We start from the raw sequence: 44,262 nt of genomic DNA on the forward strand, positions 1-44,262 counted from the left end.
GATCAGTGGTGAAGCGCCATGGGTGCGTTCCCGCCCATGCATGTCAGCTAGTAACTCGATTCTCCTTTTTCGCCGCCCACAAAAAAGCCCCTCTTGTGAGGGGCTTTTTGTGGAGCGTTATCGCATCAGGTCATCTGAATGATGGTCTGCATGATGGTGCTCTGGGTGGAGATAGTCTTGGCGTTCGCCTGGTAGTTGCTCTGGGCCTTGATCAGGTCCACCAGCTCGTTGGTCAGGTTGACGTTGGAGTTCTCCAGGGAGCTGGCCACGATCGAGCCCAAGGTACCGGACTGCGGGGAGTCGTAACCTGGCTGGCCCGAAGCAAAGGTTTCTCTCCAGGTAGTACCGCCGGAAGGCTGCAGCCCCTGTTCGTTGTTGAAGCTGGCCAGGGAGAGCTGGCCTATAGACTTGCTCTGCTGATTGCTGAACGTGGCGAACAGCACGCCGCTGCCGTCGATTTTCAGACCGGTGATCTGGCCGGTGGCATAACCGTCGGTGATCGGCGGGTTACGGTAGCTGGCCGAGTTGTACTGGGTAATATCAGCCATGCTCACCGCGATACCACCTGGGTTGGCAGCAGCGCCGTTAGCTTTCCACACACCGTCGGTCACGGTACCTGGTTTCCAGGTGGAAATGGTCAGGGTGGTGTTGGAAACAATGCTCGGAGGAGTAACGACCCCAGTGAGCTTGCCGGCAGTGTCGAACGATAATGTCGACGCCACAGGCGCCACCGCGCCTGTGCCACTGATCGGCGTGCCGTCTGGGTTACGCCCGTCGATCAAGGTGTAGGACTTCCATTGGTTGGAATCCGTCTTCACCAGGTACTGCACCATCGGGTGAGCGTTGCCCTGGGTGTCATACAGCGTGGTGCTGTATTGAGTCGTGAAGGTATCGGTTTTGGTTGGATCAAACGGTTTCAAAACCTGATCAATCACCGGTTCCGAGGAATTCAGGTTGCTGGTGGAGTCCACCTTGGTAGAAGCCTTCGGCGGCAGGTTCGACAGGTTCAGTTGCAGGTCAACCAGGCCGCCCTTGGTGATCTTGCCATTTTCGTCCGCTGCGTAGCCCTGCAGGCGCGAAGTGCCGGTGTTGTTGGTGATGTAGCCGTCTTTGTCCGCACGGAAAGCACCGCTGCGGGTGTACTCCAGCGAGCCGTCACTGGCCTTCTGCACGAAAAAGCCACCGCCCTGGATCGCCATGTCCAGGATGCCACCGCTACCGTTGACGTCACCTTGGGTGAACTGCTGGGACACAGCCGCCAGGTTCACGCCATTGCCGATGCTGTTCTGGCCGGTGCCCAGTTTGGAGGCCGCGTAGATATCCGCGAACTCCGCACGGGACGATTTGAAGCCGGTGGTCGCGACGTTGGCGATGTTGTTGCCGGTCACGTCCAGTTGTTTGTTGGCCGCATAGAGGCCGCTAAGGCCGATGTTAAAAGACATGTTTCTCTCCCTCTGCCGTATTTAGCCGGCTCTATGTACCGATAGTCTGAATTTGCGACAGCTTGATGCTGGTTCCGCCCGCCAGGTTGAGCAGCATTTCGCCGCCGGTCTGGCTCAACGTCACGCTGGTCACCGTTGCCGGCAGCGAGGTGGTCAGGGCAACGGAATCGCCCTTGTCATTCTTGGTGGTGGCGTTGAACGTATAGGTACCCGAGGCAACCACTTCGCCCTTGTCGTTCTTGCCATCCCAAATAAAACTCTGGGTACCGGCACTTTGGGCGCCCATATCAATGGTGCGCACCGTGTCGCCGTCTTTGTCGGTGATCTTGATGGAGACATTGCCCACCGCCGATGTCACCGCTACGGAGCCGGTCATGCTCTTGCTGGTATCGACCAGGGTCTTGTCGGTCTGAGTGATCACCGAACGCCCCACCAGCGACGAGGCTTGCAGCGCTTGCGACGACGTGACGTTGCTGGAGATGGCCTTGACCGAGTCGTTCAGGTTATTGATGCCTTCGAGGCTGCTGAACTGCGCCAGCTGTGCCACAAACGCACCGTTGTCCTGAGGCGACAGCGGGTCCTGGTTTTTCAACTGGGTAACCAGCAACTGCAGGAACGAATCCTTGCCCATTGCCTGGTTGCCCGTCGCGGTCGTCGTAGCGCTGCTGATGCTGCTGTTGTCCGTTGCGGTCTTGACCTTGGAGTTGAAAAGGTCCTGGACTGCCGTGTTGGTGGAAGTATCAACGATGGCCATATTTTGGCGCCCCTTATCACTGACCCAGGGTCAGGACCTTCTGCATCATGGTTTTGGCGGTGTTCATCATTTCCGCGTTGGTCTGGAACGAGCGGCTGGCAGAAATCATGTCAGCCATTTCCTCGACCACGTTGACGTTGGGGTAATACACGTAACCCTTTTCGTTCGCGGCAGGGTGGTTAGGCTCGTAACGCGCTTCGAGATTGCTCTGGTCTTCGACTACACCGAGCACTTGCACGCCCTGGCCGGCTGCGTCCTGGTTCTGGAACAGCGAATCGCTGCCGCCGCTCTGGCCGCCCTGGAACATGGTGGCGAATACCGGGTGACGGGCGCGGTAGGTCTGGTCAATGCTCGAAGACACGGTCTCGGCGTTGGCGATGTTACTGGCGACGGTGTTGAGGCGCGTGGTCTGCGCGCTCATGCCACTACCGGCAATATTGAAAACACTGGACAGGGACATGGCTTACTCTCCACGCAGGGCTGACATCAGCCCTTTGAATTTGCTGTTAAGCAGGGTGAAGCTGGCCTGGAAGTTCACCGAGTTTTCGGCATAGGCCGATTGCTCCAGCTGGGCGTCGACGGTGTTCTGGTCGATCGATGGCTGCATCGGCGTGCGATACAGCAGCGACTCGTCACCACTGCTCAGGCCTTGCGCTTCGATATGACGAGTGTTGGTCATGTTCAAGGCGAAGGTACCGTTCTTGGTCTTGTCCTGCTGTGCGGCGAGCACGGCGGAGAAGTCCAGGTCCCGAGCCTTGTAGTTCGGGGTGTCGGCGTTGGCGATGTTGTTGGCCAGGACTTCGGCACGCTGAGCGCGGAAGCCCAGGGCTTGTTCGTGGATACCGAGCGCTTTATCGAAGCTGATGCTCATGGCGGAAACCTTTAGGCTGACCTGCTGTTCGTTAACAGGAACATAGCAAGGTGCATGCCAACCTTCTAAAGTCCCGTAACTCAAGGGTTTCCGGAGAGGTTGCCGGCGGCAATGCCAGAAAAGCGGCAAGCGCCTTCCGCGTGGCGCCAGTAAAGCGGCAATGCGGGTTGCCGCTTTCCTTCAACTTGCCGCAGAAACAAATGTGGGAGGGGTCGCACCGCCCCTCCCACATTTTTTGATCTGCGTACTATTACTATTTCGCCTGGTAAATGATCCCCGGGCTGCACTGCACCATCTGGTAATGATCCGGCAAGCCGTTCAGCGCCTCGGACGCACCGAGGAACAGGTAGCCACCACGCTTGAGGGTGCCGTGGATGCGCAACAGGATGTCTTTCTTCACTTCGGCCGAAAAGTAGATCAGCACGTTGCGGCAGAACACCATGTCGAACTTGCCCAGGCTGGCATAGCTGTCGAGCAGGTTGAACGAACGAAACTCCACGCGGCTCTTGATCGGCGCCTTGACCGCCCAACGCCCTGCCACTTTCGGGTCGAAGAAACGTTGCAGGCGTTCCGGGGACAAACCACGGCCCAGGGCCAGGCTGTCGTACTCGCCGGTCTTGCAGTTGGTGAGCATGGTGCCGGACAAGTCCGTTGCGACAATTTGCGCACCGGCCTTCAACTGGCCCATGTTGGTCCGCTCGAATTCATCGATGGACATCGAAATCGAATACGGTTCCTGACCCGACGAACACGCCGCCGACCAGATGCGCAAGCGCTGACCGGGGCTGGCCTTGATGGCTTCCGGCAACACTTTGCTCTTGAGCACCTCGAAGGGATAGGTGTCCCGAAACCACAGGGTTTCGTTGGTGGTCATGGCATCGACCACCATTTCCTTGAGCCCGCTGCGCGGCTGGCTCTGGATGCGCTGGACCAGCTCACCCAAGGACTTGATGCCCTGCTGTTCCATCAGTTTGTTGAGACGGCTGGATACCAAGTATTGCTTGTTTTCACCGAGCAATATGCCACAGGCTTTTTCCAGGAAGACCCGGAACTGTTCAAAATCCAAATTACCCGTAGACACTGATACCGCCTCTAAAATCGTATGACCGCCAGGGAGAAAGCCCCTAGCTATGATCTGCTGCCTTGATCCGGTCGACTACCCGGGATGCCAGGTCATCAGGACGAAATTTGGCCAGAAAGTCATCGGCACCGACCTTCTTCACCATCGCCTGATTGAATACGCCCGACAACGAAGTATGCAGGATGATATGCAACTTTTGCATGCGTGGATCGCTGCGTATCTCGGCCGTGAGAGTGTAGCCGTCCATTTCCGGCATCTCGATGTCGGAGATCATCATCAAGAATTCTTCTTCCGGTTTCTTGCCTTCTTCTACCAGCTTGCGCAAGTAATCCAACGCCTGGCGACCATCATTGAGGGCCACCACGTCAACACCGATGGTTTGCAGGCAACGGGTCACCTGTTTACGCGCCACCGAGGAATCATCCACCGTCAGCACCCGCAGCGAGATCGCCTTGTGCGCCGTGTCAGCATCTACCACGCCCACCGAAATCGTTTCCGAGGTCGGCGCCACTTCGGCGAGGATTTTCTCCACGTCGATGATTTCCACCAACTGGTTATCGACCCGCGTCACTGCCGTGAGGTAGTGATCGCGGCCGGTGCCCTTGGGCGGCGGATGGATCTCTTCCCAGTTCATGTTAACGATGCGCTCCACCGAGCGCACCAGGAAACCCTGGGTCTTGGTGTTGTACTCGGTAATGATCACGAACGGGCTCTGGCGGTCCTGCAAGCCAGCCGAACCGGTGGCCAGGGCCAGGTCAAGAATCGGGATAGTCGCGCCGCGGATGTTGGCCACGCCACACACCACCGGGCTGGACTTGGGCATGATCGTCAGCTTGGGACACTGCAACACTTCCCGCACTTTAAACACGTTAATGCCATACAGTTGCTTGCCGTCCAGGCGAAAAAGCAACAACTCCAGGCGATTCTGCCCTACCAGCTGTGTGCGCTGGTTTACTGAATCCATTACTCCTGCCATGCCTTGACTCCTACGCTAAAACCTTTGGCTATACCTACAAGGGCAGCGCGCACCCAACAGTAAACGGCACGAGCTTTGCTATTTGTTGGGTATGGATATTAAAACGACAGTTTCCCGACGCCCTGGCCTCCTACCGTACCGCAGTTTGCTCTGCGTCTCGATGGCGCTGCTTGCCTTGGTCTCAGGGGCTACGGCCCGCGCAGACAACGTCACCTTGCCTGATCTACTTATCGGCGTCACCCAAGGCTTTCTTGAGTTCACTGTAGAAGATTATCTGGCGACCACCCAGACACCTGGGCGTTATGAAATACAGGTCAACCAGCTCGACCCCCGCCTGCGCATGCCGATGTGCGACAAGGAATTGACAGCCACCCTGGAAAGCCCCGCACAGCCCATCGGCCGTGTGACGGTGAAGGTGCGCTGCGAGGGCGCCTCACCCTGGACGGTGTTTGTGCCGGCGCAGGTCAAGCTGTTCCGTGATGTAGTGGTGGTGGCGCGGCCGCTGAAACGCACCGGCATCATCGGTTTTGAGGACGTTGTACTGCGTGAACGCGACATCAGCCTGATCAACCAGGGCTACCTGACGTCCCTGGACCAGGCCGTCGGGCAGAAACTTACCCGACCAGTGGTCACCGATCAGGTCATCACACTGGTTCATCTGGAACAGGCCGAGGTGATTCGCAAGGGCGACCAAGTGGTGATATCCGCGAGCAGCGGCGGGTTGAACGTGAAAATGCCGGGGGAAGCGCTGTCCAACGGCGGCATGAGCGAACAGATACGAGTCAAGAACCTCAACTCCAACCGCGTGATCAGGGCGCGGGTGACGGCACCTGGCCAAGTCGAGGTTGCTTTATAGATCACTGGTATAGGACGCCAGCTTTTCCTACACTGTGCGCTAGACGTTAGCGTGTGCAGGTTTATTGTCAATCGAGCCTAAAGTTTGTCCGGGTATGGCCGAAAACATGGCAAGCGTCCAAATACCCAGAGGTTTTTTTAACATGGTCATTGATTTCAGTCGTTTAAATAACGCCCCGGCATTGCCAGGCAATACGCGCACCAGCGGCACCAAGGACAGCGTAGAAGCCAAGGCCCAGCCCCTGCCCGCCAAGGCAGAACAGGCTGTTGCCAGCCAAAGCGGGGAATCCGTACATTTGAGCAATGAGGCTCAACAGTTGCAGAAGGTCACTGACTCGCTGCGCGATCAACCGGTTGTCAATAAAGCCCGCGTGGCCGAATTGAAACAGGCAATCGCCGATGGCAGCTATAAAGTCGACAGCAACCGTGTAGCCAGCAAGCTGCTTAACTTCGAAGCCGAGCGCTAGGCACAGGCCTGCGCCGGGCTTTTGGACGCTTAAAACCCAAGGCCAGCCATGCACCACGACGAAAACCTGCTTCAACTGATCATTGATGATCTGGCGCCGACGCAACATTTGCTCGAGCTGCTCAAAGAAGAGACCCTGGCCCTCTACGGCCGGGACATGTCCTTGCTCGAAGAAATTCTGGCGCACAAACAGTCGTTGATTGTCTTGCTGGAACAGCATGGCAAGAAGCGCAGCGAGATTCTTGTCAGCCTTGGCCTGCCGGCCGATCACGACGGCCTCGCACAGCTGGCCAGCCACTCTACGGTCGGCGATCAACTACTGGCCCAGAGCGAAGCACTCAATCAATTGCTCAGCCAGTGTCAGAAGACCAACGCGCTTAACGGTCAGTCGATTCAGCTTCAGCAAGCCACGACCGCCAACCAGTTACGTATACTTCACGGCGGCGAGCCTCCGGCGCTTTACAACGCCCAGGGTTCCACCTCACGCCTAGTCAAACCAAGCACCCGCAGCCAAGCCTGACGCCGGATTTCGGCGCGCCCTATCCAAGGCGCGTTACATACTGGCAAAATGCCGATTCTTGTGTGTAGTCGTATTTTGTCTGGAGATGGAAGAACCGTGTTCAACGCCCTTAATGCGGAAGATGCCCCGCAGCCACCCAAGGTGCTCACCACGCCTCTGGAAATCGCCGGCACCTTGCGGATGCTGCAAGAAAGCCATGATCCGTTGATCATCACCTTCCACGAACGCAGCCAGCGCTTCCAGAGCTACCTGGTGGATGTCGACCGGGACAGCAAATCCCTGGCCCTCGACGAAATGATCCCCCGCGACGGCGAACGCTACCTTGAGAATGGCGAACCCTTCCGCATCGAAGGCTTCCACGACGGCGTGCGCATCGCCTGGGAAAGCAACGGCGGCCTGACCATCAGCGAGAAAGGCGGTCACCGCATCTACACCGGCAGCATGCCAGACGAGGTGGTTTACCATCAGCGCCGCAATGCTTTCCGTGCCGCACTGAAGCTGGCCCAGTTGGTCAACATCGAACTGGGCGGCGAGAAACTCAAGGCGCCGGTCAACGGCAAGCTGCTGGATATTTCCGCCACCGGCTGCAAGTTGCGTTTTGAAGGCGACATTTCCGAGCGCTTGCAACTGGGCCAGGTCTATGACCGCTTTATTGCTGCCCTGCCGTTCGGCAGCATGACCACCTGCGTCGAACTGCGTTACCTGCATTTCGAAGAGAGGATCAACACCACCTTCGCCGGCGTGCGCTTCCACAATATGAGTGGCTTGGTGCAGCGCCAGGTGGAGCGGTTTGTGTACCAACTGCAACGCGAAGCGCGACGCTTTGACAAGGACGACGACCTTTAACCGCTAAAAGTCGTGGCAAAAAAACGGGCAGATCCTGATGGGATCTGCCCGTTTTTGCATTCAGGGGCGTGCCCTGCTCAAGTCGTGAGGATGGTCATCCGGGCCAAGAGGTTCCGGGGGCCCTTCGAAGGCCGGCTCATCAACCGGCGGCTGCGGATCGGTTTCAGGCTCAGGCTCCGCAACCGGGTTCTGCATCTGCTCCTGCACCACCGCCTCGTCCACGCGCGGATCAAGACAGGCCACCAGCGGCGAACTGGACATGCTGTCGGGCATCGCCACGTGGTGCAACGGCGCATCGTCCACCTGATGCAGGTTAGTCACCGCCTTCGGCCGGATACGCCACACCAGAATCAACGCACACAAGCTGAAAAACGCATAGAGCATGTGGCTGCCGAACAGCTTCATGATCACACCCGCCAGCAACGGCCCGATGCTGGCACCGACCCCATAGGTCACCAGCAGCATGGCCGTCAGCGATACCCGCCGATCTCCCTCGACATGGTCATTGGAAAACGCCACGGCCAGCGGATACAGGCAGAACTGCACCAGCGAACACAGGAACCCCGCCACGAACAGCACCTCCAGCGGCACTTTGCTCATGATCGCCAATGGCAATGCCGCCACCGCCAGGCATAAGGCGAAACAGCGAATCAGCAGCGCACGGTCATAACGGTCTGACAACCAGCCCAGCGGCCACTGCACCAACAGACCGGCAAAAATGCAGCTACCCATGAACAGGCCCACCTGCTCCGTCGTCAGCCCTTGCTGGGAGGCATACAGCGGTGCCAGACCGTAGAACGAACCCACGATCAACCCAGCGCCCAACACAGTGCTCAGCGACTGCGGCACGCGCTGGATAAAGAAGCGCGGCTCCATCGGCGCCGGATGCAGGGGGGCCGGGTGAATACGCCGAGTCATGGCCACTGGCACCAGGCACAAGGCAAAGCACAGCGCCACGAGCATCAACAGTTCGAGGCCGAGCTGGGGATGCATCACCAGGATCAATTGACCCAGCACCAGGCCGAGGTAGGACGCGATCATGTAGCCGCTGAACACCACCCCTCGCTGCTTGGCGTCGGCCTGCTCGTTAAGCCAGCTCTCGATAACCATGTACTGGCACATCATCCCCAGGCCCACGATCATCCGCAGCACGATCCAGGCAGGTAGCCAGTCGATCAGGCCGTGACCCAGCACCGCCGCACCGACAATCCCGGCACAGGTAGCGTAAGCACGAATATGCCCGACCCGGGCAATCAGGCGGTGCCCGATCTTGCCGCCCAGCACCAGTCCAAAATAGTTGGCCGCCATCAGCGCACCGACCCACAGGCTGTCGACATGGTCCGCCGCCAGGCGCAAGGCCAGGTAAGTACTGAGCAGGCCGGAGCCGATCAGCATCATCAAGGAGGCGAAATAAAGGGCTCGAAAAGATTTCCAGATCTGGCGCATCGGCGTTCCGAGCGGCTCCTTGCAGTGAGAGACAGGGCTATCGGCATGATAGTCCTGGGTTGCCGGGTCCGGACAGGCGATATGGGCTGTTTCCGGGGATTATTTTGTTTAAAACGATTGGCTACAGCTCAGACGCTACCGAGTGGCGTGCGAGGTACACCGTTGCGAAAAATACACGACGCACCTGCTGTGAACCTCGGTCGGGCGCAAGGTTCGATTGGCATTTGAAAAGACCGCGCGCGCACAAAAAAGCCCCGCCAGGATTAACTGTGCGGGGCTTTGAATCTGGTGTCCCAGGGCCGGTTCGAACGGCCAACCTTCCCCTTAGGAGGGGGATGCTCTATCCAATTGAGCTACTGGGACAAATGACAGCCGTGCAGCCAAGGGCGCTGCGACGGACGGCGTGCATGTTAACGGCCGAGGTGGGTTTTGTCATGTCGTCCGTGGGCTTTTTGAGTGTAGGCCGATCCCTGGATGGGTGAAGCGGGTTTCGCCCTGTGAATCCGGGCACTTAACGCCATCGTGCAAAATGCACTACCCCAAAATGCCAGCATTGCAAATTGCAACCCAACCTCGCTTTAAAATACACTTAAGCCATTGTTTTTATTGAAATATTAGATTGGCATGGCATCTGCAATACTTCTCCTACAAAACCAATCTGGCTGAGCCTTCTGCGGAGAACATGACCATGAACAGCGCCCTTCTGTTAGTCCTCAATACCGTAGCGCTCACCGCCTTGGTGATGTTCCATTTTCACTCGTCTAGCAACGATGACGCTGCGCAAATCAGCCAGGCTGTTCCTCACCACCTGCAGCAACGTCCGCAACTGGCAGTGATGACGGCAAATCCAAACTCTCCGATTCGCCTCACCCAAGGTACGCAAACCGCGCCCGCATCAGAACATTGGGTTTTCTGAGGAAGCCTTCATGACCAAATCTGCCTGGCTGTTTCTGTGCCTGACCCTCGCAACCGGCGTGACGGGCCTGGAAACCACCTCCCAGGACGGGCAAACAACGGCCTTCATCGCCAGCGCAGTATTTGGCTGCTTGCTGGTTCTGACGCTGATCGTGGGCCGCCGAATAAAATTCGACCCTGTACTGCGCTGAACCCCTCGCCACACTCCACCGCCTACCTTACATCGCCTCGTCCTAGTAAATCGGCAAATTGCCACTAGTCTGAAGGTTAAGGGCAAAAGGCCACATTGCTATAGGATGTGCGCCCTCCAACCCAGCGGCTGCGGGGGCTTGCGCGAAGATCGTCAATTGAGATCCTGCGCAAAAAGTTTTCCAACCAGTCCGCAAAAATGCAAATCAGTGCTGGCATAAAGCCTTTAGGCGGTTCAATATTTGTCACAGAATTGACGCCAAGGAACTGTCAAATCTGAGGCATGATGCGGCCTCTTTGCAATTCGGGTTGAACTTTGGTCGTGAGTCTTGTCTTAACACTCATATCTTGCGGCCAATTCCAAAAACCGCTCCACTGAACTAACCGGTTAAATATATGCGCCCATTGAAGCAGGCAATTTATTCCAGCCGTACGGCTGACAAGTTCGTCGTACGTCTGCCAGACGGAATGCGGGAACGCATTGCCGAGGTGGCTCGCAATCATCACCGCAGCATGAACTCCGAAATCATCGCGCGCCTGGAACAGAGCCTTATTCAGGAAGGTGCGCTGGGCGACGAGTTGAGCATGCGCCTGGACAGCCCTGAGCTGTCACTGCACGAACGCGAACTGCTGCAGCGTTTTCGTCAGCTCTCCCACCGCCAGCAAAATGCTCTCGTCTCGCTTATTGCGCACGACGTTGAGGCGGCCGCAGAAGCCAATTGATCAGCCACTGAAAGCCGAAGCCAGCCATGTGCTGGCTTTTTTTTGCCTGGGATTTGACGGACGGAGTGTAGGAGCGAGCTTGCCGTGGCGATCACGCTTGCTGACGCCGGAGTGCGAAGCGCCCCAAAAAAAGCAGGAGACTGCTGCGCAGTCAGCGGGAGCAAGCTCTTATCAAACTTAAAATAACTTACTGATTTTAAGGGGTTAAAATTTCACCCTAAAGTCTTGAGTCTTGCATAAAAAATTTCAGGCGACCGCATTCTTGTGGCGAGCGGGCTTGTCCCGCGCCGGGCTGCGCAGCAGCCCCAAAACCAGGCGCAGAGGAGTACCCGATACACCGCATTCGTCTTCATCAGGGGCGCTTCGCACCCCAACGCGGGACAAGCCCGCTCGCCACAGAGGTCCCAGTTTGCTGCGCGACAGCGCTACGTCGAAGAGGTAGTGGGACCTCCCTCGCCACAGCAAGCCAGCGCCTACAAAGAGGCGCTGGCCGTGATGGAGGGATCAGAGCAGGAAGATCGTGGCCAAGCCCAGGAAGATGAAAAAGCCGCCACTGTCGGTCATGGCCGTGATCATCACACTGGCGCCCATCGCGGGGTCGCGCCCAAGGCGTGCCAGGGTCATGGGGATCAACACCCCCATCAGAGCAGCCAGCAATAGGTTGAGGGTCATCGCGGCCGTCATGACGACGCCCAGGGACCAACTGCCGTACAGCAAGTAAGCCACAACCCCGATTACCCCACCCCACACCAGACCGTTGATCAGCCCGACCGCCAACTCCTTGCGCATCAAGCGCGAGGTATTACCCGTGCTGACTTGGTCAAGCGCCATAGCACGCACGATCATGGTGATCGTCTGGTTGCCGGAGTTGCCGCCGATGCCCGCAACAATCGGCATAAGTGCCGCCAGGGCAACCAGCTTTTCGATGGAGCCCTCGAACAGCCCAATCACCCTCGAAGCAATGAAAGCGGTGATCAGGTTGACTGCCAGCCAGGCCCAACGGTTATGCAGGGAGCGCCAGACCGAGGCAAAAATATCCTCCTCTTCACGCAGACCCGCCATATTGAGGACTTCGGTTTCACTCTCTTCACGAATCAGGTCAACCATTTCATCGATGGTCAGACGGCCGATCAGCTTGCCGTTTTTGTCGACCACCGGCGCGGAGATCAAGTCATAACGCTCGAACGCCTGGGCCGCGTCGTAAGCATCTCCATCCGGATGAAAGCTCACGGTGTCACTGGCCATCAACTCTGCAACTTTCTTGTCTGGGTCGTTGACCAGCAGGCGCTTGATCGGCAACACACCCTTGAGAATACCTTCGTAGTCGACCACGAAAAGTTTGTCGGTATGGCCTGGCAGCTCTTTCAACCGGCGCAGGTAACGCAGTACCACTTCGAGACTGATGTCTTCGCGAATGGTGACCATCTCGAAGTCCATCAGGGCGCCGACCTGGTCCTCGTCATAGGACAGCGCGGAGCGCACACGCTCACGCTGCTGGCCGTCGAGGGCCTCCATCAGCTCATGGACAACATCACGGGGCAACTCAGGCGCGAGGTCGGCCAGTTCGTCGGCGTCCATCTCCCTGGCTGCGGCCAGAAGCTCGTGATCGTCCATGTCGGCGATCAGGGTTTCACGGACCGAGTCGGAGACTTCGAGGAGAATGTCGCCGTCGCGGTCGGCCTTGACCAACTGCCAGAGGGTCAGTCGATCATCAAGCGGCAAAGCTTCAAGGATATAAGCGACGTCGGCGGAGTGCAGGTCGTCGAGTTTGCGCTGCAACTCGACGAGATTTTGCCGGTGAACCAGGTTTTCGACGCGGCCGCGATTCGGACCTTCCTGGCGATGCGTGAGGTCTTCGACCACGCGCTGGCGCTGCAGCAGCTCGATGACTTGAGCCAGACGATCCTGCAGGCTTTCTTGTGTTTTCTTTACTTCTACTTCGGTCATAGGCGAACTCCACTCCCAGCAGCGGGGCACGCCGGAAGGATCAATCAGTCAATTCATGATTGGAAAAACGGGGTACAGAGTCACTACTGGGTAAGTCCATGGAGGTATTCCACAAGCCCCGGCGGGGCTGACGGGCGCAATGATACACCGCCCGGCCGCTTTAAACGTTAAAAAACTGGAAAGAACAAGCGCTTGCGAGCCAAAGCTAAGCATTGGCTGCATCTATGAACTGCGACGACGCAGCCCGAAAGGAAAACACACGGAACGAGAGAAAAAGATGAAATCCTACACAAACCCCAGACGGCAAAAAGCCCGCGCTAGGCGGGCTTTTTGTTTGTATGGTGCACTCGACAGGATTCGAACCTGTGACCGCTCGGTTCGTAGCCGAGTACTCTATCCAGCTGAGCTACGAGTGCATGTGTGTTTTTAGACCAGATCACAACTGGTTGAAGCCAAGTCACCTGCATTGCTGCAACCGACTCTTAAATGGTGCACTCGACAGGATTCGAACCTGTGACCGCTCGGTTCGTAGCCGAGTACTCTATCCAGCTGAGCTACGAGTGCATTTGTTGCCGCGCATTATAGGCCGTTCAATCTCTATGTAAAGCGATTTTTTCGAGTAATTTCAACAACTTACCGATAAATCCAGATTGCAACGTACTAAGCAAATAATGGCGGAGAACGGGGGATTCGAACCCCCGACACCCTTTTGAGGTGTACTCCCTTAGCAGGGGAGCGCCTTCGGCCACTCGGCCAGCTCTCCGCAACACGGGGCGTATATTAACCACGTTCATCCCCGTTTGCAAACATAAAAAACGATAAAAATTAAAGGCTTGGTTCTTCGTCCTTCTCTTTCTTGATCCGCAGGTAAATTTCCTCGCGGTGGACCGCTACCTCTTTCGGAGCGTTAACCCCGATACGTACTTGATTGCCTTTGACGCCGAGCACGGTCACGGTGATTTCGCCATCACCGATAATCAGGCTTTCTGCGCAACGACGAGTCAGAATCAGCATACCTTTCTCCTCACGCATTTCAGTTCAGGAACAACAGTCTGCAAAAAAAAGGCATTCGACCTACAACCAAAAGGCCGCAGCCCTGTCCGCCTAAGTATTGTCGAGCGCACACAAAAGAACATGCGCCCCACAAAAAAATGAAAGGCGCGGTAAACCGCGCCTTCCTGGCATCGCATCACTCGCCCTGTCGGGCCGGAGCGTCCAGCTCAAAAGCGGTATGCAGCGCGCGTACAGCGAGCTCCAGGTACTTCTCTTCTATCACCACCGAGACTTTGATTTCCGAGGTGGAGATCATCTGGATGTTGATGCTTTCCTTGGCCAGGGCCCCAAACATGCGGCTGGCAACGCCGGCATGGGAACGCATGCCCACACCCACGATCGACACCTTGGCAATCTTGATATCGCCGACCACTTCACGGGCGCCAATCTGGCTCGCCGTGTTCTTCAGGATTTCATGAGCCGCATCGTACTCGTTGCGGTGCACGGTGAAGGTGAAATCGGTGGTGTTATCGTGCGAAACGTTCTGCACGATCATGTCGACTTCAACGTTCGCGTCGCTGATCGGCCCAAGAATCTTGAAGGCCACGCCCGGGGTGTCTGGCACGCCACGGATGGTCAGCTTGGCTTCATCGCGATTGAAAGCGATGCCGGAAATGATCGGCTGTTCCATGGATTCCTCTTCATCAATAGTAATGAGGGTGCCCGGACCCTCTTTGAAGCTGTGCAATACGCGCAGCGGAACGTTGTACTTGCCGGCGAATTCCACCGCACGGATCTGCAACACCTTGGAGCCGAGACTGGCCATTTCCAGCATCTCTTCAAAGGTGATCTTATCCAGGCGCTGGGCCACGGACACCACGCGCGGGTCGGTGGTGTAGACGCCATCCACATCGGTGTAGATCTGGCATTCGTCAGCCTTTAGGGCTGCCGCCAGCGCCACACCGGTGGTGTCGGAACCGCCACGACCCAGGGTCGTGATATTGCCGTGCTCGTCAACGCCCTGGAAACCGGCGACAACCACCACGCGACCTTCCTTCAGATCAGCACGAATCTTCTGATCATCAATCTGCAGGATGCGCGCCTTGGTGTGCGCGCTGTCGGTGAGGATGCGCACCTGGCTACCCGTGTAGGACACCGCCGGCACGCCACGCTTGTTCAGCGCCATGGCCAACAGGGCAATGGTCACCTGCTCGCCGGTGGACACGATCACATCCAGCTCACGCGGCAGCGGCTGTTGATCACCACTGATTGCCTTGGCCAGCTCGATCAGGCGATTGGTCTCGCCGCTCATGGCCGACAGCACCACCACCAGGTCATCGCCGGCGTCGCGGAATTTCTTAACCTTGTCGGCGACCTGCTCGATTCTTTCGACAGAGCCGACCGAGGTGCCTCCAAATTTCTGTACGATCAAAGCCATTTTCTAAGCCGCCTCAGCCCGTAAAGGGGCGCCCAATAAACAAATCATCCAGCAACCGAGCGAGCCCATGACTAGACCATGGGCTCATCCACAGCACCTTAAATACCGGCCTCGACAAACGGCACGGTCAGCGCCAGGGCCGCGTCCAGGGCACCAGCGTCTACACCACCGCCTTGCGCCATGTCCGGACGACCACCGCCCTTCCCGCCCACTGCCGCAGCGGCTTGCTTCATCAAATCACCGGCCTTGAGTTGGCCAGTCAGGTCTTTGGTTACACCGGCAACCAGAACGACCTTTTCCTCATGGACACTGCCGAGCAGGATCACTGCGCGGCCGAGCTTGTTCTTCAACTGATCGACCAGGGCCAACAGCGCCTTGCCGTCCTGACCGTCCAGGCGCACAGCCAGGACTTTCACACCTTTGACGTCCAGGGCGGAAGCAGACAAATCGTCACCCGCCGCGCTGGCTGCCTTGGCTTGCAACTGCTCCAGCTGTTTCTCCAGCGCACGGTTGCGCTCCAGGATGGCGGACAGTTTGTCGATCAGGTTGTCGCGGCTGCCCTTGACCAGGGTAGCCGCTTCCTTGAGTTGTTCTTCAGCCGCATTCAAGTAGGCCAGCGCCGCAGCGCCGGTCACCGCTTCAATGCGACGTACGCCGGAGGCCACACCGCCTTCGCTGATGATTTTCAGCAGGCCGATGTCGCCGGTGCGGTTGGCGTGGATACCGCCACAAAGCTCCACCGAGAAACTGCCGCCCATGCTCAGCACGCGCACGTTGTCGCCGTATTTCTCGCCGAACAGCGCCATGGCGCCTTTGGCCTTGGCGGTCTCGATGTCGGTTTCTTCGGTTTCCACCGGGGTGTTCTTGCGCACCTCGGCGTTGACGATGTCTTCCAGGGCCTTGATCTGCTCAGGCTTGATCGCTTCAAAGTGGCTGAAGTCGAAACGCAGGCGCTGGCTATCGACCAACGACCCCTTCTGCTGAACGTGCTCGCCCAGAACCTGGCGCAGTGCAGCGTGCAGCAAGTGAGTGGCCGAGTGATTCAGCGCGGTGGCGTGGCGCACGTCGGCGTCCACCTGGGTGTCCACTGGCGAACCGACCGTCAGGCTGCCCGATGCCACTACCCCGTGGTGCAGGAACGCGCCGCCGGTCTTGGTGGTGTCGCGCACGTCGAAACGACCGGACGACGCCTTAAGGAAACCGCAGTCGCCAATCTGGCCACCGGATTCAGCGTAGAACGGCGTCTGGTCGAGGACCACCACACCGTCGTCGCCTTCATTCAAGACGTCGACCGACTGGCCTTCTTTATACAGGGCAACCACTTTGGCCGAACCGCTGGTGGCCTTGTAACCGGTGAATTCGGTGGCGACGTCAACCTTGACCAGGCTGTTGTAGTCCATGCCGAAAGAACTGGCGGAACGCGCACGTACGCGCTGGGCTTCCATCTCGCGCTCGAAACCGGCCTCGTCGAGGGTCAGGTTGCGCTCACGGGCGATGTCGCCGGTCAGGTCCATCGGGAAGCCGTAGGTGTCGTAGAGCTTGAACACCACATCACCCGGCACTACGTCACCTTTCAGCTCGGCGAGGTCTTGCTCGAGGATTTTCAGGCCCTGTTCCAGGGTCTTGGCGAACTGCTCTTCTTCGGCCTTCAGCACGCGCTCGATGTGCGCCTGGTTCTGGGTCAGTTCCGGGAACGCTTCGCCCATCTCGGCGACCAGCGCCGCGACGATCTGGTAGAAGAAGCTGCCGCTGGCGCCCAGCTTGTTGCCGTGGCGGCAAGCACGACGAATGATGCGACGCAGCACGTAGCCACGGCCTTCATTGGACGGCAGCACGCCGTCGGCAATCAGGAAGCCGCAGGAACGGATGTGGTCGGCGACCACTTTGAGCGAGGCCTGGTCTTCATTGGTGCAACCGACAGCCTTGGCGGCCGCGGCCAGCAGGCTCTGGAACAGGTCGATTTCATAGTTGGAGTGAACGTGCTGCATCACCGCACTGATCCGCTCAAGGCCCATCCCGGTGTCTACCGAAGGCGCTGGCAACGGATGCAACACGCCGTCGGCGGTGCGGTTGAACTGCATGAACACGTTGTTCCAGATCTCGATGTAACGGTCGCCATCTTCTTCCGGCGAGCCCGGTGGGCCGCCCCAGATGTCGGCGCCGTGATCGTAGAAAATCTCGGTGCAAGGGCCGCACGGGCCGGTATCGCCCATGGTCCAGAAGTTGTCGGAGGCGTACGGGGCGCCTTTGTTGTCGCCGATACGCACCATGCGCTCAGGCGGCACGCCGACTTGCTGGGTCCAGATGTCGTAGGCCTCGTCATCGCTGGCGTAGACGGTGACCCAGAGTTTTTCCTTCGGCAGCTTCAGCACGCCGGTGAGGAAGGTCCAGGCGAAGTTGATCGCGTCTTGCTTGAAATAATCGCCAAAGCTGAAGTTGCCGAGCATTTCGAAAAAGGTGTGGTGACGGGCGGTATAGCCGACGTTTTCCAGGTCGTTGTGCTTACCACCGGCGCGCACGCATTTCTGGCTGCTGACCGCGCGGGTGTAGGCGCGCTTTTCCTGGCCCAGGAAACAGTCCTTGAACTGGTTCATCCCCGCGTTAGTGAACAGCAGGGTTGGGTCATTGCCAGGGATCAAGGAGCTGGAGGAGACACGGGTGTGACCTTGCTCTTCGAAGAAGCGAAGGAAGGCTTCACGGATTTCTGCGCTTTTCATTAGGTTCTTCCACGGAGGCTGCGGCCAAAGGCCAGTGCGCAACATCATCAGACGGAGCGACGGCAAAGGGCCGCATTATATCGGCCCTTTGCCGGTGGTACAGCGTGTTTATGTGATAGAAACAGTCAATTAGACGGTCTGCACTGTCATTTCCGAGAAAAGTCGACGAATGCCTGCACGACTTGCTCGATCTGTTCGCGGCTGATGTCCAGGTGAGTGACCATACGCAGACGCGGCGCGGCGCTCAACTTGATCCCGCGTTCAGCGGCAAAGGCTTTAAAGGCCTCGGCCTCGTCATCGATCTGCACATAAACCATGTTGGTCTGCACCGGCTCCACTATGTAGCCGGCGTTGCGCAACTCATCCCCCAGCCATTTCGCGTTGGCGTGGTCGTCGGCCAAGCGCTGCACCTGGTGATCCAGGGCATACAACCCCGCCGCCGCTAGGGAGCCGGCCTGGCGCATGCCACCGCCGACCATCTTGCGCAGGCGCCGCGCCTTGGCGATCAGCGCCGTCGAGCCGCACAGCACCGAGCCAATCGGCGCGCCGAGGCCCTTGGACAGGCACACCGACACTGAATCGAAATACCCGGTGATCTCCCGTGCGTCCACCCCCAGCTTGACCGCTGCGTTGTAGAGCCGCGCGCCATCCAGGTGCAGGGCCAGGTCGTGTTCACGGGTGAATGCCCGCGCCTTGGCCAGGTACTCCAGCGGCAGCACCTTGCCCTGCATGGTGTTTTCCAGCGCCAACAGGCGGGTGCGAGCGAAGTGGAAGTCGTCGGGTTTGATCGCTTCCAGTACTTGGGCAAGGTCCAGGGAGCCGTCCGCCTGGACTTCCAGCGGCTGCGGCTGGATCGAGCCCAGCACCGCCGCGCCGCCGCCTTCGTATTTGTAGGTGTGAGCCTGTTGACCGACGATGTATTCCTCGCCGCGTTCACAGTGGGCCATCAACGCCAGCAGGTTGCTCATGGTGCCGGTGGGCACGAATAGCGCGGCGGCAAAACCCAGGCGCTTGGCCAGTTCGGCCTCCAGGCGGTTGACGCTGGGGTCTTCGCCGTACACGTCGTCGCCGCTGACGGCAGTGGCCATCGCGTCGAGCATGCCGGGGGTGGGCTGGGTCACGGTGTCGCTGCGCAGGTCAATCACGGTCATCAAATTTGCCTCTAGCGGTGTGGGGCACTTTCTTGTGTTCACGATTACTGCGGGCAAAGCCGCGGAATATCAAGCCCCGTGCACCGTCAATCGAATACCAACCAAACAAACCGATATAGCTTATCGATACGGCGATCGTGCAGTTTTTGAAAAACCATGTTAAAAACTCTTCGCCGCCAGGGTTCTGGTGGCAACGTTCTCAGGGCGGGGTGCAATTCCCCACCGGCGGTAATTGCACGCAATGTGCATAGCCCGCGAGCGCTTGGCGCCTCGAACTGCTCACGCAGGACGGCGACAAGGTCAGCAGACCCGGTGTGATCCCGGGGCCGACGGTCATAGTCCGGATGAAGAGAGAACGGGATTGGCACCTAAGGGCCGCGCGCTGACCTCATGCTTGCATGACGCAGCTGTTCGTACCCTTAAATCCCATTCGATTCATAACGCCCTGTTTTTTTCTTAAACAGGAGTCAGAACATGCAACCCACCGCAATCGACAGCAAAAGCAAAAACCACCACGGCGAGCGCGTCGCGTTTATCCAGGCCTGCTGGCACAAGGATATTGTCGACCAATCCCGTAAAGGCTTCCTCGCCGAAATGATCACCCTGGGTTATCAGGAGTCGGACATCGATTTCTTCGAAGTCGGCGGCGCCTTTGAAATGCCCCTGCACGCCAAGCTGCTGGCCAAGACCGGCCGTTACGCCGGCATCGTCGCCGCCGCCCTGGTGGTGGACGGTGGGATCTACCGTCACGAATTCGTCGCCCAATCGGTGGTCAGCGGCCTGATGCAGGTTCAGCTGGAAACCGAAGTGCCGGTGTTCTCGGTGTCCCTGACCCCGCACCACTTCCACGCTGGCAGCGAACACCACACCTTCTTCTTCGATCACTTCGTGCACAAGGGCCAGGAAGCTGCCCGCACCTGTGCCGACACCCTGCACAAGGTACGCGCGATCCGTCGTAGTGAGCCGCGCGCCGTAGCGGTCTAAGCGACACTGCCGAACGATCGTTCCCACGCTCTGCGTGGGAATGCAGCCTTGGACGCTCTGCGTCCTGCTGCCAGCGCAGGGTTTGAGTCCCGCGTAATGGTGACGCGCAGCGTCACGGGATGCGTTACCACGCAGAGCGTGGGAACGATCTTATCTACGCCAAACCGACGTCCGTCGTCGGCACAATCAATATCCCTGCCCGCAAGCCATTCTTCACCTTAGGGTTCGGGAAGATGATGCGCGCGCCCTCCTCCTCGATCACCCAGCGCGTCTTGGCGACGTCTTCGGCCAACAGATAGCCCGGCGCCAGCGGCGAAAAGTTTTCCACGTCTGCCGGCAGGTGGAGGATAAACCCATCGCTGTGCTTGATGACTTCGCGCGAAACCGCGAACAGCTGCAGGCCATCCAGGCTCTCGGTCGCCGGCTCGTTGCCTTCGATGATCTGCTTCAGGCGGGTTTCCAGGCGGGAAACATTCACGCCCTGGTTCTGCCCGAACGGCCGCGCCTTGCCCAGTTCCAGTGTGAAGGCCTCGGCCTCCAGCTGTTCGTAGGTGAACGCGGTGAAGGTGATCGAGGTTTTGTTCTGCAGCAGCACCGCTTCCATGCCGGCGGCGCGCAGGCGGGCCAGTTCGTGGCGCGAATGCTGGCGCCCGTCTTTCCAGGGGTAGAGGGCGAACTGCTCGATCTTCGAACCGCGAATGGCGGTGTGCAGGTCGTAATGCAGGCGCGAACGGCCGGGCAGGCTGAAGAAGCTGCGGGCCAGTTGCTCCAGCTCGGCGGCGCGCATGGCCTCCGGGCCGATGTTTTTTTCGTGACGGCCGTTGAACAGCCGGTTGACGTCCAGTTCGAGGTAACGCTCACCGCGACGCATGGCCTCGGGGTTGCCGAACAGGAACAGAATACGGGTGCGGGGTTTGATCTCCCCACGGGCAATGCCATGCAACAGGCGGTCGAGCAGTTCGATCGGTGCCGTTTCGTTGCCATGGATGCCGGACGACAGCAGCAGGTCGCTGCCGTTGTCCAAGGCCTGCGGCGGCCGCACTTCAAGCGCGCCCTCGCTGAGCCAGCGCATTTGCACGCCGTCGACAGTCAGTTGAATTTTTTGCGCCGGTTCACGACCGGCGAGAGTCAGTTCAAGCAGTTTGCCGAGGGCGAGCATAAGCAGCTTCCTTAGTGGTTGCAGCCTGGGCCGTGGACGTGATCGTCGTCATCACCTTCGACGTCGGCCGGTTCCATTTCCAGTTGCAGGCTCATCAGGTTGGTGGCCAGTGGGCGCATCAGCAGGTTGGCGTACTCGGCGTCGCCTTCTTCCACGTCTACACCGATCAGCAGTTGGCCACGGCCGTCGTGCTGGATCCAGACTTCCTTGCCCTGCCAGATCACGGCAACGCGGGTGCAGGAGGTTTGCAGCTGGGTGCCGTCGGTGTCTTCAAGGATCAGTTGCAGGGTATCGGTGCTCATAAATATCTCTTAGCCGTGCGGCATTAATTGATCTGGAAAGGATAAACCGAGCCCAGTTTAAGGATTTGCGTCAGTTCATCCAGTGCCGTCCGGCACTCAAGCAGCAATTGCGGATCAGCCAGGTCGGTTTCACGCAAGCTGTCGCGGTAGTGCTTGTCGACCCATTGGGTCAGCGTCTCGTACAACGGCGCGGTCATGATAACGCCTGGGTTCACCGCCGCCAGCTCGGTTTCGTTCAACGCCACGCGTAACCGCAGGCACGCCGGGCCACCGCCGTTCTGCATGCTTTGCTTGAGGTCGAACACCTTCACTTCGCGGATCAGCCCACCGGAGGCGGCCAGGCTTTGCAGGTACTGCCAGACGCGCTCATTGGCGCGGCATTCTTCCGGCACGATCAGCAGCATCGAGCCGTCGGCACGGGTCAGCAACTGGCTGTTGAACAGGTAGGAACGCACGGCGTCTTCGACGCTGACCTGCGCACGCGGCACGCACACCGACTGGAAGTTGCCGCCCAGCTTGGCCAGCTTGCCCTGCAACTCGGCGAGCATCTGCTCGGTGTTGAGGAAAGCGTCCTCGTGATAGAACAGCACTTCGCCGTTGCCCACGGCGATCACGTCGTTGTGGAACACGCCGGCATCAATCACCGCCGGGTTCTGCTGGCCGTAGACCACTCCGTCGTCCTTCAGGCCGTGCAAACGTACGACCGCCTGGGAAGCTTCGAGGGTCTGGCGCGCCGGGTACTTTTGCGGCGCCGGGTAACGGGTGTCGAATGCACTGCGGCCGTACACGAAGAACTCTACGCCAGCCTCGCCATAGTCACGGCAGAAACGCGTGTGGTTGGCCGCACCTTCGTCACCGAACTGCGCCACGGCCGGCAAGGCGGCGTGGTGGGCGAAGTGCTTCCCATCGGCAAACATTGCCCCCAGCACGCGGCTGGTGGTGGGGTGTTCGATGCTGCGGTGGTATTTGCAATTGAGGTTGGCGGCGGTGAAATGCACGCGGCCGTCGGCGGTGTCGGCGCTTGGGCTGACGGTGGCGGCGTTGGCCACCCACATGCTCGATGCCGAGCAACTGGCGACCAGCAACGGCATGGCGTGCTTGGCGGCCTGCTGGATGACGTGTGCATCGGTGCCGCTGAAACCGAGGTTGCGCAAGGCGGCCACGTCCGGGCGTTCCTGCGGTGCGAGCACGCCTTGCACAAAGCCCATTTCCATCAGGGCTTTCATTTTCTGCAAGCCCTGCAACGCGGCTTCCTTCGGGTTGGAAGACTGCTGGCTGTTGCTCTGGGACGCGACGTTGCCGTAGGACAAACCGCCGTAGTTATGGGTCGGCCCCACTAGACCGTCAAAATTGACTTCATAGGATTTCATCGGCGAGGCTCCACGAACATCTGTTTTTATAGGCATCAATAGCAAGGCTCTTTGTGGCGAGGAAGCTTGCTCCCGCTGGGGCCCGAAGCGGTCCCAAGATTTTTGGGTCTGCTGCGCAGCCCAGCGGGAGCAAGCTCCCTCGCCACAGGGGTTCACTGCACCTTTACGATAACCGCACACCGGGCGTCAGTGTCGCGGGGACGACCAGGTTTGGCGTCTCCAGGGACGCCACCGGGTACGCGCAATAATCCGCCGCGTAATAGGCACTGGCGCGATGGTTGCCCGACGCCCCTACCCCACCAAATGGCGCAGTGCTGGCGGCGCCGGTCAGTTGTTTGTTCCAGTTGACGATCCCGGCACGGCTTTCCAGCCAGAACTGCTGGTAGCGCGCTTCGGAGTCCGAGAGCAAACCGGCGGCCAGGCCGTACTGGGTGTTGTTGGCCTCGGCAATCGCCGCTGCAAAATCAGCGTAGCGGATCACCTGCAACAACGGGCCGAACAGCTCTTCGTCTGCGCGATCAGTCACGGCGGTCACGTCGATGATGCCTGGGGTCAGCAGGGCGGCCTGGGCCTGTGGCTGGGTCATTTCCAGCAGCGCCACGGCGCCATTGGCCAACAGCAGTTCCTGGGCGTCCATCAAGGCTTTCGCCGCGCCGAGGGAAATCACCGAGCCCATGAACGGTGGCGGTTGCTGGTCGAACGCACCGACTTCAATCGTCGAGCTGACCGCCACCAGCCGCGCCAGCAGCGCATCGCCCCAGGCGCCTTCCGGCACCAGCAAGCGACGCGCGCAGGTGCAACGCTGGCCGGCGGAGATGAAGGCCGACTGAATGATGGTGTAGACCGCCGCATCCACGTCGGCCACTTCGTCCACCACCAGCGGGTTGTTGCCACCCATTTCCAGGGCGAGGATCTTGTCCGGGCGCCCGGAGAATTGCTGGTGCAGGTGATTGCCGGTGCGGCTGGAACCGGTGAAGAACAACCCGTCGATACCCGGGTTGGCCGCCAGGGCGATGCCGGTTTCCCGCGCGCCTTGCAGCAGGTTCAACACGCCCGCCGGCAGGCCGGCGTCGATCCAGCATTGCACGGTCAGCTCGGCGACTTTCGGCGTCAGCTCACTCGGCTTGAACAGCACAGTGTTACCCGCGAGCAACGCCGGGACGATATGCCCGTTCGGCAAGTGACCGGGGAAGTTGTAGGGGCCAAACACCGCCACCACACCGTGGGGCTTGTGGCGCAACACCGCGGTGGCATCGCCCAAGGGGCCGCTCTTCTCGCCGGTGCGCTCACGGTAGCTTTGCACCGAGATCGCGATCTTGTTGGCCATGCTGGTGACTTCAGTGGCCGATTCCCACAGTGGCTTGCCGGTTTCTTCACCGATGCAACGGGCGATTTCATCGGCACGGCTTTTCAGCGTAGTGGCGAAGGTTTCCAGCACGCCGATACGCTCTTCCAGCGAACGCTTGGCCCAGGCCGGAAACGCCTGGCGCGCGGCCTGCACGGCGGACTCGACCTGCTCGACGGTGGCGCCATTGCCGGCCCACAGCACCTGCTGGGTCACCGGGTTACGTGATTCAAACGGCTCACCCTGGCCAGCCAGCCAGCACCCTGCGATATACAGCGAATTCATTATTTCGACTCCCGAGCAGCAGACAACGGTACAGCGCGCACTTGATCACCCACCACCAGTTGCAGGCGTTTGGCGGTCTGTGGGTCGACCACCAGCGTGCCTGCCGCCAGGCGGGCCGGTGCGGCGGTAATGCGGCACTCTTCGCGCTTGCGGTTATGGATCAGGAACGGCGTGGCGTCGTCCCCCGGCGTGCCGATGGCCAACACCAAGGACTGGCTGTCGCGCACCGCACGAATCTTGCTGGTTTCACACTCCACCGCTGGGCCGGCGTCGAAGATGTCGACATAGCCCTGGTAGCTGAAGCCTTCGCTCTTGAGCATGCTCAGGGCCGGCTCGGTGTCTGGGTGGACCTTGCCGATCACGTTGCGCGCGTCCTCGGAAAGGAAGCAGCTGTACAACGGAAACTTCGGCATCAGCTCGGCGATAAACGCCTTGTTGCCGACGCCGGTGAGGTAGTCGGCCTGGCTGAATTCCATCTTGAAGAAGTGCCGGCCCAGGCTTTCCCAGAACGGCGAACGCCCGGCGTCGTTGGACACACCGCGCATCTCGGCGATGATCTTGTTGCCAAACAGCTGCGGGAATTCGGCGATAAACAGCATGCGCGCCTTGGCCAGCATGCGCCCGTTAAGGCCGGTGCGGTAATCGGCGTGCAGGAACAGCGAACACAGCTCGGAGTTGCCGGTGAGGTCGTTGGCCAGGAACAGTGTCGGGATCTCGCGGTAGATATTCAGCTCCTGGGAGGCGCTGACGGTCAGGCCCACCCGGAAGTTGTACCAGGGCTCACGCAGGCCGACGGCGCCGGCAATGGCGGAAATGCCCACCACGCGGCCTTCGTCGTTTTCCAGCACGAACAGGTAGTCGGCATCACCGCGCCCAGCCTCGCCGCGAAAGGTTTTTTCCGCCCAGCCCACCCGGTGGGCCAGGCGCTCTTCGTTGGCCGGCAAAGTGGTGAGGCCGGTGCCGGTGCTGCGCGCCAGATCAATCAGGGCCGGTAAATCGCTGCTGCGTACGGGACGAACGATCATGCTATCTCCTCAGACGGGCCGCCTGCTCAGGCCACCCGCGAAACTCTGCTTTTAAACCGCTACCAAACGCACACTGGCGCCTTCACCAACACCCAGTGCTTCGGCAGTTACCAAGTCCAGGATCACCGGTTTGCCGGGTGCGTAGTCCAGGTCGAGCATCACCGCGCGGTAATCCTGCAACTGTGCGTTGCTCACCAGGTACTGGCGACCAACACCCTTGAGCATCTCGCCGATTTTCACCGGCACCACACGGCTCTGGGCGATCGAGCGAATGCCCGAGACCCGTGCGTGCAGCGTCGGGCCACCGTCGAAGATGTCGATGTAGTGATCGGTCTCAAAGCCTTCGCGCATCAGGATGTCGAAGGTGATCTGCGCACGCGGGTGTACCTGGCCCATCGCTTCCTGGGCTTCGTCCGGCAGCAGCGGTACGTAGATCGGGTAGTGCGGCATCAGCTCGGCGAGGAAGGTGCGGCTTTTCAGCCCGCACAAGCGCTCGGCGGCGGCGTAGTTGAGGTCGAAGAAATTGCGACCGATGGCGTCCCAGAACGGCGAGTCACCGTTCTCGTCGCTGTAGCCGACAATCTCGGTCACCACCGAGTCGGCAAAGCGCTCGGGGTGGCTGGCGACGAACAGCAGGCGGCCACGGGAATTGAGTTCCGACCACGGCGAACCGACCAGCTCGGGCACCACGTAGAAGCTGGTGAGCAGGCTGTTGCCGGTGAGGTCGTGGCACTGGGAAAGCACGTGGATCTTGTTGTGGATCTTCAGCTCGCGGGAGGCGTGCACAAAGGTCTCGTTACGGAAGCTGTAGAACGGCTCCGAGTAACCGGCCGAAGCGACGATAGCCGAGCAACCGGCCAGCTTGCCGGTGGCGGTGTCTTCCAGCACGAAGAAATAGCTTTCTTCACCGTTGAAACTGACCTCGGCCGCGAAGGACGCTTCGCTGGCGGCGATTTTGTCGCTCAGGCGTTCCACATCATCCGGCAAGGAAGTGACACCAATCGGGCTGTCCGCAGCCAGACGCTGTACCTCGCCCAGATCAGCCATTTGCGCGGGGCGCATCACCAGCATGGTGTCACTCCTTAACTCGAAAAACTCATAGAGGGAAAAATGCCGGACAGGTCCTGATTCAACACAGGTCAAAATGTGGGAGCGGGCTTTTGTGGCGAGGGAGCTTGCTCCCGCTGGGCTGCGTAGCGGCCCCAAGATTTTGGGAGCGCTTCGCACTCCAGCGGGAGCAAGCTCCCTCGCCACAAAAGCGGCCCCCACATTTGATCCGGTCCGGCAGATAGATTTGTATCAGGCTTGCGTCAGCGTTTTTACTGCACGTTCAAAGCGGTCGAGACCTTCCTTGATATCCGCCTCTTCCACCACCAGGCTCGGCGCGAAACGCACCACGTCCGGGCCGGCTTGCAGGATCATCAGGTTTTCTTTCTCGGCCGCGTTGAACACGTCCTTGGCCTTGCCTTTGAAGGCATCGCTCAGCACGCAACCGATCAGCAGGCCCATGCCACGAACTTCGGTGAAGATGCCGTATTGCTTGCCGATCTGCTCCAGGCGTGCCTTGAACTGATCGTGCTTGGCATTGACGCCGGCCAGCACCTCTGGGGTGTTGATCACGTCGATCACTGCTTCCGCCACCGCGCACGCCAGCGGGTTGCCGCCGTAGGTGGTGCCGTGGGTGCCGACCACCAGGTGCTTGGCAAGGGCCTCCGTGGTGAGCATCGCGGCAATCGGGAAACCGCCGCCCAGGCTCTTGGCACTGGTGAGGATGTCCGGCACCACGCCGTAGTGCTGGTAGGCGAACAGGTGGCCACTGCGGCCCATGCCGGTTTGCACTTCGTCGAACACCAGCAGCGCGTTGTTCGCGTCGCACAGCTCGCGGGCGCCTTGCAGGTAGGCCAGCTCGGCCGGCAACACGCCGCCCTCGCCCTGGATCGGCTCCAGCACCACGGCGCAGGTCTTGTCCGACACGGCGGCTTTCAACGCTTCCAGGTCGTTAAAGGGGACGTGGGTGATGCCGGTGATTTTAGGACCGAAACCGTCGGAGTACTTCGACTGGCCACCGACGTTGACGGTGAACAGGGTACGGCCGTGGAAGCTGTTCAGCGCGGCGATGATCTCGTACTTCTCGGTACCGAAACGGTCGAACGCGACGCGACGGGCCAGCTTGAACGCGGCCTCGTTGGCTTCGGCGCCGGAGTTGCAGAAGAACACACGCTCGGCAAACGTGGCGTCGATCAGCTTATGCGCCAGGCGCAAGGCCGGCTCATTGGTGAACACGTTGGAGACATGCCACAACTTGTTGGCCTGTTCGGTCAGTGCGCCGACCAGCGCCGGGTGGGCGTGACCCAAAACGTTAACCGCGATGCCGCCGGCAAAGTCGATCAGCTCGCGACCCGACTGGTCCCACACGCGTGAACCTTCGCCACGCACAGGGATGAATGCGGCAGGTGCGTAGTTGGGAACCATGACCTGGTCGAAATCGGCACGTTGCACCGGGGCTTGCTCAACGGACATCGGAGTCTCCTGAAGAGGAACGCCTGCCTGGAACTGGCGGGCGATGCAGGGATTGTAAGGACAGTTTTCAGTGCGGCCTTGCCGCCAAGCGACAACTTCTTATAGCGCCAACCCGCGATTTTCGCGGGTTTACGCCAATGCGACAAATAGCATCGCAATGGCGCAGTTTAAACCGTGCGACCGTCCAGCGTCAGGGTCGGCCAGTACCGATTTACGCCCTGTGCCTAATTATCTAACCCGGATCGTCACCGGCGAGCTGTTCTGCTGATGGGCTCATCTCCCCTTCAGGAAGCTTTGCCATGAGCCAACACCTCCCCGAGCGCGCCATCGAGCGGCTACTACCGGTGCGCGATCTGCATCACGACGTGCTCAAAAACGCGATCCCCGACTGGCTGGGCACCGCCTCGGCGTCGCGTCGCCATGCCTTGAAAACCAGCGCCCCGACCTCCCCAGCCGGGCAGGACCCTGCGTTGAAGCCCTTGATCCGCCAGGCCTGGATCACCCAAAACCAGCTCGACAGTGCCCTCGACGCACTCCAGTCCCCTGCCGACTTCGCCGCGCCCGTGCTGCAACAAGCGCTCAAACAGCGCTTCGGTGTAGAGCAGGATGTACGCAGCACCTACCTGCGCCTGTATGTGCCCGCCTCGGTGCCCTGGTTTCCCATCCGTACCGGCGCAACGCGGGCCTGGACCGTGTCGCTGCTTGACGCAGCGCTGCACAACTTTCAGGCATCGGAGACCGCTGACGACGCCTACGAGCGCAACTCCGCCTTTATCACCCAGCCCACCGCCACCGGGCGTTTCGACACCCTGCCCGATATTGCTACTCGCCTCAGCATCCCTGATTTCACGCGGCTGTGCCGCGAACTGGACCTCGGCGCGCAATACAACGCCTACCTCGAACGTTATCTGGACCTCAACAACCCGGTGGCCCGTACATACCTGCGGCAACGCTTCGACGCCAGCCAAATCGCCAGCCTCAAAGTCGCCATGCACATGGCGCGCATCAACGGCGACCTCAGTGAGGCCCACTTTCTGCGCCTGCAACAACTGCTGCACAACCCGGAGGGTTGCGACACCCTGCGTTGCCATGCCTTGAGCATCATGAACAGCACGCTGACGGGCATTGTGCTGTTCACCACCGCCGACCTTGAGCACGCCCGCCATGAGGTGCCGGTCATCGCCTATATCCCGGACGCCCCGCAGCGCCCGCTCAAAACCTACAACTCCAGCACGCAATTCATGCAGGCCTTGACCGCCGACCTGCGTCAACCGGCCTATCAGCAGTTCTTCAGTCGTTTTGTGAACCACGACGAACGCGGGCATTTTTTTGCCGACCTCGGCCAGCGCCTGTCCCGCGTCACCTGGCACCCGCACACCCGTGGCGACCCGCGCCCCACCTGGCGGGATACGCCGGTCGACACACCCGAGCTGCAGTTTTCCGTCACACCGGTCAATGGCTCGGTGCTGGCGCATTTGTACCAGACCAAACTGAGCAAGCTGTTCAACGACGCCCGTACCCAGGCCGTGTCCACCGCCAGCGCCGACCAGAAAACCCGCTGGGAACGCTGGAGTCTGTTCGAAAAAATTGGCTCGGCCGTGCTGCAGATTGCCGTGCTGATCGCCGCGCCGTTTATCCCGCCCCTGGGCCTGGCGATGCTGGGCTACACCGCGTATCAACTGCTGGATGACGCGTTCGAGGGCATCATCGACTGGGCCGAAGGCCTCAAGACCCAAGCCTTCGGGCACTTGATGTCGGTGCTGGAGCAAATGGTCCAACTGGGCATGTTCGCGGTCGGCCTGCCGATTGCCGAGGGTTTGTTGCGCCAGCATTTGCCTGCCGAAATATGGCAATTCTTCGACCGTTTTAAACCCGTCACCCTGCCCGATGGTCAGTCACGCCTGTGGCAACCGGACCTCACGCCTTATGCCCAGGATGTAACGCTGCCCAAGGGATCGAGCGCCAGCCCGCTTGGACTGCACCCGCACGGCGAGCAGGACATCCTGCCCTTGTCCGGCAAGCACTACGCCCTGGGCCTGGACCCGGTCACCCAAACCCACTATTTCGAGCACCCCAGCCGCCCCAATGCCTATCGCCCGACAGTGACCAGCAACGGCCAGGGCACCTGGGTGAGTGAACTCGACCAGCCTCTGAGCTGGGACAGCGCCACGTTGATGCGGCGCCTGGGCCATCAGGTCGAGAGCTTTACCGACGCCCAACTGGAGCAGATTCGCCAAATCAGCGGTATCGACGACAGCGCATTGCGCAAACTCTACGTGACGCATCAAACCCTGCCACCGCTGCTCGCCGACACCCTCAAGCGCTTCAAGATCGACCAGGACCTGCACACCTTCATCCGCCAGATGAACAGTGACGACCCCGCCGTTCAGGCACTGGCCAACCCCCAGACCCAGCTTCTGCTGCTGACCAATTATGGCCTGTGGCCCAGCAGCAAAACCCTGCGACTGATCGACAGCCAGGGGCGCACCCGCTGGGAAATCCTTGGCAGCAATGGCGCCAGCGTCGCACAGCTCCACGAGGCTCAAATGCGCAATGGCGACCTGCTCAAGACGGTGCTCGAAGCACTCGATGAGCCCCAGAGAAAGACCTTGCTGGAGGAGGCGTTCGGCCTCCCGGCCAGCTCACTGGACGCTCGTACACGGACCCTCAGGAAAAAACTCGCGCAACTGGCGCAGGACAAGCGCTGGTCCCTGTTCGAGTCGGCGTATCGCGGCGTTGAACGCACCGACGATACGCAACTGACCACGCTTATCGACGCCTCACCCGGCTTGCCGGTGAGCGCCGCCGAAACCTTGCGCGCCATCGCCAGCACCGAAGAGCTTCGCGCCATCGACCAGGGGAAAGTGCCACCGCGCCTGAGCGCACTGGCTGAAGAAACACTGCAAGAAGTGCGCTCCAGCCGCGCCTATGAAGGGCTGTACCTGGACAACATCGATAATAACCTCGACACCCACCGCCTGGCGTTGCACACCCTGCCTGACCTGCCGAACTGGCCTGCGCAATTGCGTATCGAAGTCAGAAACGACACGCTCACCGGCACTCTGCGCGACGCTATCGGCGATGCCCGCGCCGCCACCCAGCGCACGCTGATCTTCACCGCCAACGGCGACTATGTGCCCGCCGACAGCAGTGGCGAGCTCTTTGGCGAAACCGACTTTTACACCGCCCTGCTCCAGGCCCTGCCCGATCAGGCACGCAACACAGTGGGGATTCATATCGGCCAGGGCCCGGTCTTGCGCCAGGCGATAGCCCGCCATGCCCTGCATCACTCGCACCTGCGCGCGTTGCTCTCAGGCGTTCCCACGGGAAAACCGGCCTACGACCCGAGCACCATGCGACTGCGTGGCGGTATGCAAGGTTATCGCCTGGCACCGGCTCCAGGCCCCTTACGCGAACTGACACCGCATGAACAAGCGCAGCAGTTGTTCCCGGCGTTGCCGCACACACAGATCGACAGCATTCTGCGAAACCTGCAGCCAACGCCTGGCGGACTCATCAGCGCACTGACCGCGTTGCGCGTCGAATATCAACAACTGGAGTACGACTTGAATGCCTGGGTCAACGCCACGCCGCGCCTGGCTCCGGATTCACAGGGGCGACAGGAACTCGCCTATGCCAGGCACAGCCGCCAGGCCTGGGCCTATGAAATGCGCCGAGCCTGGCGCCTGGAAACCCCGATTGACGACTACTACGAGCCGCCCATACCCAATGGCTATCAACTGCACTTGAGAGGGACGATTTCCGGCCTTCCTCCCGTTATTTCAGCGCGCTTCGCACACATTTCCCACCTGACACTGGAGGGCGAACAGGGGCTGCTGGAGATCAACGTCTTTCTGTCGACGTTTCCCATGCTGCGCCGTCTGACGGTACGCACGATCAACCTGGGAAGGCTGCCGGAAAACATCCCCTCGATGCCCGCGCTCAAGGAACTGACCCTCAGCGACTGCAACATCACCTTGAGCCCATCGGCCCTGGCTTCGCTGTCAAACATGACCGCGCTCGAATCCCTGGACCTCTTCAACAACCCCTTGGGGCAGGTACCCAGCGTCGAACGCATGCAGGACCTGAACTTCCTCGACCTGAGCAATACCGGTATCAGCGAGCTGCCGGCCGGCGTCCTGCAACGCCAGCATCTGGAAACTGCGCTGTTCAAGGAAAACCGTATTCACACGCTGCCCGCCGCGCTTTTCGAGCTTCCCGTGCACACCAGTCATTCGTTCGACTTTTCCGGCAATCCGCTGTCACGCCAGACACTGGAGCAGGTCAAGGCTTACTTCCAGCGCACCGGTAGCTATTGGGAAGTCGATGCCGACCCGGTGGATACCGCCAGTGCAAAAATGCTGTTTCCGCGCTTTACCCGCGACGGGATCAATCGCCTGATTTTCGGCCTGCCGGGCAACCTGGAAAGCGGCAAAATCGAGTTGGCCCGACTGGAGCTTGACTACCAGAACCTGGGCCGTGAACTGGACGTTTGGGTGCGCACACCCGACATAGGCGAAACCGAATCAGGCAGGCGCGAGGCCTTCAAACACGCCTTGCTGGCCGGTTGGCGCAGGGAGATACCGCAAGACGAATACAGCAACGGCGTCATGCCCACTTATGAACTGGAAATCAGCGCGCCCATCAACGGCACGTTACCGACACTCAGTACCCGGTTCAACCACGTATCGTCACTCACACTCAGCGGCGATCAGAGCGCACTCAAACTGGAACGCTTGCTCGAGAGCTTTCCAGCCCTGCAAACCCTGGTTATAAAAAACTACTCGCTGGGCGATATTCCCGAGCCGATCTTTCAGCAGGCGACGCTCACCGTGCTGAGCCTTGAGCACTGCAACCTGCGGCTTTCAGCGAGCAGTACAAAGGCCCTGGAAGGCATGACAGCGCTTGAGCAACTGAACCTCAGCGACAACCCTCTGCTGGGGCAAGTGCCGAACGTTGCCCACATGAAGGTACTGACCCGGCTCAGGCTGCAAAACACCGGCATCAGCGAGATTCCGGCGAGCTTGCTGGATAACCGCCAATCCGAACTGGTCGACCTCAGCCACAATGCGATCAAGGAAATTCCCCCACAACTGTTCGAAAGGCCGGCGTCGGTCACCCGCGCGTTTGACCTGTCGGCCAACCCCTTGTCACCGGCCACCCTGCAACGGCTCAAAGGTTATTGCCAGCGTACCGGCGAACACCTCAGGGCCGATGCTGCGGACAGCGAACACACGCGTATTGCGGCCCTGTACCCGTCGTTCACTACCTCCGAGGTCAACCGCTTTATCTTCAGCGTGCCAGGCGACATGGAGGCGATTCCCGGAGAAATCACCCGCCTGGAAAACGAGTACGCCACGTTAGACGCCGATCTGACGAGCTGGGCGCTGAACGTGCCGCAACGACACCCCCTGCTCGATGTGGTGCTGGACGAGCAGGCGCGAGCCGAGGAACAGATCCAGCGTTTCGAGATCAAGCGCCTGCTGGAGGAAGGCTGGCGCCGTGAGAGTGAAATCGACGCGCTCAACGGCGGCCAGGAAGCCACCCACAAAATGGAGTTCGACACACCGATCCTCGGCGACCTGCCCGACTTGAGTGCGCGCTTCGAACACGTTTCGCTGCTGGAACTAAGAGGCCTGGGAACCACCACCAACGTCGAAGGCGTCGCGCGCTGCTTCCCCAACGTGACAACCTTGCTGCTGGATAAGTACACCCTGGGCGACATCCCCACGCGGGTGTTCAACCTGCGACGGCTGACCAGCCTGACCCTCACGGAATGCAGGATCCGCCTGGGCGCCGAGGCCGCTGCCAAGCTTCGCGACCTGCACAACCTGGAATACCTGGACCTTAGCGATAACCCGTTGAGTCAAGCGCCAGCGCTGGACAACATGCCCAAGCTGGAGACCCTGTACCTGCAAAATTGTGGACTCAGCGAAGTGCCTGTCGGCGTGTTCGATCGTCCGTTCCTGAGCACCGTAGACCTGAGTGACAACGCGATCAGTGACATCCCGGCCAACCTCCTGCAAATGTCCAGGCAATGGAATGACGACTCCGACCTCAGCGGCAACCCGCTGTCGGTCGAAAGCCTGAACCATCTTCGGCAGTATTTTCGCCAGACCGGCAATGATTTGCAGGTGGATGAAGCCGCGGTAAATGACCAGGGCCAACCCCTGATCCCGCCGCCCACACCCGAGCCGATGGAGGAGTAACCAGCGTCAGCCGCGTTCCGACGGCACCGACGACAACTCGAACGGGCTGCTGCTGCGCCGCTGGTTGCGGTCTTCACGGGGGGTGGCGCCGAAGAAGTTGCGGTAGGCGCTGGAGAAGTGCGGCCCCGAGGAGAAGCCGCACGACAGGCCGATCTGAATGATCGACTTGCTGGTTTGCATGAGCATCTGGCGGGCCTTGTTCAGGCGCAGTTCCAGGTAGTACTGGCTGGGGACGCGATTGAGGTATTGCTTGAAGATCCGCTCCAGTTGTCGTCGCGACACGCATACGTGTTGGGCGATTTCGTCGGTGGTCAGCGGTTCTTCGATGTTGGCTTCCATCAACAGAACAGCTTGGGTCAGCTTGGGATGGCTGGAGCCCAGGCGGTTTTGCAGCGGGATGCGCTGGCGCTCGCCACCTTCACGGATGCGCTCCACCACCAGCTCTTCCGACACCGCACCGGCCAGTTCGGCGCCGTGGTCACGGGCCAGCACCGCCAGCAACAGGTCGAGTACCGACATGCCACCGCAGGCGGTCAGGCGGTCACGGTCCCAGTCAAACAGGTGGCTGGTGGCAATGACCTTGGGGAAACGCTCGGCGAAATCGTCCTGCCAGCGCCAGTGCACGGCGGCGCGGTAACCGTCGAGCAAGCCAAGCTGGGCCAACGGATAGACACCGGCCGACAGGCCGCCGATCACACAACCGGCCCGCACCAGCTGCTTGAGAGCGGTACTGAGCTGGGAGGCAATGGCGGTCGGCGGTTCGTCCGCCAGCAGGAACAGTTTCTGGAAGCCTTCGAGCTTGCCGGCCCACGGTTCGCCGGGCAGTTTCCAGGCGCCTTCGGTCGCAGGTTCGGCCTGCAGGAACGAGAGTTCGTACACCACGTCCGGATGCACCCGCTGAGCAACGCGCAAAGCCTCCTCAGCCAGCGCAAGCGTCAGTGCTTTTGTGCTGGGCCAAATCAGGAAACCAATTCGATGGGCGGTCATGGAGGGCTATCCGAAGCGAGTAACAGTAATGAAGACAAGGGCCAATGCTAGCCCGTAAACCAACACAAATCTCAAAACAAATGGAGCTGGCCTGCCTCCTCTGTGGCGAGGGAGCTTGCTCCCGTTGGGCTGCGAAGCAGCCCCATCAAGAGCGCCACATTTTCAGAGACGTTCTGCGGCGAAAATTCTGGGGCTGCTACGCAGCCCAACGGGAGCAAGCTCCCTCGCCACAAGGATGCCCTATATCAGTGCACAGCGGCAGCCTTGATTATTTCAAGCTGCCGGACAGGAACTGCTGCAACCGCTCGGACTGCGGGTTCACCAGCACTTCGCGCGGGTTGCCGCGTTCTTCGACGATGCCTTTGTGCAAGAACACCAACTGGTTGGAGACTTCACGGGCAAAGCCCATTTCGTGGGTCACCACCACCATGGTCCGGCCTTCCTGGGCCAGGTCCTGCATCACCTTGAGCACTTCGCCGACCAGCTCCGGGTCCAGGGCCGACGTCGGCTCGTCGAACAGCATCACTTCAGGTTCCATCGCCAGGGCACGGGCAATCGCCACGCGCTGCTGCTCGCCACCGGACATGTGGCCGGGGAACGCATCCTTACGATGGCCCACGCCGACCTTGGCCAGGTAATGCTCGGCCTTTTCACGCGCGTCTTTTTTCGACATGCCCAGCACGTGCACCGGCGCTTCCATCACGTTTTCCAGCGCGGTCATGTGCGACCACAGGTTGAAATGCTGGAACACCATCGACAGGCGCGAACGCATGCGTTGCAACTGTTTCGGGTCGGCAGCCTTCAGGGCGCCTTCCTTGTTGGCCACCAGTTTCAGCTCTTCGTTATTGAGCAGAATCTTGCCGGCGTGGGGTTGCTCGAGCAGGTTGATGCAGCGCAAAAAGGTACTTTTGCCCGAACCACTGGACCCGATGATGCTGATCACATCACCGGCCGCGGCGGCCAGGGATACACCTTTGAGTACTTCATGACTGCCATAGCGTTTATGCAGGTCTTGGACTTCAAGTTTGTACATGCGGTCGGTTCTCACAAAAACAGGTGGTCAGTCGTTGAGCAAGCGCCCGTGACGCAGCGCTTCGCGCCCCGCCACCTTGGCCAGCCAGAAACCCGCTTGGGCATAACGTAGCCGTTCAACGGCAAACAACACCCCCGAGGTGCCCGCGCGGATGATGCTTACGCGGTCTTCCAGAGGGTCAATCACTTCAAAAATCGGCTCGCCGGTTTCCACCCAGTCACCGGCTTTACGCAGGTAACTGATCACCCCGGCATGGGGCGCGAACAGCAATTCGGTGCCTTCGAAGGGGACGCCTTCGCAGGGCTCGTGTTGCGGCGCCGGCCATTCGCCCTTGATCAGGCCTTGTTCGGCGAGGAACGCGAGGATGCCTTCGGCGTGGAAAATCGCCTCGTCGCGGCCAGTGTCGGCCTGGCCACCCAACTCCAGGGTGGTCGCCAGGCAAGCCAGGGGGATCTGCGCCTCGGGGAACGCCCGGGACAAACGCAGCCACGGCAGCGAGCAGGCTTCATCAAACGAGCTGCCGCCAGAATCTTCCGCAAGCAGGCCGACTTTCACATTCAAGTGCGCCGACAGCGAACGCCACTGCGGCCAGTGCTGGGGCAGCGCGTACATGTGCAGCGCAGCTTCGGCGTCGCAATGCAGGTCGAGGACGATGTCGGCGGTGCACGCGTGGCCCAGCAATACGCGCTGCATGCCTTGCAGCTGGCTGCTCGGCTCGGGCAACGCGTTAAGCGCATCGCTCATTGCCTGGCGGATCAGGCGCACATTGGCGTGAGGGTCATCGCCCAGCTTGCCTTCCAGCAACGCGGCAACCGGCTCGCTCAATTCGACGAAATCGCGGTTAAAGTTTTTGCCGCTGCCAATCTCGAAACGCCCCTGGTGGCTGCCTTGCAACAGCTGGCCGAGGCCCATCGGGTTGGCCACCGGCACCAGCTCAATCACGCCGTTGAGGGCGCCCTGCTGTTCCAGTTCGGCGAGGCGTTTTTTCAGCTCCCAGGCGGCGCGCATGCCGGGCAATTCATCGGCGTGCAGGCTGGCCTGGATATAGGCCTTGCGCTCGCCGCTGCCGAAACGGAACACGCTCAGTTGGCGCTCGCAGCCCAGGTGGCCCCAGGGCAACAGGTGATCGATACGTTCCATATCAGTGCTTCCGTGGAGCCAGGTAGCTCAGCCAGCGGCGCTCTGCCAACTTGAACAGGCGCACCAGGATGAAGGTCAGGCACAGGTAGAACACGCCGGCGGTGATATAGGCTTCGAACGGCAGGTAGTACTGCGCGTTCACCGTGCGCGCGGCACCGGTGATGTCGATCAAGGTGACGATGGACGCCAGGCTGGTGGTCTGCAGCATCATGATCACTTCGTTGCTGTACTGCGGCAGCGCGCGGCGCAGGGCCGACGGCAGCAGGATGCGGCGGTACAGCTTGTAGCGCGACATGCCCATGGCCTTGGCCGCTTCAATCTCCCCGTTAGGGGTGGACTTGAGGCTACCGGCAATGATCTCGGCGGTGTAGGCGCTGGTGTTGATCGCAAACGCCAGGCACGCACAGAACGTGGCGCTGGACAGCAGCGGCCACAGGAAGCTCTCGCGTACCGCTTCAAACTGGGCCAGGCCGTAGTAGATCAAAAACAGCTGCACCAGCATCGGCGTGCCGCGAATTACATAGGTGTAGAGCCAGGCGACGCCGTTGACGACCGGCTGCTTGGACACGCGCATCAAGCCCAGGGGCAACGCGGCGAGCAGGCCGAAGAACAGCGAGATGGCGAGCAATTTGAGGGTGGTCAGCAGGCCGCCAAGGTACAGCGGCATGGCCTCCCAGATGACGTTGTAGTCGAAGATCATAGATCAGCCGCCCTTACGCCTACCGAGTAGCGCTTCTCAAGATGACGCAAGGCCAGCAACGACACGCTGGTGATCACCAGGTACATCGCCGCCACTGCGAGGAAGAAGGTAAAAGGCTCGCGGGTGGCATCTGCCGCCTGCTTGGCCTTGAACATCATGTCTTGCAGGCCCACCACCGAAATCAGCGCGGTGGCCTTGGTGAGAACCAGCCAGTTGTTGGTGAAACCAGGGATAGCCAGCCGAATCATCTGCGGCACCATCACCCGGAAAAACACCTGGAAACTGCTCATGCCATACGCAAGGCCGGCTTCGGCCTGGCCCTTGGGGATGGCCATGAAGGCGCCACGGAAGGTCTCCGAGAGGTAGGCGCCAAAGATGAAACCCAGGGTGCCGATGCCGGCGGCCAAGGGGTTCAAGTCAATATAGTCGTCATAGCCGAGCATCGGCGCGACGCGGTTAAGCAGGTCCTGGCCACCGTAGAAAATCAGCAGGATCAGCACCAGGTCGGGGATCCCGCGGATCACCGTGGAGTACAAGTCACCCAGCCAGGCCAACCAGCGCACCGGCGACAGGCGTAACGCGACCCCGATCAGACCCAGAACAATGGCCAAGGCCATGGACGACAAGGCGAGCTGAAGCGTCAACCATGCGCCATCGAGGATGACGGCCCCGTAGCCTTTCAACATGATTCAGGTCCTCGAAAAGGGGGATGAAAAAATGGCGCAAACCTCAGGAATTCTGTTGCTTGCGCCATTTTTGACAGACTGCTGCGACGATTTACTTGGCGGCGGTTTCAGGGCCGTAAATGTCGAAGTTGAAGTACTTGTCCTGGATTGCCTTGTACTTGCCGCTGGCACGGATCGCGGTGATAGCTGCGTTGATGCGGTCCAGGTTTTCCTTGTCGCCCTTGCGTACCGCGATGCCTACGCCGTCACCGAAGTATTTGACGTCGGTGAACGCTGGGCCGGTGAACGCGTAGCCTTTACCGGCCGGCGTGTCGAGGAAACCTTCCTGCAACAGGGTAGCGTCTGCCACGGTGCCGTCGAGGCGACCGGCTTCCACGTCCAGGTAGATTTCGTTCTGCGAGCTGTAAGGAACCACTGTGGCACCTTTAGGGGCCAGGACTTCCTTGGCAAAACGGTCGTGGATCGAACCGCGCTGCACGCCGATCTTCTTGCCTTTCAATTCATCCAGGCTGTCGCTGACGGTGGTGCCTTCCTTCAACACCAGGCGCGCTGGAGTCAGGTAGTAGCGGTTGGTGAAGTCCACGGACTTCTTGCGGTCTTCGGTGATGGACATGGACGACAGGATCGCGTCGATCTTGCGTACTTTCAGCGCCGGGATCAGGCCGTCGAATTCCTGCTCGACCCAGGTGCACTTGACCTTCATCTCTTCGCACAGGGCGTTGCCGATGTCGTAGTCAAAACCGACGATGCTGCCATCCGGCGCCTTCGAGGCAAACGGAGGGTAAGCGGCTTCGATACCAATTTTCAGAGGCTTGCCTTCGGCGAAAGCCTGCATGGACAGCACGGACAGCGCCAGGGCGCCCAACAGCACAAGTTTCTTCATCTTGGGACTCCATCGGTATAGGGCAAAACAGCAGTATGAGCCATGGCCCACGATGCGACTGAGTGAAACCGAATAGCGGTGCTGCGTCCTGCACCAGTTCAATACCAGCGACGACGAGCGAGTGATCGGCATTCTAACGACAGGCCGGAAGCCGATATTTCCTCAATGCGACAACAATTTACAGAAGCACCGAGAAAGCGGTTCCAGCACATTGACAGCCCCTGGATTTTATGTAGAGGCAAAAGATATTAAACCTGTTAACGCTGCAAGTTGCGGGCCTATTATTCGCAAACCCTTCTAGCACGGCAAGTCTGGCGTTTAATCTTATTACCCAAGGTGTCTAAAACGCGGTTTATTGGGGCGTGAGCGTAGCCCTTTGCCTCATGTTTGGGCGATGGGTTACACATTTGGCTTCAACGGTAACATTCAGAAACGTCCTGCGAGAGAAACCGATATTTATTGGCCTGGGGGTTACTGATCGATCCCACGCTCCGCGTACTGATCGGTACTGATCGTTCCCACGCTCCGCGTGGGAATGCAGCCCAGGACGCTCCGCGTCCGCTCTTAAAGTCGTGACGCAGAGCGTCACAGGAGGCATTCCCACGCAAAGCGTGGGAACGATCAGTACGCAGAGCGTGGGAACGATCTGCGCGCACAAAAAAGCCCCACCCGGCTTACACCGAGTGGGGCCGCGTCCCACAAACCCCGCCTTACGCTGCGTTCATGGTCTTGTGCGTTTCAATCAAATGCGCCACCACACCTGGGTCCGCCAGGGTGGAGATATCCCCCAACCCGTCGTAATCAGCCGTGGCGATCTTGCGCAAAATCCGGCGCATGATTTTCCCCGAACGTGTCTTCGGCAAGCCCGGCGCCCACTGGATGACATCCGGCGAAGCAATCGGCCCGATCTCTTTACGCACCCAGTTCTTCAACTCCAGGCGCAGCGCTTCGTTCGGCTCTTCGCCGTTTTTCAGGGTGACATACACATAGATGCCCTGGCCCTTGATGTCATGCGGCACACCCACCACCGCCGCCTCGGCGACTTTAGGGTGAGCAACCATCGCACTTTCAATCTCGGCAGTGCCCATGCGGTGGCCGGACACGTTCAGCACGTCATCCACACGGCCGGTGATCCACCAGTAGCCATCTTCATCGCGACGAGCGCCGTCGCCCGTGAAGTACATGCCACGGAAGGTCTTGAAGTAGGTGTCGACAAACCGGTCATGGTCGCCGTACAGGGTACGGGCCTGGCCTGGCCACGAATCGAGAATCACCAGGTTGCCTTCGGCAGCGCCTTCGATGATGTTGCCCAGGTTGTCCACCAGCGCCGGCACCACGCCAAAGAACGGCCGTGCCGCCGAACCCGGCTTGAGCGCATGAGCGCCCGGCAGCGGGCTCATCAGGGTGGCGCCGGTTTCGGTCTGCCACCAGGTGTCGACGATCGGGCAACGGGATTGGCCGACGTTCTTGTAGTACCAGTCCCACGCTTCCGGGTTAATCGGCTCACCCACCGAACCCAGCAGGCGCAAGCTGCTGCCATCGACGCCTTCGCAGGCAGCGGTGCCGGAAGCCATCATCGCGCGGATCGCGGTCGGCGCGGTGTAGAGGATATTGACCTTGTGCTTGTCGACGATCTTGCCCACCCGGGTAATGTCCGGATAGTTCGGCACGCCTTCGAACAGCAGCGTGGTCGCGCCGTTGGCCAATGGGCCGTAGACGATGTAAGTGTGGCCGGTGACCCAGCCGACGTCGGCGGTGCACCAGTAAACTTCACCTGGACGGTAGTCGAACACGCGCTCGTGAGTCAGGGCCGCATACAACAGGTAGCCGCCGGTGGTGTGCTGCACGCCCTTCGGCTTGCCGGTGGAGCCCGAGGTATAAAGGATGAACAGCGCCTCTTCAGCGCCCATCTCTTTCGGCGCACACACGGTGCCCGCCACTTTCATCAGGTCTTCGTACCAGATGTCGCGATGCTGGTTCCACTTGATCGTGCCACCGGTGCGCTTGCACACGATGACTTTCTGGATGCTGCTGGTTTCCGGGTTGGTCAGGGCGTCGTCGACGTTGGCCTTCAGCGGAATTTTCTTACCGGCGCGGATGCCTTCGTCAGCGGTGATCACCACCTTCGACTTACAGTCGATGATGCGACCAGCCAGAGCCTCCGGCGAGAAACCGCCAAACACCACCGAGTGAATCGCACCGATGCGGGTACACGCCAGCATGGCGACCACGGCTTCGGGGATCATCGGCATATAGATAGTCACCACATCGCCGCGGTGCACGTCCTGGCCACGCAGGGCGTTGGCGAACTTGCAGACTTCTTCATGCAGCTCGCGGTAGGTGATGGTGCGGCTCTCGGCAGGGTCATCGCCCTCCCAGATAATCGCCGCCTGGTCGCCACGCTCGGCGAGGTGACGGTCCAGGCAGTTGTAGGAAACGTTCAGGGTGCCATCGGCGAACCACTTGATGTCGACATGGTGATCGTCGAAAGAGGTCTGCTTCACCACGGTGAAAGGCTTGACCCAGTCAAGGCGCTTGGCTTGCTCACGCCAGAAACCATCGGGATTGACCACCGACTGCTGGTACATGGCCTTGTAGGTCGCCTCGTCGGTCAGCGTGTTGGCTGCTACTTCGGGGCGAACGGGGTACAGGGAAGCCGCACTCATCTTTCTTACCTCGGTGACATAGTTGTTGTTGTATGGCCCAGTTGTAGCCGGGGTGAGCCTATAGAACCATTCGACGATGGTAGTAACAAGACCCTACAAATTGCCCTGGCATCCCGGTTTGCAGCTCTAGCCCGCTGGCGGCGGCGCTCTGCGGCTTTGTGAAAAAAGCTTTACCACGGGATTGTTACAAAATCCGCCAATAGTGTTTATCAAAAGCACGGGTATATGAATATAACGCCCAGGCCTAGAATCAACTCCGCCAACCAAGGCACCGTGGTTAACACGGCAGTGATTAACAACGTAACAGCCCCCACGAAGGCACGTTAATCCGAACTAACCGATCCTAAGTTATACACGTGGCCTAACAAGGCCCCGTGACCCCTTACGCCCTGAAGAAGGTAAATAGAGAAATGAAAGCTTTATTAGTTATGGCCCTCAGCAGCTTGTGCGCCACCGCCGCCCTGGCCGACGAGGCCCCGACTGAGCTTGCCGGCCAGAACGCCCCGATTGTTGAGGACTACACTTACAGTACCCACCTGGACGTTGCCAAAGTCTTGTCCATGAGCAGTATTCCGGAAGTGTGCGAAGTAGTGCCGGTGAAGATGGAATATGAAGATTCGCAAGGTCAGCGTCACATTCTTAATTATCATGTGATGGGTAATGGTTGCTCTAACGGGTAACAACTTCGTTAGTCAGGTTTAGTCCTGATTTTGTTCGCCGCAAGAAATCGTTCTTGCGGCAAAGAGCCAGTCTCTGACACACCTCGGTCCAAATGTGGGAGCGGGCTTGCTCGCGATGACGGTTTCAGCCTTCACTCAACCCCAAAGCCCCCCACTGAACCCACCGCATCTCCCCGAAAAAAGTACTCCCCTGTCCCCGGCAATAAATAGCCCACCGCCTGTCAAAAAATTCCTACCCCGCCAACCCCCCGTAAACCCTCACTCTGGCTCAAATAGCAGCCTTCTTGTGTGCTGGCCGAGACCATCCGCCGCAACACAAACCCGATTTTTTCCCTATAATGCGCGAGTAAATCGGGCCTGCAATATCCCTTTACACTGGGATGAAGAGCCAGACCTGAGGCCCCCGCTGGAGCAAGCACCTACCGCTCCGCCCCTCAAGCCTCAAGCAGAGCACCCGTTACCCAATTCCGTTTAATGCCTGCGCGAGCTGTTGCAACAAACGATTCCTTAAGATCCACCGCGGCCCTAGGGCCGTGTGAACACCCAACCATCCGGTTTCACACGGGCACCTTTGAGCCCTCACGCAGGAGACGACACGTCATGCTGAGCTGGGACGAATTCGACAAAGAAGAAGGCGAAGTAGCCGCTAAAGGCGCCAACGCCGGCCACGCCACCGAAGCCAACATGGACCGCCTCGACGGTGCCGGCGCTGCCGCCGCCATCGAAGCCCGCGCCGTCACCGCCAATGACTCCGCCGCCATCGTCCGCGCCAAGGCTGCCCTCGACAAACTCGACGTCGCCGAAGGCCTCGCCGAACTCGAAGGCTCCGCCGCCCGCGTCGCCGTTGACGAAAAGCGCATGATCAACTGCCGCGCCGACCTCAACCAACTCGTACCCTTCAAGTACGACTGGGCCTGGCAAAAGTACCTCGACGGCTGCGCCAACCACTGGATGCCGC

At 59.9% G+C, this 44,262-nt stretch carries 36 protein-coding genes, 4 tRNA genes, 1 pseudogene and 1 riboswitch; of the genes and pseudogenes, 11 read left to right on the plus strand and 30 right to left on the minus strand.

Annotated features, from left to right (window positions below):
* Window positions 1-125: 125 nt before the first annotated feature.
* The 6 genes from flgE to ACR52_RS26420 form a co-directional block, all read right to left on the minus strand.
* Window positions 126-1,442 (minus strand): flagellar hook protein FlgE, encoded by a 1,317-nt coding sequence (gene flgE, locus ACR52_RS26395; RefSeq protein ID WP_048730979.1) that lies wholly within the window; start codon window positions 1,440-1,442, stop codon window positions 126-128.
* A gap of 31 nt (window positions 1,443-1,473) precedes the next feature.
* The gene (gene flgD, locus ACR52_RS26400; protein WP_048730981.1) at window positions 1,474-2,196 is read right to left on the minus strand and encodes a flagellar hook assembly protein FlgD; all 723 of its coding nucleotides are present in this window, start codon (window positions 2,194-2,196) and stop codon (window positions 1,474-1,476) included.
* 16 nt (window positions 2,197-2,212) lie between these two features.
* Window positions 2,213-2,656 (minus strand): flagellar basal body rod protein FlgC, encoded by a 444-nt coding sequence (flgC, locus tag ACR52_RS26405; RefSeq protein ID WP_024076985.1) that lies wholly within the window; start codon window positions 2,654-2,656, stop codon window positions 2,213-2,215.
* A 3-nt stretch (window positions 2,657-2,659) separates the two neighbouring features.
* Complete coding sequence (gene flgB / locus ACR52_RS26410) at window positions 2,660-3,067, minus strand: flagellar basal body rod protein FlgB (RefSeq protein ID WP_048730983.1); 408 nt, start codon at window positions 3,065-3,067, stop codon at window positions 2,660-2,662.
* Window positions 3,068-3,320: 253 nt separating this feature from the next.
* The gene (gene cheR / locus ACR52_RS26415; protein ID WP_048730986.1) at window positions 3,321-4,148 is read right to left on the minus strand and encodes a protein-glutamate O-methyltransferase CheR; all 828 of its coding nucleotides are present in this window, start codon (window positions 4,146-4,148) and stop codon (window positions 3,321-3,323) included.
* 43 nt (window positions 4,149-4,191) lie between these two features.
* Window positions 4,192-5,124, minus strand: a complete 933-nt coding sequence (locus tag ACR52_RS26420) for a chemotaxis protein CheV (protein WP_048730988.1) — start codon at window positions 5,122-5,124, stop codon at window positions 4,192-4,194.
* Window positions 5,125-5,215: 91 nt separating this feature from the next.
* On the opposite strand from ACR52_RS26420, the gene flgA reads away from it, so the two are divergent.
* From flgA to ACR52_RS26440, 4 genes are all read left to right on the plus strand, one after another.
* Window positions 5,216-5,980 (plus strand): flagellar basal body P-ring formation chaperone FlgA, encoded by a 765-nt coding sequence (gene flgA / locus ACR52_RS26425; protein ID WP_048730989.1) that lies wholly within the window; start codon window positions 5,216-5,218, stop codon window positions 5,978-5,980.
* 142 nt (window positions 5,981-6,122) lie between these two features.
* Window positions 6,123-6,446 carry a flagellar biosynthesis anti-sigma factor FlgM gene (flgM, locus tag ACR52_RS26430; protein ID WP_048730991.1) on the plus strand — a complete coding sequence of 108 codons (324 nt, stop codon included), beginning with the start codon at window positions 6,123-6,125 and terminating at the stop codon, window positions 6,444-6,446.
* A 48-nt stretch (window positions 6,447-6,494) separates the two neighbouring features.
* Window positions 6,495-6,965, plus strand: coding sequence for a flagella synthesis protein FlgN (locus ACR52_RS26435; RefSeq protein ID WP_048730993.1), 471 nt, complete (start codon window positions 6,495-6,497; stop codon window positions 6,963-6,965).
* A 96-nt stretch (window positions 6,966-7,061) separates the two neighbouring features.
* The gene (locus tag ACR52_RS26440) at window positions 7,062-7,811 is read left to right on the plus strand and encodes a flagellar brake protein (RefSeq protein ID WP_048730995.1); all 750 of its coding nucleotides are present in this window, start codon (window positions 7,062-7,064) and stop codon (window positions 7,809-7,811) included.
* A 60-nt stretch (window positions 7,812-7,871) separates the two neighbouring features.
* Here ACR52_RS26440 and ACR52_RS26445 read toward each other — a convergent pair whose 3' ends face one another.
* Window positions 7,872-9,257, minus strand: coding sequence for an MFS transporter (locus tag ACR52_RS26445; protein WP_048730996.1), 1,386 nt, complete (start codon window positions 9,255-9,257; stop codon window positions 7,872-7,874).
* A gap of 286 nt (window positions 9,258-9,543) precedes the next feature.
* Window positions 9,544-9,620: transfer RNA gene (locus tag ACR52_RS26450), tRNA-Arg, on the minus strand.
* A 325-nt stretch (window positions 9,621-9,945) separates the two neighbouring features.
* Between ACR52_RS26450 and ACR52_RS26455 the strand changes: the two genes are divergently transcribed.
* From ACR52_RS26455 to ACR52_RS26465, 3 genes are all read left to right on the plus strand, one after another.
* A complete protein-coding gene (locus tag ACR52_RS26455) occupies window positions 9,946-10,173 on the plus strand; it encodes a hypothetical protein (protein WP_048731063.1) in 228 nt (75 codons plus the stop codon).
* Window positions 10,174-10,183: 10 nt separating this feature from the next.
* Window positions 10,184-10,363 (plus strand): PA3371 family protein, encoded by a 180-nt coding sequence (locus ACR52_RS26460; protein WP_048730998.1) that lies wholly within the window; start codon window positions 10,184-10,186, stop codon window positions 10,361-10,363.
* Between the two features lie 394 nt (window positions 10,364-10,757).
* Window positions 10,758-11,084, plus strand: coding sequence for an Arc family DNA-binding protein (locus ACR52_RS26465; protein WP_003175643.1), 327 nt, complete (start codon window positions 10,758-10,760; stop codon window positions 11,082-11,084).
* A gap of 504 nt (window positions 11,085-11,588) precedes the next feature.
* On the opposite strand, the gene mgtE is transcribed toward ACR52_RS26465, so the two are convergent.
* The 8 genes from mgtE to ltaE form a co-directional block, all read right to left on the minus strand.
* On the minus strand, window positions 11,589-13,031 hold the full coding sequence (mgtE, locus tag ACR52_RS26470; RefSeq protein WP_048731002.1) for a magnesium transporter: 1,443 nt from the start codon (window positions 13,029-13,031) through the stop codon (window positions 11,589-11,591).
* Between the two features lie 339 nt (window positions 13,032-13,370).
* Window positions 13,371-13,447, minus strand: a tRNA-Arg gene (locus tag ACR52_RS26475).
* A 71-nt stretch (window positions 13,448-13,518) separates the two neighbouring features.
* A tRNA-Arg gene (locus ACR52_RS26480) sits at window positions 13,519-13,595 on the minus strand.
* Between the two features lie 108 nt (window positions 13,596-13,703).
* Window positions 13,704-13,794, minus strand: a tRNA-Ser gene (locus tag ACR52_RS26485).
* 62 nt (window positions 13,795-13,856) lie between these two features.
* Complete coding sequence (csrA, locus tag ACR52_RS26490) at window positions 13,857-14,045, minus strand: carbon storage regulator CsrA (protein ID WP_003175645.1); 189 nt, start codon at window positions 14,043-14,045, stop codon at window positions 13,857-13,859.
* 175 nt (window positions 14,046-14,220) lie between these two features.
* Complete coding sequence (locus tag ACR52_RS26495; protein WP_048731005.1) at window positions 14,221-15,462, minus strand: aspartate kinase; 1,242 nt, start codon at window positions 15,460-15,462, stop codon at window positions 14,221-14,223.
* 98 nt (window positions 15,463-15,560) lie between these two features.
* The gene (alaS, locus tag ACR52_RS26500) at window positions 15,561-18,179 is read right to left on the minus strand and encodes an alanine--tRNA ligase (protein WP_048731006.1); all 2,619 of its coding nucleotides are present in this window, start codon (window positions 18,177-18,179) and stop codon (window positions 15,561-15,563) included.
* A gap of 146 nt (window positions 18,180-18,325) precedes the next feature.
* Window positions 18,326-19,330 (minus strand): low-specificity L-threonine aldolase, encoded by a 1,005-nt coding sequence (gene ltaE, locus ACR52_RS26505; protein ID WP_048731007.1) that lies wholly within the window; start codon window positions 19,328-19,330, stop codon window positions 18,326-18,328.
* 191 nt (window positions 19,331-19,521) lie between these two features.
* Window positions 19,522-19,691: riboswitch (FMN riboswitch) on the plus strand.
* A 113-nt stretch (window positions 19,692-19,804) separates the two neighbouring features.
* On the opposite strand from ltaE, the gene ACR52_RS26510 reads away from it, so the two are divergent.
* On the plus strand, window positions 19,805-20,314 hold the full coding sequence (locus ACR52_RS26510) for a 6,7-dimethyl-8-ribityllumazine synthase (protein WP_048731009.1): 510 nt from the start codon (window positions 19,805-19,807) through the stop codon (window positions 20,312-20,314).
* A 154-nt stretch (window positions 20,315-20,468) separates the two neighbouring features.
* Here ACR52_RS26510 and astE read toward each other — a convergent pair whose 3' ends face one another.
* From astE to ACR52_RS26545, 7 genes are all read right to left on the minus strand, one after another.
* The gene (gene astE / locus ACR52_RS26515; protein ID WP_048731012.1) at window positions 20,469-21,473 is read right to left on the minus strand and encodes a succinylglutamate desuccinylase; all 1,005 of its coding nucleotides are present in this window, start codon (window positions 21,471-21,473) and stop codon (window positions 20,469-20,471) included.
* Between the two features lie 11 nt (window positions 21,474-21,484).
* Window positions 21,485-21,775 carry a hypothetical protein gene (locus tag ACR52_RS26520; RefSeq protein WP_017849207.1) on the minus strand — a complete coding sequence of 97 codons (291 nt, stop codon included), beginning with the start codon at window positions 21,773-21,775 and terminating at the stop codon, window positions 21,485-21,487.
* A gap of 23 nt (window positions 21,776-21,798) precedes the next feature.
* Window positions 21,799-23,145 (minus strand): N-succinylarginine dihydrolase, encoded by a 1,347-nt coding sequence (gene astB / locus ACR52_RS26525; protein WP_048731017.1) that lies wholly within the window; start codon window positions 23,143-23,145, stop codon window positions 21,799-21,801.
* A gap of 163 nt (window positions 23,146-23,308) precedes the next feature.
* Window positions 23,309-24,778: a succinylglutamate-semialdehyde dehydrogenase gene (gene astD / locus ACR52_RS26530; RefSeq protein WP_161799322.1), complete on the minus strand. Its 1,470-nt coding sequence runs from the start codon at window positions 24,776-24,778 to the stop codon at window positions 23,309-23,311.
* Window positions 24,775-25,800, minus strand: a complete 1,026-nt coding sequence (gene astA, locus ACR52_RS26535) for an arginine N-succinyltransferase (protein ID WP_048731020.1) — start codon at window positions 25,798-25,800, stop codon at window positions 24,775-24,777. Before astA ends, astD begins: the two co-directional genes overlap by 4 nt.
* A 51-nt stretch (window positions 25,801-25,851) precedes the next feature.
* The gene (gene aruF, locus ACR52_RS26540) at window positions 25,852-26,871 is read right to left on the minus strand and encodes an arginine/ornithine succinyltransferase subunit alpha (RefSeq protein ID WP_048731023.1); all 1,020 of its coding nucleotides are present in this window, start codon (window positions 26,869-26,871) and stop codon (window positions 25,852-25,854) included.
* 228 nt (window positions 26,872-27,099) lie between these two features.
* Window positions 27,100-28,320, minus strand: a complete 1,221-nt coding sequence (locus tag ACR52_RS26545; protein ID WP_048731026.1) for an aspartate aminotransferase family protein — start codon at window positions 28,318-28,320, stop codon at window positions 27,100-27,102.
* A 299-nt stretch (window positions 28,321-28,619) separates the two neighbouring features.
* On the opposite strand from ACR52_RS26545, the gene ACR52_RS26550 reads away from it, so the two are divergent.
* A complete protein-coding gene (locus ACR52_RS26550) occupies window positions 28,620-34,529 on the plus strand; it encodes a leucine-rich repeat domain-containing protein (RefSeq protein WP_048731027.1) in 5,910 nt (1,969 codons plus the stop codon).
* 6 nt (window positions 34,530-34,535) lie between these two features.
* On the opposite strand, the gene argR is transcribed toward ACR52_RS26550, so the two are convergent.
* From argR to acs, 7 genes are all read right to left on the minus strand, one after another.
* Entirely contained in the window at window positions 34,536-35,516 is a 981-nt protein-coding gene (gene argR / locus ACR52_RS26555; protein WP_048731030.1) for a transcriptional regulator ArgR, read from the minus strand.
* 268 nt (window positions 35,517-35,784) lie between these two features.
* Window positions 35,785-36,549 carry an ABC transporter ATP-binding protein gene (locus tag ACR52_RS26560; protein ID WP_048731031.1) on the minus strand — a complete coding sequence of 255 codons (765 nt, stop codon included), beginning with the start codon at window positions 36,547-36,549 and terminating at the stop codon, window positions 35,785-35,787.
* A gap of 27 nt (window positions 36,550-36,576) precedes the next feature.
* Window positions 36,577-37,689, minus strand: coding sequence for a succinylglutamate desuccinylase/aspartoacylase family protein (locus ACR52_RS26565; protein ID WP_048731032.1), 1,113 nt, complete (start codon window positions 37,687-37,689; stop codon window positions 36,577-36,579).
* 1 nt (window position 37,690) lies between these two features.
* Window positions 37,691-38,389 (minus strand): ABC transporter permease, encoded by a 699-nt coding sequence (locus tag ACR52_RS26570; protein ID WP_048731034.1) that lies wholly within the window; start codon window positions 38,387-38,389, stop codon window positions 37,691-37,693.
* The gene (locus tag ACR52_RS26575; protein WP_010208305.1) at window positions 38,386-39,075 is read right to left on the minus strand and encodes an ABC transporter permease; all 690 of its coding nucleotides are present in this window, start codon (window positions 39,073-39,075) and stop codon (window positions 38,386-38,388) included. The genes ACR52_RS26570 and ACR52_RS26575 overlap by 4 nt, the downstream gene beginning before the upstream one ends.
* A 91-nt stretch (window positions 39,076-39,166) precedes the next feature.
* Complete coding sequence (locus ACR52_RS26580) at window positions 39,167-39,958, minus strand: ABC transporter substrate-binding protein (protein ID WP_048731042.1); 792 nt, start codon at window positions 39,956-39,958, stop codon at window positions 39,167-39,169.
* Between the two features lie 710 nt (window positions 39,959-40,668).
* On the minus strand, window positions 40,669-42,624 hold the full coding sequence (acs, locus tag ACR52_RS26585; RefSeq protein ID WP_048731044.1) for an acetate--CoA ligase: 1,956 nt from the start codon (window positions 42,622-42,624) through the stop codon (window positions 40,669-40,671).
* A gap of 410 nt (window positions 42,625-43,034) precedes the next feature.
* On the opposite strand from acs, the gene ACR52_RS26590 reads away from it, so the two are divergent.
* The gene (locus ACR52_RS26590; protein ID WP_048731045.1) at window positions 43,035-43,304 is read left to right on the plus strand and encodes a DUF2790 domain-containing protein; all 270 of its coding nucleotides are present in this window, start codon (window positions 43,035-43,037) and stop codon (window positions 43,302-43,304) included.
* A 600-nt stretch (window positions 43,305-43,904) separates the two neighbouring features.
* A pseudogene (locus tag ACR52_RS26595) lies at window positions 43,905-44,262 on the plus strand (ribonucleotide-diphosphate reductase subunit beta); the annotation flags it as partial.

This window comes from Pseudomonas fildesensis, assembly GCF_001050345.1.
GTDB lineage: Bacteria > Pseudomonadota > Gammaproteobacteria > Pseudomonadales > Pseudomonadaceae > Aquipseudomonas > Aquipseudomonas fildesensis.

What these genes read in the sequence shown, in the direction of transcription:
- flgE (WP_048730979.1), bottom strand. Translation starts at nt 1,442, where the DNA reads ATGTCTTTTAACATCGGCCTTAGCGGCCTCTATGCGGCCAACAAACAA.
- flgD (WP_048730981.1), bottom strand. Translation starts at nt 2,196, where the DNA reads ATGGCCATCGTTGATACTTCCACCAACACGGCAGTCCAGGACCTTTTC.
- flgC (WP_024076985.1), bottom strand. Translation starts at nt 2,656, where the DNA reads ATGTCCCTGTCCAGTGTTTTCAATATTGCCGGTAGTGGCATGAGCGCG.
- flgB (WP_048730983.1), bottom strand. Translation starts at nt 3,067, where the DNA reads ATGAGCATCAGCTTCGATAAAGCGCTCGGTATCCACGAACAAGCCCTG.
- ACR52_RS26420 (WP_048730988.1), bottom strand. Translation starts at nt 5,124, where the DNA reads ATGGCAGGAGTAATGGATTCAGTAAACCAGCGCACACAGCTGGTAGGG.
- flgA (WP_048730989.1), top strand. Translation starts at nt 5,216, where the DNA reads ATGGATATTAAAACGACAGTTTCCCGACGCCCTGGCCTCCTACCGTAC.
- flgM (WP_048730991.1), top strand. Translation starts at nt 6,123, where the DNA reads ATGGTCATTGATTTCAGTCGTTTAAATAACGCCCCGGCATTGCCAGGC.
- ACR52_RS26435 (WP_048730993.1), top strand. Translation starts at nt 6,495, where the DNA reads ATGCACCACGACGAAAACCTGCTTCAACTGATCATTGATGATCTGGCG.
- ACR52_RS26445 (WP_048730996.1), bottom strand. Translation starts at nt 9,257, where the DNA reads ATGCGCCAGATCTGGAAATCTTTTCGAGCCCTTTATTTCGCCTCCTTG.
- ACR52_RS26455 (WP_048731063.1), top strand. Translation starts at nt 9,946, where the DNA reads ATGAACAGCGCCCTTCTGTTAGTCCTCAATACCGTAGCGCTCACCGCC.
- ACR52_RS26460 (WP_048730998.1), top strand. Translation starts at nt 10,184, where the DNA reads ATGACCAAATCTGCCTGGCTGTTTCTGTGCCTGACCCTCGCAACCGGC.
- ACR52_RS26465 (WP_003175643.1), top strand. Translation starts at nt 10,758, where the DNA reads ATGCGCCCATTGAAGCAGGCAATTTATTCCAGCCGTACGGCTGACAAG.
- mgtE (WP_048731002.1), bottom strand. Translation starts at nt 13,031, where the DNA reads ATGACCGAAGTAGAAGTAAAGAAAACACAAGAAAGCCTGCAGGATCGT.
- csrA (WP_003175645.1), bottom strand. Translation starts at nt 14,045, where the DNA reads ATGCTGATTCTGACTCGTCGTTGCGCAGAAAGCCTGATTATCGGTGAT.
- ACR52_RS26495 (WP_048731005.1), bottom strand. Translation starts at nt 15,462, where the DNA reads ATGGCTTTGATCGTACAGAAATTTGGAGGCACCTCGGTCGGCTCTGTC.
- alaS (WP_048731006.1), bottom strand. Translation starts at nt 18,179, where the DNA reads ATGAAAAGCGCAGAAATCCGTGAAGCCTTCCTTCGCTTCTTCGAAGAG.
- ltaE (WP_048731007.1), bottom strand. Translation starts at nt 19,330, where the DNA reads ATGACCGTGATTGACCTGCGCAGCGACACCGTGACCCAGCCCACCCCC.
- ACR52_RS26510 (WP_048731009.1), top strand. Translation starts at nt 19,805, where the DNA reads ATGCAACCCACCGCAATCGACAGCAAAAGCAAAAACCACCACGGCGAG.
- astE (WP_048731012.1), bottom strand. Translation starts at nt 21,473, where the DNA reads ATGCTCGCCCTCGGCAAACTGCTTGAACTGACTCTCGCCGGTCGTGAA.
- ACR52_RS26520 (WP_017849207.1), bottom strand. Translation starts at nt 21,775, where the DNA reads ATGAGCACCGATACCCTGCAACTGATCCTTGAAGACACCGACGGCACC.
- astB (WP_048731017.1), bottom strand. Translation starts at nt 23,145, where the DNA reads ATGAAATCCTATGAAGTCAATTTTGACGGTCTAGTGGGGCCGACCCAT.
- astA (WP_048731020.1), bottom strand. Translation starts at nt 25,800, where the DNA reads ATGATCGTTCGTCCCGTACGCAGCAGCGATTTACCGGCCCTGATTGAT.
- aruF (WP_048731023.1), bottom strand. Translation starts at nt 26,871, where the DNA reads ATGCTGGTGATGCGCCCCGCGCAAATGGCTGATCTGGGCGAGGTACAG.
- ACR52_RS26545 (WP_048731026.1), bottom strand. Translation starts at nt 28,320, where the DNA reads ATGTCCGTTGAGCAAGCCCCGGTGCAACGTGCCGATTTCGACCAGGTC.
- ACR52_RS26550 (WP_048731027.1), top strand. Translation starts at nt 28,620, where the DNA reads ATGAGCCAACACCTCCCCGAGCGCGCCATCGAGCGGCTACTACCGGTG.
- argR (WP_048731030.1), bottom strand. Translation starts at nt 35,516, where the DNA reads ATGACCGCCCATCGAATTGGTTTCCTGATTTGGCCCAGCACAAAAGCA.
- ACR52_RS26560 (WP_048731031.1), bottom strand. Translation starts at nt 36,549, where the DNA reads ATGTACAAACTTGAAGTCCAAGACCTGCATAAACGCTATGGCAGTCAT.
- ACR52_RS26565 (WP_048731032.1), bottom strand. Translation starts at nt 37,689, where the DNA reads ATGGAACGTATCGATCACCTGTTGCCCTGGGGCCACCTGGGCTGCGAG.
- ACR52_RS26570 (WP_048731034.1), bottom strand. Translation starts at nt 38,389, where the DNA reads ATGATCTTCGACTACAACGTCATCTGGGAGGCCATGCCGCTGTACCTT.
- ACR52_RS26575 (WP_010208305.1), bottom strand. Translation starts at nt 39,075, where the DNA reads ATGTTGAAAGGCTACGGGGCCGTCATCCTCGATGGCGCATGGTTGACG.
- ACR52_RS26580 (WP_048731042.1), bottom strand. Translation starts at nt 39,958, where the DNA reads ATGAAGAAACTTGTGCTGTTGGGCGCCCTGGCGCTGTCCGTGCTGTCC.
- acs (WP_048731044.1), bottom strand. Translation starts at nt 42,624, where the DNA reads ATGAGTGCGGCTTCCCTGTACCCCGTTCGCCCCGAAGTAGCAGCCAAC.
- ACR52_RS26590 (WP_048731045.1), top strand. Translation starts at nt 43,035, where the DNA reads ATGAAAGCTTTATTAGTTATGGCCCTCAGCAGCTTGTGCGCCACCGCC.